53 protein-coding genes and 1 tRNA gene (2 of these 54 only partly in view) are annotated in these 56,318 nt (G+C 63.7%); 11 read left to right on the top strand and 43 right to left on the bottom strand.

Annotated elements, in window-relative coordinates:
- From pyc to AC1DYW_RS22370, 8 genes are all read right to left on the bottom strand, one after another.
- A protein-coding gene (gene pyc / locus AC1DYW_RS22405; protein ID WP_477227665.1) for a pyruvate carboxylase crosses the window boundary here: on the bottom strand, positions 1–122 show its start. Its footprint begins 3,337 nt before the window's first position; 122 of the gene's 3,459 nt are visible here — the first part of the coding sequence; the start codon lies at positions 120–122; the stop codon falls past the left edge of the window.
- Positions 123–420: 298 nt separating this feature from the next.
- On the bottom strand, positions 421–1,539 hold the full coding sequence (locus tag AC1DYW_RS22400; RefSeq protein WP_095084216.1) for a branched-chain amino acid ABC transporter substrate-binding protein: 1,119 nt from the start codon (positions 1,537–1,539) through the stop codon (positions 421–423).
- A 137-nt stretch (positions 1,540–1,676) separates the two neighbouring features.
- Complete coding sequence (locus tag AC1DYW_RS22395) at positions 1,677–2,024, bottom strand: DUF6867 family protein (protein ID WP_095084215.1); 348 nt, start codon at positions 2,022–2,024, stop codon at positions 1,677–1,679.
- Between the two features lie 112 nt (positions 2,025–2,136).
- Positions 2,137–2,865, bottom strand: coding sequence for an ABC transporter ATP-binding protein (locus AC1DYW_RS22390; RefSeq protein ID WP_477227836.1), 729 nt, complete (start codon positions 2,863–2,865; stop codon positions 2,137–2,139).
- Positions 2,865–4,445, bottom strand: a complete 1,581-nt coding sequence (locus AC1DYW_RS22385; protein WP_477227664.1) for an ATP-binding cassette domain-containing protein — start codon at positions 4,443–4,445, stop codon at positions 2,865–2,867. The genes AC1DYW_RS22390 and AC1DYW_RS22385 overlap by 1 nt, the downstream gene beginning before the upstream one ends.
- Positions 4,445–6,040, bottom strand: coding sequence for a high-affinity branched-chain amino acid ABC transporter permease LivM (livM, locus tag AC1DYW_RS22380; RefSeq protein ID WP_457154768.1), 1,596 nt, complete (start codon positions 6,038–6,040; stop codon positions 4,445–4,447). Before livM ends, AC1DYW_RS22385 begins: the two co-directional genes overlap by 1 nt.
- Before the next feature lie 4 nt (positions 6,041–6,044).
- A complete protein-coding gene (locus tag AC1DYW_RS22375) occupies positions 6,045–6,947 on the bottom strand; it encodes a branched-chain amino acid ABC transporter permease (RefSeq protein WP_095084211.1) in 903 nt (300 codons plus the stop codon).
- A 447-nt stretch (positions 6,948–7,394) separates the two neighbouring features.
- Positions 7,395–7,781 carry an ectoine synthase gene (locus AC1DYW_RS22370; RefSeq protein WP_095084210.1) on the bottom strand — a complete coding sequence of 129 codons (387 nt, stop codon included), beginning with the start codon at positions 7,779–7,781 and terminating at the stop codon, positions 7,395–7,397.
- 143 nt (positions 7,782–7,924) lie between these two features.
- Between AC1DYW_RS22370 and AC1DYW_RS22365 the strand changes: the two genes are divergently transcribed.
- Positions 7,925–8,818, top strand: coding sequence for a LysR family transcriptional regulator (locus AC1DYW_RS22365; RefSeq protein ID WP_477227663.1), 894 nt, complete (start codon positions 7,925–7,927; stop codon positions 8,816–8,818).
- A gap of 63 nt (positions 8,819–8,881) precedes the next feature.
- On the opposite strand, the gene AC1DYW_RS22360 is transcribed toward AC1DYW_RS22365, so the two are convergent.
- The 3 genes from AC1DYW_RS22360 to AC1DYW_RS22350 form a co-directional block, all read right to left on the bottom strand.
- A complete protein-coding gene (locus AC1DYW_RS22360) occupies positions 8,882–9,883 on the bottom strand; it encodes a 4-hydroxyproline epimerase (RefSeq protein ID WP_477227662.1) in 1,002 nt (333 codons plus the stop codon).
- A gap of 32 nt (positions 9,884–9,915) precedes the next feature.
- The gene (locus tag AC1DYW_RS22355; protein ID WP_477227661.1) at positions 9,916–11,232 is read right to left on the bottom strand and encodes an NAD(P)/FAD-dependent oxidoreductase; all 1,317 of its coding nucleotides are present in this window, start codon (positions 11,230–11,232) and stop codon (positions 9,916–9,918) included.
- A gap of 61 nt (positions 11,233–11,293) precedes the next feature.
- Positions 11,294–12,187, bottom strand: coding sequence for a dihydrodipicolinate synthase family protein (locus tag AC1DYW_RS22350; RefSeq protein ID WP_477227660.1), 894 nt, complete (start codon positions 12,185–12,187; stop codon positions 11,294–11,296).
- Between the two features lie 111 nt (positions 12,188–12,298).
- On the opposite strand from AC1DYW_RS22350, the gene AC1DYW_RS22345 reads away from it, so the two are divergent.
- Positions 12,299–12,952 (top strand): GntR family transcriptional regulator, encoded by a 654-nt coding sequence (locus AC1DYW_RS22345; protein ID WP_477227835.1) that lies wholly within the window; start codon positions 12,299–12,301, stop codon positions 12,950–12,952.
- A gap of 9 nt (positions 12,953–12,961) precedes the next feature.
- On the opposite strand, the gene AC1DYW_RS22340 is transcribed toward AC1DYW_RS22345, so the two are convergent.
- Both AC1DYW_RS22340 and AC1DYW_RS22335 read right to left on the bottom strand, forming a co-directional pair.
- Positions 12,962–13,279, bottom strand: a complete 318-nt coding sequence (locus tag AC1DYW_RS22340; RefSeq protein ID WP_457153497.1) for a hypothetical protein — start codon at positions 13,277–13,279, stop codon at positions 12,962–12,964.
- A 230-nt stretch (positions 13,280–13,509) separates the two neighbouring features.
- On the bottom strand, positions 13,510–13,875 hold the full coding sequence (locus tag AC1DYW_RS22335) for a winged helix-turn-helix transcriptional regulator (RefSeq protein WP_477227659.1): 366 nt from the start codon (positions 13,873–13,875) through the stop codon (positions 13,510–13,512).
- A 132-nt stretch (positions 13,876–14,007) separates the two neighbouring features.
- On the opposite strand from AC1DYW_RS22335, the gene AC1DYW_RS22330 reads away from it, so the two are divergent.
- On the top strand, positions 14,008–14,337 hold the full coding sequence (locus tag AC1DYW_RS22330) for a nuclear transport factor 2 family protein (protein WP_457153498.1): 330 nt from the start codon (positions 14,008–14,010) through the stop codon (positions 14,335–14,337).
- Between the two features lie 158 nt (positions 14,338–14,495).
- On the opposite strand, the gene AC1DYW_RS22325 is transcribed toward AC1DYW_RS22330, so the two are convergent.
- The gene (locus AC1DYW_RS22325) at positions 14,496–15,992 is read right to left on the bottom strand and encodes a CoA-acylating methylmalonate-semialdehyde dehydrogenase (protein WP_457153499.1); all 1,497 of its coding nucleotides are present in this window, start codon (positions 15,990–15,992) and stop codon (positions 14,496–14,498) included.
- 371 nt (positions 15,993–16,363) lie between these two features.
- On the opposite strand from AC1DYW_RS22325, the gene AC1DYW_RS22320 reads away from it, so the two are divergent.
- The 3 genes from AC1DYW_RS22320 to AC1DYW_RS22310 all read left to right on the top strand — a co-directional run bounded on the left by AC1DYW_RS22320 (position 16,364) and on the right by AC1DYW_RS22310 (position 19,964).
- A complete protein-coding gene (locus AC1DYW_RS22320; protein ID WP_457151031.1) occupies positions 16,364–17,245 on the top strand; it encodes a LysR family transcriptional regulator in 882 nt (293 codons plus the stop codon).
- Positions 17,246–17,358: 113 nt separating this feature from the next.
- On the top strand, positions 17,359–17,802 hold the full coding sequence (locus tag AC1DYW_RS22315; protein ID WP_477227658.1) for a hypothetical protein: 444 nt from the start codon (positions 17,359–17,361) through the stop codon (positions 17,800–17,802).
- Positions 17,799–19,964 carry a phospholipase D-like domain-containing protein gene (locus tag AC1DYW_RS22310; protein ID WP_477227657.1) on the top strand — a complete coding sequence of 722 codons (2,166 nt, stop codon included), beginning with the start codon at positions 17,799–17,801 and terminating at the stop codon, positions 19,962–19,964. The genes AC1DYW_RS22315 and AC1DYW_RS22310 overlap by 4 nt, the downstream gene beginning before the upstream one ends.
- Positions 19,965–19,989: 25 nt before the next feature.
- On the opposite strand, the gene AC1DYW_RS22305 is transcribed toward AC1DYW_RS22310, so the two are convergent.
- The 10 genes from AC1DYW_RS22305 to rsfS all read right to left on the bottom strand — a co-directional run bounded on the left by AC1DYW_RS22305 (position 19,990) and on the right by rsfS (position 29,712).
- Positions 19,990–21,246: a D-amino acid dehydrogenase gene (locus tag AC1DYW_RS22305; protein WP_477227656.1), complete on the bottom strand. Its 1,257-nt coding sequence runs from the start codon at positions 21,244–21,246 to the stop codon at positions 19,990–19,992.
- 121 nt (positions 21,247–21,367) lie between these two features.
- Positions 21,368–21,916 carry a GreA/GreB family elongation factor gene (locus tag AC1DYW_RS22300; protein WP_477227834.1) on the bottom strand — a complete coding sequence of 183 codons (549 nt, stop codon included), beginning with the start codon at positions 21,914–21,916 and terminating at the stop codon, positions 21,368–21,370.
- Positions 21,917–21,924: 8 nt separating this feature from the next.
- Complete coding sequence (gene rnk / locus AC1DYW_RS22295; protein WP_477227655.1) at positions 21,925–22,347, bottom strand: nucleoside diphosphate kinase regulator; 423 nt, start codon at positions 22,345–22,347, stop codon at positions 21,925–21,927.
- A gap of 274 nt (positions 22,348–22,621) precedes the next feature.
- On the bottom strand, positions 22,622–23,761 hold the full coding sequence (alr, locus tag AC1DYW_RS22290) for an alanine racemase (protein WP_477227654.1): 1,140 nt from the start codon (positions 23,759–23,761) through the stop codon (positions 22,622–22,624).
- A 180-nt stretch (positions 23,762–23,941) separates the two neighbouring features.
- Positions 23,942–24,460 (bottom strand): RNA pyrophosphohydrolase, encoded by a 519-nt coding sequence (locus AC1DYW_RS22285; protein WP_477227653.1) that lies wholly within the window; start codon positions 24,458–24,460, stop codon positions 23,942–23,944.
- Between the two features lie 49 nt (positions 24,461–24,509).
- A complete protein-coding gene (locus AC1DYW_RS22280; RefSeq protein WP_477227652.1) occupies positions 24,510–25,691 on the bottom strand; it encodes a divergent polysaccharide deacetylase family protein in 1,182 nt (393 codons plus the stop codon).
- Positions 25,692–25,972: 281 nt separating this feature from the next.
- Positions 25,973–27,304, bottom strand: a complete 1,332-nt coding sequence (locus tag AC1DYW_RS22275; protein WP_167365099.1) for a S41 family peptidase — start codon at positions 27,302–27,304, stop codon at positions 25,973–25,975.
- A 1-nt stretch (position 27,305) separates the two neighbouring features.
- Positions 27,306–28,652: a murein hydrolase activator EnvC family protein gene (locus tag AC1DYW_RS22270; protein WP_477227651.1), complete on the bottom strand. Its 1,347-nt coding sequence runs from the start codon at positions 28,650–28,652 to the stop codon at positions 27,306–27,308.
- A 143-nt stretch (positions 28,653–28,795) separates the two neighbouring features.
- The gene (gene rlmH / locus AC1DYW_RS22265) at positions 28,796–29,278 is read right to left on the bottom strand and encodes a 23S rRNA (pseudouridine(1915)-N(3))-methyltransferase RlmH (protein WP_457151021.1); all 483 of its coding nucleotides are present in this window, start codon (positions 29,276–29,278) and stop codon (positions 28,796–28,798) included.
- 56 nt (positions 29,279–29,334) lie between these two features.
- Positions 29,335–29,712 carry a ribosome silencing factor gene (rsfS, locus tag AC1DYW_RS22260; protein WP_457151020.1) on the bottom strand — a complete coding sequence of 126 codons (378 nt, stop codon included), beginning with the start codon at positions 29,710–29,712 and terminating at the stop codon, positions 29,335–29,337.
- Between the two features lie 242 nt (positions 29,713–29,954).
- Between rsfS and AC1DYW_RS22255 the strand changes: the two genes are divergently transcribed.
- Positions 29,955–30,806, top strand: coding sequence for a mechanosensitive ion channel family protein (locus AC1DYW_RS22255; protein WP_477227650.1), 852 nt, complete (start codon positions 29,955–29,957; stop codon positions 30,804–30,806).
- Between the two features lie 50 nt (positions 30,807–30,856).
- Here the strand turns inward: AC1DYW_RS22255 and AC1DYW_RS22250 are convergent, their stop codons facing one another.
- From AC1DYW_RS22250 to obgE, 5 genes are all read right to left on the bottom strand, one after another.
- Positions 30,857–32,149, bottom strand: a complete 1,293-nt coding sequence (locus AC1DYW_RS22250; protein WP_477227649.1) for an MFS transporter — start codon at positions 32,147–32,149, stop codon at positions 30,857–30,859.
- Positions 32,150–32,217: 68 nt separating this feature from the next.
- The gene (locus AC1DYW_RS22245; RefSeq protein WP_477227833.1) at positions 32,218–32,805 is read right to left on the bottom strand and encodes a nicotinate-nucleotide adenylyltransferase; all 588 of its coding nucleotides are present in this window, start codon (positions 32,803–32,805) and stop codon (positions 32,218–32,220) included.
- A gap of 249 nt (positions 32,806–33,054) precedes the next feature.
- On the bottom strand, positions 33,055–34,341 hold the full coding sequence (locus AC1DYW_RS22240) for a glutamate-5-semialdehyde dehydrogenase (RefSeq protein WP_477227648.1): 1,287 nt from the start codon (positions 34,339–34,341) through the stop codon (positions 33,055–33,057).
- 3 nt (positions 34,342–34,344) lie between these two features.
- Positions 34,345–35,538: a glutamate 5-kinase gene (gene proB / locus AC1DYW_RS22235; protein WP_477227647.1), complete on the bottom strand. Its 1,194-nt coding sequence runs from the start codon at positions 35,536–35,538 to the stop codon at positions 34,345–34,347.
- Between the two features lie 4 nt (positions 35,539–35,542).
- Positions 35,543–36,574: a GTPase ObgE gene (gene obgE / locus AC1DYW_RS22230; protein WP_477227646.1), complete on the bottom strand. Its 1,032-nt coding sequence runs from the start codon at positions 36,572–36,574 to the stop codon at positions 35,543–35,545.
- Positions 36,575–36,707: 133 nt separating this feature from the next.
- Here obgE and AC1DYW_RS22225 point away from each other — a divergent pair, with 133 nt between their 5' ends.
- Positions 36,708–37,577, top strand: coding sequence for an endonuclease/exonuclease/phosphatase family protein (locus AC1DYW_RS22225; protein ID WP_457151014.1), 870 nt, complete (start codon positions 36,708–36,710; stop codon positions 37,575–37,577).
- A 173-nt stretch (positions 37,578–37,750) separates the two neighbouring features.
- On the opposite strand, the gene AC1DYW_RS22220 is transcribed toward AC1DYW_RS22225, so the two are convergent.
- The 3 genes from AC1DYW_RS22220 to AC1DYW_RS22210 all read right to left on the bottom strand — a co-directional run bounded on the left by AC1DYW_RS22220 (position 37,751) and on the right by AC1DYW_RS22210 (position 39,494).
- Positions 37,751–38,338: a GNAT family N-acetyltransferase gene (locus AC1DYW_RS22220; protein ID WP_457151829.1), complete on the bottom strand. Its 588-nt coding sequence runs from the start codon at positions 38,336–38,338 to the stop codon at positions 37,751–37,753.
- Positions 38,339–38,457: 119 nt separating this feature from the next.
- Entirely contained in the window at positions 38,458–38,727 is a 270-nt protein-coding gene (gene rpmA / locus AC1DYW_RS22215) for a 50S ribosomal protein L27 (protein ID WP_013529063.1), read from the bottom strand.
- 98 nt (positions 38,728–38,825) lie between these two features.
- Entirely contained in the window at positions 38,826–39,494 is a 669-nt protein-coding gene (locus AC1DYW_RS22210) for a 50S ribosomal protein L21 (RefSeq protein ID WP_457151830.1), read from the bottom strand.
- A 404-nt stretch (positions 39,495–39,898) separates the two neighbouring features.
- Here AC1DYW_RS22210 and AC1DYW_RS22205 point away from each other — a divergent pair.
- Positions 39,899–39,988 (top strand) — tRNA-Ser (locus tag AC1DYW_RS22205).
- A gap of 160 nt (positions 39,989–40,148) precedes the next feature.
- Here the strand turns inward: AC1DYW_RS22205 and AC1DYW_RS22200 are convergent.
- The 3 genes from AC1DYW_RS22200 to recQ all read right to left on the bottom strand — a co-directional run bounded on the left by AC1DYW_RS22200 (position 40,149) and on the right by recQ (position 45,273).
- Positions 40,149–41,981: an adenylate/guanylate cyclase domain-containing protein gene (locus AC1DYW_RS22200; RefSeq protein WP_457151831.1), complete on the bottom strand. Its 1,833-nt coding sequence runs from the start codon at positions 41,979–41,981 to the stop codon at positions 40,149–40,151.
- A gap of 443 nt (positions 41,982–42,424) precedes the next feature.
- Complete coding sequence (locus tag AC1DYW_RS22195; RefSeq protein ID WP_457151832.1) at positions 42,425–43,213, bottom strand: DUF535 family protein; 789 nt, start codon at positions 43,211–43,213, stop codon at positions 42,425–42,427.
- 227 nt (positions 43,214–43,440) lie between these two features.
- A complete protein-coding gene (recQ, locus tag AC1DYW_RS22190; RefSeq protein ID WP_477227645.1) occupies positions 43,441–45,273 on the bottom strand; it encodes a DNA helicase RecQ in 1,833 nt (610 codons plus the stop codon).
- Positions 45,274–45,614: 341 nt separating this feature from the next.
- Between recQ and AC1DYW_RS22185 the strand changes: the two genes are divergently transcribed.
- Complete coding sequence (locus AC1DYW_RS22185) at positions 45,615–47,036, top strand: coniferyl aldehyde dehydrogenase (protein WP_477227644.1); 1,422 nt, start codon at positions 45,615–45,617, stop codon at positions 47,034–47,036.
- Positions 47,037–47,348: 312 nt separating this feature from the next.
- On the opposite strand, the gene AC1DYW_RS22180 is transcribed toward AC1DYW_RS22185, so the two are convergent.
- The 5 genes from AC1DYW_RS22180 to uxaC all read right to left on the bottom strand — a co-directional run bounded on the left by AC1DYW_RS22180 (position 47,349) and on the right by uxaC (position 51,681).
- The gene (locus tag AC1DYW_RS22180; protein ID WP_477227643.1) at positions 47,349–47,687 is read right to left on the bottom strand and encodes a cupin domain-containing protein; all 339 of its coding nucleotides are present in this window, start codon (positions 47,685–47,687) and stop codon (positions 47,349–47,351) included.
- A 10-nt stretch (positions 47,688–47,697) separates the two neighbouring features.
- Entirely contained in the window at positions 47,698–48,462 is a 765-nt protein-coding gene (gene kduD, locus AC1DYW_RS22175; RefSeq protein WP_477227642.1) for a 2-dehydro-3-deoxy-D-gluconate 5-dehydrogenase KduD, read from the bottom strand.
- Positions 48,459–49,310, bottom strand: a complete 852-nt coding sequence (gene kduI, locus AC1DYW_RS22170; RefSeq protein WP_477227641.1) for a 5-dehydro-4-deoxy-D-glucuronate isomerase — start codon at positions 49,308–49,310, stop codon at positions 48,459–48,461. The genes kduD and kduI overlap by 4 nt, the downstream gene beginning before the upstream one ends.
- A 22-nt stretch (positions 49,311–49,332) precedes the next feature.
- Positions 49,333–50,109 (bottom strand): FadR/GntR family transcriptional regulator, encoded by a 777-nt coding sequence (locus tag AC1DYW_RS22165; RefSeq protein ID WP_477227640.1) that lies wholly within the window; start codon positions 50,107–50,109, stop codon positions 49,333–49,335.
- Positions 50,110–50,220: 111 nt separating this feature from the next.
- Positions 50,221–51,681: a glucuronate isomerase gene (uxaC, locus tag AC1DYW_RS22160; protein WP_477227639.1), complete on the bottom strand. Its 1,461-nt coding sequence runs from the start codon at positions 51,679–51,681 to the stop codon at positions 50,221–50,223.
- A gap of 96 nt (positions 51,682–51,777) precedes the next feature.
- On the opposite strand from uxaC, the gene AC1DYW_RS22155 reads away from it, so the two are divergent.
- On the top strand, positions 51,778–53,331 hold the full coding sequence (locus AC1DYW_RS22155; protein ID WP_477227638.1) for a mannitol dehydrogenase family protein: 1,554 nt from the start codon (positions 51,778–51,780) through the stop codon (positions 53,329–53,331).
- 389 nt (positions 53,332–53,720) lie between these two features.
- On the opposite strand, the gene AC1DYW_RS22150 is transcribed toward AC1DYW_RS22155, so the two are convergent.
- From AC1DYW_RS22150 to AC1DYW_RS22140, 3 genes are all read right to left on the bottom strand, one after another.
- The gene (locus tag AC1DYW_RS22150; RefSeq protein ID WP_457153767.1) at positions 53,721–54,128 is read right to left on the bottom strand and encodes a F0F1 ATP synthase subunit epsilon; all 408 of its coding nucleotides are present in this window, start codon (positions 54,126–54,128) and stop codon (positions 53,721–53,723) included.
- Between the two features lie 99 nt (positions 54,129–54,227).
- Entirely contained in the window at positions 54,228–55,841 is a 1,614-nt protein-coding gene (gene atpD, locus AC1DYW_RS22145; RefSeq protein ID WP_477227637.1) for a F0F1 ATP synthase subunit beta, read from the bottom strand.
- A gap of 70 nt (positions 55,842–55,911) precedes the next feature.
- Positions 55,912–56,318, bottom strand: partial view of a F0F1 ATP synthase subunit gamma gene (locus tag AC1DYW_RS22140; protein WP_477227636.1) — the 3' end only. The gene runs 478 nt beyond the window's last position; the window shows 407 of its 885 coding nt (coding positions 479–885); its start codon lies beyond the right edge, outside the window — the gene reads right to left on this strand; it ends in the stop codon at positions 55,912–55,914.

Below are 56,318 nucleotides of genomic sequence, written 5' to 3'. Positions count from 1 at the left end.
AGCGAGTACTTGTCCTCCTCGGCCCAGATCGCCACGGTTTTGAGACCAAGTTCGTTGGCCGCGCGAAAGACGCGAATGGCGATTTCGGATCGGTTGGCGACGAGGATCTTCGTAATGGCCAAGGACGAACTCCGGACATTGTCGGGGACGAAACTGGCGTCATGATTAGCGCGAAAATGCTGCAGTGCAAACAAAATTGACGCTGAATTAAATCGATTGAAACGGAATCTTTGCGCCAAAGTCGGTCGCATTCGGTCGAACGCGCAAGAAAGCCCCGGTGCTGCCACTCAAGGCTTGATCTTTTTCCGGCTAAAGGCCGGCTTTATCGTTTGCCGGATCGTCCGGAAGGGAGCGGGGGCTCAAACGAAAAATGCCCGGCGCAAAGCGCCGGGCATTCTGTAGAGATCGAGGCCGACAGGCTTACATCTTCTGGATGTAGGTGTACTTGCCGTCGTCGCCCTTCTTCCATTCGTACATGACGTAGCCGGGCAGCGTCGGGTCGCCCTTGGCGTCATAGGACAAGTCGCCGAGCACGGTCTTGAACGGGCCATTCGCATGCAGCGCCTTGGCAACTTCCTGCGGGTCGTTCGACTTGGCGGCTGCTGCCGCTTCCGAAAGCGCCTGCACGGCAGCGTATGCGTAGAGCGTGTAGGCTTCCGGCTCGAAGCCCTGCGCACGGAACTTCTCGACTAGTTCCTTGTTCGCGGGGATCAGGCGCGGATCCGGGCCGAAGGTGTTGAGCGTGCCCGCAACCGCGTCGCCCGCGATCGAAGCCAGCTCGTTCGACACGATGCCGTCACCGGAAACCAGCGTCGCCTTGAGGCCCTGGTCGGCCGCCTGGCGGATGATCAGGCCGGCTTCGGTGTGCAGACCGCCCCAATAGATGATGGAGACGCCGGCTTCCTTCATCTTGGCGATCAGTGCCGAGAAGTCCTTGTCGCCGACGTTGATGCCTTCATACATGACTTCCGTCACGCCCTTGGCGTTCATCGCCTTCTTGGTTTCGTCGGCAAGGCCCTGACCGTAGGTGGTCTTGTCGTGCACGACGGCGATCTTGGCGTCCTTGAAGTTCGCGGCGAGATAAGCGCCGGCAATGCTACCCTGCTGGTCATCGCGTCCGCAGGTGCGGAACACGTTCCACAGGCCGCGCTCAGTGAACTGCGGGTTGGTTGCAGCCGGAGTGATCTCGACGATGTTGTTTTCCGCATAGACTTCGGATGCCGGGATCGAGACGCCCGAGTTGAAGTGGCCGACCACGAACTTGACGCCGTCGCCGACGAACTTGTTGGCGACCGAGATGCCCTGTTTCGGATCGGAGACGTCGTCGCCAACCTCGAGCTTGATCTGCTCGCCATTGATGCCGCCCTTGGCATTGATGTCGGCGACAGCCGCTTCCGCACCCTTCTGAAGCTGTGCGCCGAAGGCTGCGTTCGGACCGGTGATCGGACCGGCAACGCCGATCAGTACATCAGCCCACGCGCTGCCGCCGAACGCGACGAGCGCGGTCAGGGCGACGGCGGACAAAAGTGATTTTTTCATTTAAACGCTCCCATTTACGGAGTGGGCGTGGATGAAGCTTTCATGCGATGCCCACCCTTATCGCAGAAAGCATAGTTTGCCGATTTTCAGGCACTTGTCACGCCGATTCATCCCCGAAGCGGCGTTAATGATGAACCTCAGCCTTTCGGCTTCCAGCTCAAGATTGAAGCTCTTTCGTAGAGCCAATTATACTGCGTCACCATCTGGTTTGTTCGTGTGTATTGATAGCCGACGAAGCCAAGGATCATCAGCACGATGGTGTCGACGATATAGTAGTGCAGCGAGAACATCGTGCCGCCGAACAACGCGTGATGGATGAAGCGGATGCCGATGCCGAGGCCCAGCATATAGACGAACAGATGGATGAAGCTGCGCCATGTCTGGGCGCTGGCCTTGCCCGTCATCCAGGCCGCCCAGCCGCCGAGCAGGCAGGTGACGAAGAAGAACTGCCAGATTGACGGCTCCTCATAAAGAATGCCCTGCATGGTGAAGTCTCCCTAGCATGATCCCGAAAAGTTGCAGACTTTTCGGACAAGGATCATGCGACAAACAAACAACTTGGAGCGGAATATCGGATGCACACGTTCCGCTCCAAACTCAGTGGTGTCCGCCTTCGAGATAGGCAGCGCGCACTTCCGGATTGGCGAGCAGTTCCTTGCCGGTGCCGCTCATCGTCACATTGCCGTTGACCATGACGTAGCCGCGCGTGGCGAGCTTGAGCGCGCCGAAGGCGTTCTGCTCGACCAGGAACACGGTCAGCCCCTGGGTGCGGTTCAGTTCGCGGATTGCGTCGAAGATCTGCTTGACGATCAGCGGCGCCAGACCCAGCGACGGTTCGTCGAGCAACAACAACTTCGGCCGCGCCATCAGCGCACGTCCGATCGACAGCATCTGCTGCTCGCCGCCCGACAGCGTGCCGCCGCGCTGGGCGATGCGCTCCTTGAGCCGCGGGAACAGCGTGAACACCTTCTCGACGTCCTCGTCATAGTGCTTGAGGTTGTCAAGGCTGGCGCCCATTTGCAGGTTTTCCATCACCGTCATGCGCGGGAAGATGCGCCGGCCTTCGGGCGATTGGGCGATGCGCATGCGCGCGATCTCGTGCGTCGGCATCTGGGTGATGTCGGTGCCGGCAAAGGTGATGGTGCCGGCCCGCGCACGAGGCGCGCCGAAGATGGTCATCATCAGCGTCGACTTGCCGGCGCCGTTGGCGCCGATCAGCGCCACGATCTCACCCTGGTTGACGGTGACATCGACCCCGTTCAGCGCCCGGATGTTGCCGTAGTAGGTCTGCACGCCCTTGATATCGAGCAGCGTTTTTCCGGCCATCACTTGCCCCCTCCGCGCTTGCCCGCCGCAGGCTTGGCGGCCGCGGTCTTTCCGGAAGCCGCGCTTGCGGTCTTCCCGGAAGCATGGCTGGTCGCCACCTTGCCCGCGTCGACGCGGCGCGAGAATTCCGTGTCCTTGCCCTGGCCGAGCAGCTTGGCCTGCTTGACCCATTCCTCACGCGCGATGCGACCATCGAAGGCAAGATAGGCTTCGGCGGCCTCGACGTCGGCCTTCTTCCAGGCGCCGATCTGGTCGAAGTGGAAGATACCGTGCTCGTTGAGCTTCTTCTCGTTGACCGTGCCGATGCCCTTGATGCGGGTCAGATTGTCGGCCTTGCCGCCGCGCGGTGCCGCCAGCCGGTTGGAGATTTCCCCAACCTTCGCCGCACGAGCCTTCGCCGCTGGCGTCTTGGCCGCCGGCTTTGCCGGTGCGGGCGCCGCGGTCGACTTCACTGCCGCCCCAGTTGCCGCCTTTGATGCTGATTTCGGAACAGGCTTTGCCTTCGGAGCAGGCTTCGCCGCCGGTACGGCGGCCAGCGAGGCCCCCTTGTTTGCCGCTGCGAGCGATCTTGCGTCGACCTGCGCCGCCTTGGAGGCGCCTTTCGACACGGTGACCCGCTCGCCCTCGCTATGGCCGACCGTGTCGGTCACCGGCCCGGCGAGATACGAGGACGATGTCCCCGGACCGTGCGCGGCATCAGGTCCCGTATCGAGCTGTTCGATGACGTCTTCGTCGCCGACTTCGGTGAGAACCGCCTCGACCTCCTCGTCGTCGACGCCGAGATAGGCGGCGATGACGCGCGGATCGGTACGCACCGATTGCGGATTGCCGTCCGAGATCTTGCGGCCATATTCCAGCACCACGACGTGGTCGGATATCTGCATGACCACCGACATGTCATGCTCGATCAAAAGGATCGATGTGCCTGATGTGTTCTTGATGTCGATCAGCAGTTCGTTGAGCGAGGCCGATTCCTTCGGATTGAGGCCGGCCGCCGGCTCGTCCAGGCACAGAAGCTCCGGACCCGTGCACATGGCGCGGGCGATCTCGAGGCGCCGCTGCGCACCGTATGGCAGGTCGCCGGCCGGATCGTCGGCGCGGTCGACGAGATCGGCCTTCTCCAGCCAGTGCCTGGCAAGCTCGACCGATTCGGCCGAGGCCTTGCGATAGCCGCTGAAGCCGAACAGGCCAAGCACCGTATAGCCCGAGGCCTTCATCAGCTTGTTGTGCTGGGCAACCAAAAGGTTCTCCAGCAGCGTCATGCCCGAGAACAGGCGGATGTTCTGGAAGGTGCGCGCCACCTTGGCGCGCGCCGGGATCTCATGGTTGGGCAGACGTTCGAGCAAATAGCTTGAGCCGTCGTTCCGGTTGAGCGTGATCATGCCCTCCGACGGCTTGTAGAAGCCGGTGATGCAGTTAAACACGGTTGTCTTGCCGGCACCATTGGGTCCGATCAGCGCGGTGATCTCGCCACGCTTGGCGGTGAAGGACAGGTCGCCGATGGCGACCAGGCCGCCGAACTTCATCGACAGATGCTCGACCTGCAGGATGGCTTCGTTCATGGGTGTGCTCGCATTCATCAGCCGTGGCCCTCCTTGGTGAAGGAACTGGAGACAGCCCTTCGTTCCTTGAGGAAGGCGGTCGGCTCGCGACTGCCGACGAAGCCACGCGGCTTCCACAGCATGACGATGACCATGGCCATGCCGAACAGAAGCATGCGGTAGAGTTCGGGGGTGAAGTCCGGCCCGAAGATCTGCTTGAGGAAGTCGAGTTCGCGCAGCGCCTCGGTGCCGCCGATCATCACCATTGCGGCAACCGCTATGCCGACCAGCGAGCCCATGCCGCCGAGCACGACGATGGCCAGGATGATGGCCGATTCCAGGAAGACGAAGGATTCCGGGCTGACGAAGCCTTGCCGCGCGGCGAAGAACGAGCCGGCGAAGCCGCCGAACATGGCCCCGGTGGCAAAGGCCGTAAGCTTGGTCGTCGTCGTGTTGATGCCCAGGGACCGGCAGGCGATCTCGTCCTCGCGCAGCGCTTCCCAGGCACGGCCGACCGGTAGGCGGCGCAGCCTGATGGTGACGAAGGCGGTGAGCAGGCACAGGCCCAGGATCAGATAATAAAGGAAGATCTTATAGTAGGCACCTGACTGAGCGATGTGCAGCACCTTGGCTATGTAGTTCGAATCCGACACGTTGAAGGACATCAGGCCGAAGAAGCTGACCTTGGGAATGCCGGAAATGCCGGCCGACCCGTTGGTGACCTCACGCCAGTTGATCAGCACCAGGCGGATGATCTCGCCGAAGGCCAGCGTCACGATAGCCAGATAGTCGCCACGCAGGCGCAGCACCGGGAAGCCGAGCAGCACGCCCCAGAGGGCGGCCATGGCGCCAGCGGCTGGCAGCAGGATCCAGAACGACAGGCCGTATTCGGTGGCGAGCAGCGCATACGCATAGGCGCCAAGTGCATAAAAGGCGACGTAACCGAGGTCGAGCAGGCCGGCGAGGCCGACAACGATGTTCAGGCCCCAGGCCAGCATCACATAGATCAGGATCTGGATGCCGAAATTATCGACCCATTTCAGCGAGCCCTGCAGCCCTCCGACAATCGACCACGCGTTCAGCGACAAAACCGTGACCACGAGGATCGGGTACAGCACAAGCGCGGCAATGCCGAGCTTGGTGAAGTTGGCGTGGATGAAGGCCCTGAAATAGTAGATCACGCTGGCCAGCACATAGATGATCGCCAGGGCGCGCAGGAATTGCAGATAGCCGGCCGGTTCTGCTCCGACCCATCCGGCGAGCGAGTTGTTAAAAACGAACAGCAACACCGCCGCGATGACGGCCGCGATGAACCACGGCACCTGGAAGAAGCGCGACGCCACGCTGCCCGGCAACAGGCCGGTGGCGACGTCGGCGATCTTCTGGTTGGCCATGAAGGGCTGGCCATAGGCGACATAGAGGAAGCGTCCGACAGCCGTGGCGACCACCACGCCGGCAAGCAAGCCCCAGCGCGTGGTGACGACCAGTTCATTGGAGATGTTCTGGCCGGTCTTCAGGCCAATGAACAGCACGAACAGGCCGAGCGAAATGGCGCCGGCATAGAAGCCTTCCTTAAGGCCGCGTTGGACAGGGCTGGCGACGACGTCGCTTTCCGGAGATACGGTAACCGCCATGATCTCAGACCTTTTCGACTTCTGGCCGGCCCAGAATGCCGGAAGGCAGGAAGATCAGCACGATCGCCAGGATCGAGAACGCGGCGACGTCCTTGTAGTCGATCGAGAAATACGCCGACCACATGCTTTCGATGAAGCCGATCATCAGCCCGCCGAGCACCGCGCCCGGCAGCGAACCGATGCCGCCCAGCACCGCCGCCGTGAACGCTTTGACACCCGGCGTGAAGCCGTCCGAGAAGGCAATGACGCCGTAGTACATCAGGAACAAGGTGCCAGCGACTGCGGCGAGCGCCGCACCCATGATGAAGGTGATCGAGATCGTGCGGTCGACGTCGATGCCGAGCAGTGCGGCCATCTTGCGGTCCTGCTCGCACGCTCTTTGCGCTCGACCCAGCGATGTCCTGTTGACCAGGTACCAGAACAGCGCCAGGAGCGCCGCCGTGACGAGCACGATGATGATCTGCTTCAGCGACACGCTGATGCCGTTGATGTTGTAGACCTGGCTGACCATCGGCGGGATCGGCTTGTTGCGCGGTCCTTGCGTCACCTGGACGAAGTTCGACAGCGCGATCGACATGCCGATTGCGGTGATCAGCGGCGCCAGCCGGAACGAACCGCGCAGCGGCCGGTAGGCCACCTTCTCGATCGTCCAGTTGTAGAGGCTGGTGAGCAGCATCGCCACGATCATCATGACCAGCAGCGCGATGACGACGGGCACCGAATAGAACAGTGCACCGAGGACGAGGAAGACGATCAGCGCCGTGAAGGCGCCCACCATGAAGATGTCGCCATGGGCGAAGTTGATCATGCCGATGATGCCGTAGACCATCGTGTAGCCGATCGCGATCAGCCCATAGATCGATCCCAGCGTCAGCCCGTTGATAAGCTGCTGGACAAAGTACTGCATGTGTACGTGGCTCCCCTGGAATGTCGCCCATGCAGACGCATTCCTTTTCGTATTTCCCCTAGTCGTAAAGTTTCGAGCCCGGATTGCAACGTCATTTTTCAACCGTCATGCGTGTTTTGCCGGCACGCCGTTCGATTGCCCGTTTTTCCCATCCGGCCCCTTGGACTATCGCGGACCCTACCATTGGCATAACGCAATGTCTTTGACGATTCGACCACATCATGCGCCCCATTTCGAAGAAATCACCGTCAAAACTAGGTGATGAGAGGAATCGTTGCGTTCCTGACACGATCCGTTTTTCGTTCCGTTGCTTTCCCCTGGGTCAGGATTCCCCTTAGCTGACCACAAAACTATGCGCGAACCGGATCGTGGTCGTCGATGAAGCTGGTGTTCATCCGGTCATCGGCGACCGGCTGCCGATCGAGGCAACGATGGGCGCCTCGGGACTCAGTAGGCGGATCCGCCATTCTCGCTCAGGACATGCCGCTCGGTGCCATCAAGCGGAGGATTGAAGACGCTGACCAGGATCATGTCGCCGGCGGCATCGGCACGCAGATAATGATCGTCATGTTCATCGAGCACATAGATCGTGCCTGGCTCGATACGATGCACTCCACCGGACATGTCTTCGACCTCGCCGGCGCCGGCGATGCAGTAGCAGGCCTCGAAATGCCGTCGATAGTGGAGGCGCGATTCGCTGCCTGCACGCACAACGGTATGGCAGACGGTGAACCCCATGCCGTCCTTTTGTGTCAGCAGGCGGTGGCTGGTGCCATTGCCCCAATCCACGAAGAAGTCAGATTTTTCTACATCAGCCAATTGTCTGGTGAACATGATCGTTTTCCCTGCATATCGTCAAAAGCGCGGAATCTTCGGTTGCATCTAAGCTTGCTCCGAAGTCCGATTGCAGAAATGCCGCAAGACATGCGCGCCTTCAAATGATTGCTTCTCACCCGATATGTTAGTAAATTTTACATATGGACTACATCCCGCTGAACGCCGTCCGTGCTTTCGAGGCCGCCGCGCGTCATCTCAGTTTCTCCGCTGCCGCAGAGGAGCTGCACGTCACTCACCCGGCCATCAGTCACCAGATAAGGCGACTGGAGGAGTGGTTGGGCGTGCCGCTCTTCCATCGCGATGCGCGCAAGGTACGGCTGACGGATGCCGGGGTTATCCTGCAGGCCTCGGCGAGCGGGGCACTTGCCGAACTCGGCGCCACATGCCGGCGTATCAGGCGCAATGCGGCCGTGGCGACCGTATCGGTAGGCTGCATACCTTCCATTGCCAGCCGTTGGCTCGTGCCCCGCCTGCCTGACTTCACCGCCAGCCATCCCGATATCGGCATGCGGGTGGCTTATGCCCGGGCAGAGGAAAGGCTCGGCGATGGTGAGAACGACGTGCTGATCACGCTTGGGGCTGATTCCACTCCTGGCGTCACCAGCCTCAAGCTGTTTTCACGCCTGAACCGACCGGTGTGCAGCCCCTACTATTTCGCCGGCAGGGACCATCTGCGAACGGCCGCGGGAATAGCGGGCGCGGACCTGCTGCATGACGAGACCCGTCACGGCTGGCGCGAGTGGTTCTCCGAGGCCGGGCTGCCCAATGTCGACATTGGCAACGGACCCGTCTTCGCCGACTTCAACATTCTGGCAACGGCGGTCATCGCCGGCCACGGCGTGGCGCTTTGTCCCGTGGACGTTTTTCGGGACGAACTGAAGCGGGGCGATCTGATTGTTCTGTCACAGCTCGCAACCAACCGCGACAAGGGCTACTTCCTGACGATGTCGGTGGATGCCTCGCCTGCCGCGTTTACCTTCGCCGATTGGTTTCGCCGGGAGGTTTCGGTCGATGCCGAAGCGGATCGGCCTTAGCTCCTTGCATGTCGTTCGCCTAAACCGGCGCCCCCTTTGGGCGACATGCAAAGCCTGTCGATATCACTTGACGACGAAGCCATGCGCGAACGGATCGCGGTCGTCGATGAAGATGGTGTTCAAGCCGGTCATCCGCGCCCAGCCGCCGATCGAGGGAATGATGGCCGGTTTGCCGGCAACGGTGACGTCCTTTTCGACCTTGCCCTTAAACAGCGAGCCGATGATCGATTCATGGACGAAGCTGTCGCCGGCCTTGAGCTTGCCCTTGGCATGAAGCTGCGCCATGCGCGCCGAGGTGCCGGTGCCGCACGGTGAGCGATCGATCGCCTTGTCGCCATAGAAGACGGCATTGCGGGCGTCCGCGCCCTCCACCGTCGGCTTGCCAGTCCACAGCATGTGCGACAGCCGGTTGATGCCCGGGTTCTCGGGATGCACGAAGGAATATTTTTCGTTGAGCCGCTGCCGCACCACGGGGCTCCAGGCGATAAAGTCGCCCGCCGAATAGTCTGCCATGTCGCGATAGTTCTTCTGTGGCTCGACGATGGCGTAGAAATTGCCGCCATAGGCGACATCGACGGTGATTTCGCCGAGCTGCGGACACTCGACCGTCAGGCCTTCGGCATGGAGGAAGGACGGCACGTTGGTGATGCGCACCTCCTCGACATAGTCGCCGACCTGTTTGTACTCGGCGATGACCAGGCCGGCCGGCGTGTCGAGCCTGAGCACGCCTGGCGTCTTCGGCTTGATCAGCCCGTGCTCGATCGCCATCGTCACCGTGCCGATGGTGCCATGGCCGCACATCGGCAGGCAGCCCGAGGTTTCGATGAACAGGATGGCGATGTCGCAATCCTGGCGCGTCGGCGGATAGAGGATCGAGCCGGACATCACGTCATGACCGCGCGGTTCGAACATCAGCCCGGTGCGGATCCAGTCATACTCGGCGAGGAAGTGCGCGCGCCGCTCCATCATCGTTGACCCCTGCAGCAGCGGGCCGCCGCCGGCGACCAGCCGCACCGGATTGCCGCAGGTGTGGCCGTCTATGCAGAAGAAGGATTTCTTGGCCATGACGCTCCTCGAAAAATCAAAACCCGAAAAAATCAGAATCGTTGTGGACTGAAGGGCCCCAGATCGATCGGCGGAGTCTGCCCCAGGACGAGATCGCGGATCAACCGTCCGGTGGCTGCCGCCTGGGTCAGGCCGAGATGGCCATGGCCGAAGGCATAGACCACCGGCCGGCTTCCCGACGCGCGACCTATGACGGGCACCGAATCCGGCAGCGAGGGACGGAACCCCATCCATTCGCGCCCGCCGGCCGGATCGAGCCCCGGCAGGAAGCTTTGCGCCTTCTGCAGCAGCGCCTTCGATCGAGCATAGTTGGGCGGCCTCTCGATGCCGCCGAGTTCGACCGCGCCGCCGACGCGCAAGCCGGTTTCGAGCGGCGTGATGACGAAGCCGTGGCCGGAGAAGATCAGCTGCCGCTTCACGTCGAAGGCAGCCTTCGGCAGCGTCGTGTTGTAACCGCGCTCGGTCTCCAGCGGAATGCGATCGCCGAATTGCCTCGCCAGCAGATGCGACCAGGCGCCGGCGGCGACGACAAGGTGTCGGGCTCGCTTGGTGCTGCCGTCGGCCAGCGTCAATGTCGCGCCATCCTGATCCGCCCCGACGCGCTCGATCCGGGCCATTTCAAAGCGCGCGCCCCTGGACTGCGCGTAGGCCCATACCGCCTTGCCGAGCAGTTTTGGATCGGCGACCGTCTTCCATCCCGGCACGAACGTGCCCTTGACGAAGCGCGGCGAGAGCCCAGGCTGCAGGGCTGCAAGTTCATCGCCCTCGACATGGCGAAAGCCGATGTCGAAGCGCTCCCGCGCGGTCCAGCCGGGCAGCGAGGCGCGGAACTCGGCCTCGCTCTCGTAGAGTTCGAGCGAGCCGTCCTCGCGCAGCATGCCGCGCGTGCCGGAGCGATCGAGCAAGCCCATCCATTCGGCTTCGGCAAGCTTCATCATGCCCGCCTGGGCGGCGAGGCTCGCTTCATATTTTGCCGGCGCGCCGGCACGCCAGAAGCGGAACAGCCAGGGCAGAAGCTTCGGCAGATAGGCGGGTGGAATGCTGAGCGGGCCGAGCGGGTCGGCCAGCCATTTCGGCAACTGCCGGATCATGCCCTTGTGCGCCATCGGCAGCACGTCGGAGAAGGCGAAGGCGGCGGCGTTGCCGGAACTCGTTTCCTCGCAAATGCCGGTGCGATCGAAGATCGTGACCTTTCGTCCCGCCTCGGCAAGACAGGCGGCGGCGCAGATGCCGATGATGCCGCCACCGATGATGGCTATGTCTTCCCCTTTGCCCCGTTCACGGGGAGAAGATGCCCGAAGGGCGGAGGGGCGGCGCCCCTCTTCTGTCGACTTCGAACTTCCGTGCACGTAGGCGCTGCCTCTCTTCTGGCTGCCGCCATCTTCTCCTCATGAAGGGGAGAAGAAAGCTTTAGAACTGCGGCAGTGTCGGCCGAACCGCCAGCGCGTCCTTGACGATCTTTTCGACTGCCTTGCGGCGTTCGCCCGACAGCGGCTGGCGCGGCATGCGCACGCGGTCATTGGTTTGGATGGCGAACACTTCGGCAAGCTTGATGTTCTGCACCAGATAGGTCGAGACGTCGAGATCGAGCAACGGCCGGAACCAACGATAGATGGCGAGCGCCTCTTCGCGGCGGCCCTGCTTCATCAGCTGGTAGATGGCGACAGTCTCGCGCGGAAACGCGGTGACCAGTCCGGCGACCCAGCCGATGGCGCCGACCGACAGCGCCTCGAAAGCGAGATTGTCGACGCCGGTGAACAGGTCGTAACGAGTGCCCAAGCGATTGATGATCTCGGTCGAGCGGCGGATGTCGTCGGAGGATTCCTTGATGGCGACGAAGCGCTTGTCCGATGCCATCTCCTCCATCTGGTCGACAGTGACGTCGACGCGGTAGGCGAGCCGGTTGGAGTAGATCATGACCGGCAGGTCGCCAGCCTCCGCGACGGCGCGCAGCGCCGCGACCGTCTCCTCCGCATTGGTGTGATAGATCGGGCTCGGCACCACCATCAGGCCGTTGGCGCCTTCCTTGGCGGCGCGGCGCGCAATGCTGGCCGCCTCGCGGGTGCCGGCCTCATTGACTGTCAGCAGCACCGGCTTCTTGCCGGCGACCTTCTGCGCGGTCTTCAGCACCTCGATCTTCTCGTCAGGCGACAGCATCGGGCCTTCGCCGAGCGATCCGCAGACGATGATGCCGTCGCAGCCGGCCTCCATCTGCAGGCCAAAGCAGCGCTCCATCTCGGCATGGTCGAGACGATCGTCGGCAGTGAATTTGGTCGTGACGGCGGGGAAAACTCCGGTCCACATGGTCATGTCTCCATCTGATATATCAGCCGTATATCTGCTAGAAAATCATTTGTCAATGCGGAATCTCTTATGATATATCCTGGATATATCAGGAGATCGCCTTTGATATCCATGGACTCAAGCACTGCATTCGAGCCGGCGGCGGCCAAGGCCTACCGTGTGCTCGAGCACATGATCGTCACGCTCGAACTGGCGCCGGCGAGCTTCGTCACCGAGGGCGCCTTGATCGAAAGGCTGGCGCTTGGCCGCACACCGGTGCGCGAGGCAATCCAGCGGCTGGCCTGGGAAGGGCTGCTCGACGTGCGGCCGCGCGCCGGCATCGCAATCGCTCCGCTGCATCCCGGCGACTGGCTGCGCGTGCTCGATGCACGCCGCGGGGTCGAGGTGGTGCTGGCCCGGTCGGCCGCCCGCTTCGTCACCCGCGAAGCCGCCGACATGTTTCACGAAGCAGCCCTGGCCATGCAGAAGGCGGTGATCTCGGGCAACGTGCTTACCTTCATCCAGGCCGACAAGGCGCTTGACGAAGCGCTGGCGCTGGCCGCCGACAATCCTTTCGCCGCCCGCCTGGCGGCTCCCTTGCAAACCCACAGCCGCCGTTTCTGGTTCCGCTACAAGGCCGACACCGGGCTTGCTGAATCGGCTGAGCATCATGTCGCGCTGATCCGCTCGATCCTCGACGGCGACGAGGAAGCCGCGGCCAAGGATGCCAAGCGGCTGATAACCCTGCTGCGCGGCCACGCCGAGGTGGCCGCTACCCGCCGCTGATCGGGCGGTTCAGATCCCTTGCGCCGTTGCGGTGATGGAGACGGTATTCTCCCATCCGTCACCGGTCGCGAAGATGCAGCTTCGGCCCTGCACGTCGGTCACCAGCATGGTCCATGTCCCACTTGCCGAGACATAGATCTCGACAATGGCAGCTTGCCCGACCACACCGTAGCCGATCTGCTTCTGCTGGAAGGCCTGCGCCAATCCCGCGACAAGGTCCCTGTGGCCGCCGCAGATGAATTGCGCTTGTGCCGACAGCGTCGACAACGCCAGCGCGGCGCCGATCACGGCCATCCTGATCCATAGAAATGAAAATTTGTGTGCCATCTGGCACCTCCTTCGCCTTCACGTTCCGGCAAAGGGAGGCACATGGGCAGCCTCAATATGCCGGAGCGTTCCAGGCCGGGTCCGACGTCTTCATCACGTCACTCCTTCTGGTTTCCGGTCTGTCGTCAGGGAATTCTTATCGCATTCCCTGGATTCGATATGGTGAGGTCCCGATCCGAAAACAAGCAGCATCTCAACCCTGGCGGCGAGCCGTACGGCTTCGATCCGCGTCAGGTTTCCGCGGGGTCGCGAAGCGCCGCCCATTTCAGCAGGGCGTCGAGAGCCGGACATAGCGCCTGCCCCCAGTCGGTCAGGCGGTACTCGACTTTCGGCGGCACCTGATGATGCACGATGCGGCGCACGATCCCGTCGGCTTCCATCTGCCTCAGTTGTTGAATCAGCATCTTCTGCGAGATCGCCGGGATCGCCCGTTCGAGATCGGAAAAGCGCAGCACCTTGCCGCCGAACAGGTGAAACAGGATCACCAGCTTCCAGCGGCCTTCAAGGATGCGCAGCACATTTTCCACGCCGCTCGCCGCCGACACCGGCGTCAGCGCCTCAACCTTGCTTTCGGGTCCAGACTTCCTTTCTGACATGACCTTACTTTCGGGTAAGTACCTTACTTTTTCGTCGGTTCTTGCCATTTTTTCAGCATATCTCATTTTAGGAGCCGGACAAGGCCGCGGACCTTCGCGTCTACGGCAGGACCTGGAACCGGAGATGAAACCATGATCGCGAAACTTCCGCAGCCGCTGACAGACTATTTTGCCGCTAAGAACAGGCACGACATCGACGCGATGCTCGTGCCCTTCTCGTCGGACGCCACGGTCAAGGACGAAGGTGAAACCCATCGGGGTTCGGCCGCCATCCGCGACTGGATGGAAGCAACGACGAGAAAATACCGGGTGACCGTTGAGGTCGTCGACGCGACGGTCAATGGCGATGCATGGCGGATCGCCGGCATCGTGTCAGGCAATTTCCCCGGAAGCCCGGCGACGCTGCACTACAACTTCACACTGGCCGACGGCCGGATAACGCGGCTGGAGATCGGTGCATGACCATCCTGGGAAATTCCCGGTTCAACGATCAGGAATTTGCCAAGTTGCGGAGCTGGTGAGATTCCTTGTTCCGGACCAGTGCCATTCTGACCGTATGATCCAACGCAAAAAAGGGCGCGACCAAGCCGCGCCCTTTCCTGTGAAATAGCTGTCGGATTTCAGTTCATCGTCGGGATGACGAACTCGGCCCCGTCCTTGATGCCGGACGGCCAGCGCGAGGTGACCGTCTTGGTCTTGGTGTAGAAGCGGAACGCGTCCGGGCCATGCTGGTTGAGGTCGCCGAAGGAGGACGCCTTCCAGCCGCCGAAGGTGTAGTAGGCGATCGGCACCGGGATCGGCACGTTGACGCCGACCATGCCGACCTGGACCCGCGAGGCGAAGTCGCGCGCCGCATCACCGTCACGGGTGAAGATGGCGACGCCATTGCCCATCTCGTGGTCGTTGGCGAGCTTGATCGCGCTCTCATAGGTCGGCGCCCGCACCACCGAGAGCACCGGTCCAAAGATCTCTTCCTTGTAGATGCGCATGTCCGCGGTGACGTTGTCGAACAGGCAGCCGCCCATGTAGTAGCCATCCTCGTAGCCCTGCATCGAGAAGCCGCGGCCGTCGACGACCAGCTTGGCGCCTTCCTTGACGCCGGTATCGACGTAGCCCTTGACGCGCTCCAGCGCCTGCGCTGTCACCAGCGGGCCGAAATCGGCCGAAGAGTCGGTCGAAGGTCCGACCTTCAGGCTTTCGACACGCGGAACGAGCTTTTCCATCAGCCGGTTGGCGGTGTCGTTGCCGACCGGGACAGCCACCGAGATCGCCATGCAGCGCTCGCCGGCCGAGCCGTAGCCGGCGCCGATCAGCGCGTCGACGGTCTGGTCCATGTCGGCATCGGGCATGATGATCATGTGGTTCTTGGCGCCACCGAAGCACTGCACGCGCTTGCCCGCGGCGGTGCCGCGCGAATAGATGTAGTGGGCGATCGGCGTCGAGCCGACAAAGCCGATGGCCTTGATGTCGGGATCGTCGAGGATGGCATCGACCACATCCTTGTCGCCATTGACGACGTTGAGGATGCCCGCCGGCAGGCCGGCTTCGATGAACAGTTCGGCGATGCGCATCGGCACGCCCGGGTCGCGCTCCGACGGCTTCAGGATGAAGGCATTGCCGCAGGCGATGGCCGGCGCGATCTTCCACAGCGGGATCATCGCCGGGAAGTTGAACGGCGTGATGCCGGCGACGACGCCGAGCGGCTGGCGCATCGAATAGACGTCGATGCCGGGGCCGGCGCCGTCAGTGAATTCGCCCTTCATCATATGCGGTGCGCCGATGCAGACCTCGACCACTTCGAGGCCGCGCTGGATGTCGCCCTTGGCGTCGGCGATCGTCTTGCCATGCTCGCGCGCCAGGATATCGGCCAGTTCGTCATAGTCGCGGGCGACGAGTTCGAGGAACTTCATCAGCACGCGCACGCGGCGCTGCGGGTTGGTTGCCGCCCATTTTGGCTGTGCCGCCTTGGCATTCTCGACCGCCGCGCGCAGTTCAGCCTGCGAAGCCAGCGCCACCGTGCCACGCACGGAACCGTCCATCGGCTGCATGACATCTTGCTTGCGGCCGCTGGTCCCGGCGACATGCTTGCCGCCGATGAAATGACCGTAGTCGATCATGATTTCTCTCCCTGGGTTTGTGATGGCGCATTGTCCGCCTTTGCCCGGCGGATGGCAACGCGAGCCAGAACGCAACCGTTGTGCATGAAATAGACAACGGAGGCCGACTGTGCATTAATTGCCGCAAATATCCGGCACTTCGATCGTTCCAAGGATTGAAAGATTGCATTTCTTCCCACCCCCCTCTGTCCTACCGGACATCTCCCCCGCAAGGGGGGAGATCGGATGTTGCTTTCGTCTTCGGAAACCTTCGACGCCGCAAAGATGCCGCCGGCGGAGCTGCCACTCTCCCCCCTTGCGGGGGAGATGTCCGGCAGGACAGAGGGGGGTGGGCGGGAACGCGGCGTTCACGATTAGATCGGACCATCCCCATGAACTGGGATGACGTCCGCATCTTCCTGGCCGTGGCGCGGGCCGGCCAGATCCTTGGCGCAGCCAGGCGGCTGGAACTCAACCATGCCACCGTCTCGCGCCGCATCGCCGCACTCGAGGATGCGCTGCGGACGAAGCTGTTTCGCCGGCTGACCACCGGCAGCGAACTGACGCCGGCCGGCGAGCGCTTTCTCGACATTGCCGAGCGCATGGAAGGCGACATGATCGCCGCGCGTTCGACCGTCGCCGGCGAGGGCGACGACGTCTCCGGCACGGTCCGCATCGGCGCGCCGGACGGGTTTGGCGTCGCTTTCCTGGCCAAGCGTCTTGGCGCACTGACGGGCCTGCACCGCGAACTGACGATCCAGCTTGTGCCGGTGCCGCGCTCCTTCTCCCTGTCGCGACGCGAGGCGGACATCGCCATCACCGTCGAGCGGCCGACGGAGGGGCGGCTGGTGGCGGGAAAGCTAGTCGACTATTCGCTCGGCCTGTTTGCCTCGCGCGCCTATGCCGAGGCGCATGGCTTGCCCAAGACAGCCGCCGAGCTTGATCAGCACACGCTCATAGGCTACGTGCCGGACCTGATCGTCAGCCCGTCGCTCGACTATGCGGCCGAGTTCAGCCCGGACTGGCGCACCAGCTTCGCCATCTCCTCGGCGCTCGGCCAGGCCGAAGCGGTGCGCTCGGGCGCCGGCATCGGCATCCTGCACACCTTCGTCGCCCGCTCGATGCCGGAACTGGTGTCCGTCGACGTGGTCGCACCCATCCGCCGGGCCTATTGGCTGGTCTATCACGAATCGGTCCGGCCGCTGCGCCGCGTCCAGATCGTCGCCAGCTTCATCACCAAGGCGGTGGAGCAGGAGAGAAGCCTGTTCGTCTAGACACGCCGCCTTTTCCTTGCCACAAAACCGGCCAGTGTGGCATCAGGCGCGCAGGCGCCGCCACGGGCAGACCGCCAGGTGGGAAATCTTTCAGAAAGCTGGCGCGGATAGACATGCGAGCCGTTCTTGCCATCCTGCCGCTGGTCTTCCTTTCCGCATGCGCCAATCCATGGACCAAAGTGCCGGAGGCCGACCTGCCCAAGCCGATCCGCTACGCCATGGCCCGCCCTTCGCCTTTCGTCTTCGGCAATTATTGCGGCCCCGGCACCCGCACCGGCGATCTGTCGGCGCGGCCGGTCGATCGCCTCGACGCAGCCTGCCGGATCCATGATGCCTGCTACATCGCTCGCCACAATCATTGCGATTGCGATGGTGCCCTCGTCGCCTCGGCGAAAACGATACGCGACGACAAGACAGCACCCCGCAAGATGCGCGGCGAGGCGGAGCTGCTGATCGCCACTTTCGCCATCCCCGTCTGCAAGGTGTTCCCGCAGGGCTTCATGCCGCCGCGCGACCCGGCACAACTGAGCGTCCTGAAGGCCGGGGCGACCGGGTGAATCGCCGCGCAGCCATTATCGTGGCCCTGTCCGGGCTGACGTTCGTTGTCCTTGCCGGCTGTGCCGGCTCGCCCGGCCGCAATGCCTGTGACCTGCTGCAGGGCCAAGAGGCCTGCGCTCGCCCCTCGCTGTCGGCCAGGACTCCGGGGCCCCAGGTTGCCGCCGCTCAGTTTTTTGGCGACGCCGGCACAAGCGACTATGAAAAGCGATTCCTGGCGCTGCTCGCCGACCACCAGCTCGGCGCCATGGACCGGGCCAACGGCACCGGCCCTTTCGGCCATGACCGCCATGACATCCGCACCAGCGATTTCCAGGCGACCTACCGGACGCTGCAGCACCTGGCCGGTCCGGTTGCCGAAACGCATCTGCCGCCGGCCGGTGGTGGCAGCGGCGATGGCCATTTCGACGGGCGCTGGCGGGTGTCGCGGCAGACGCTCTACATCGACGCCGCGGCACGGCCTTCGGCGCCCAAGACATTCGATTTTTCCGGCCTGCAGGCGCGCAGCGTCGAGATCGTGCTGCGCCAGGCGGGCAAGCAACCGGCCGAGATCGACGGCTCATGCGATGGCGCGTTGGCGCTGCGCGACGGTGCCGGTTCGCGAACCATTGCCGCGGGCATGGCATTCCGCTTTCGCCTGTCTGGCGAGGACGACACGGTCAGCCTGTTCCCAAGTGACAGCCTGAACCGCTGCACCGCAAGAATCCGCTCCAGCCTTGTCCCGGCCGGCGCGCCCCTCACCATCCGGCGCGAAGAGACCGCCGACCCGGCGCTCGCCGCTTTCGACAGCCGCTACGAGCGTTGCCCGACGCCTGACCCCACGGGCCTCGACCCGCTCAGCCGCGCCTTCTACGCCAGCCGCTGGCTGTCGCAGACCTGCGCCTTGCCGATCGGAGAGCCGCGCCTGCTGCGCAAGTCGCGCGACGGCTTCAACGCCAAGGTCGAGGCGCTGATGGGAACGCCGCTGCCCGACAGCGCCATCGACAGGGGCGACCCGGAGCTGCCGCTCGACTTCTCGAAGGCGCCAAGGCTGAAGCTGATCTATCTGTCCTCGCTCGAATTCAAGGCGGATTTTTCCGGCCGCATCATCGAACGGCTGATCCGCCACCATGCCGCGCTCGGCACCAAGGTGCGCATCATGGTCACAGACGTGCTGGAGCGCGACAAGGACGACGCGCTGCTGCACCGGCTGGCGGCCGAGTTCCCCAATGTCGAGTTGCAGGAGTACCGCTGGCGGGCCGATCGGGGCGCACCGATCGACGAGCAGATCTCACAATTTCACAAGACCCACCACATCAAGATGCTGGCGACGCTGGCTGAGGACCCCGGGCGCTCGCGCGTCATCATCGGCGGCCGCAACATCCATGACGGCTTCCTGTTCCACCAGCCGATCGATCTGTCGCGCTATCCGGATCTGGAGCAATATGGCAGGACCGACGGCTTTTCGTTGAACTACTATTCGAACTGGAGCGACTTCGACATCGAGTTCACCGACCGGACCACGGTCGAGGCGCTCGCCGCGCATCTCTCGACAGTGTGGCTTCGCGACGCCGACACCAACATCGCGCGGCCTTTCTCCATTCCGGTTCGGTCCGACGGCCACCGCCCGTCAGGCACCGCGCGGCACTTCATCTCCGTGCCCTACGCGGATGGCCATGCGCTGGAGGATTATTTCGTCGAGCTGGTCGACGCCGCCCAGCACCATATCCAGATCGTCAATCCCTATCTCAACCTGACGCCGAAACTTAACCACGCGTTCGACCGGGCGCTCGCCCGCGGCGTCAAGATCGACATTGTCGGCCGTATCGATCTCAAAGGCGACATTGGCGGCAGGTTCCTCACCGCGCTCAACAAGCTGTTCGTCGAGAAGTATGGCGACCGCATCGACATTCGCGAGTTCAAGGCGCCCGATGTCGTGCTGCATTCCAAGATCATGATGATCGATGAGAGGTTGGTCGCCATCTCCTCGGTCAATCTCAACAACCGCAGCTTCTTCCACGACTCGGAGAATGGCATGATGGTGCTGGACCCGGCCTTCTACACCAGGATGAAGGCGATCTATGACGACTATTTCGCCCACTCCAACCCGGTTCCCACCAACGTAACGATCCCGTGGGCCTATCGGCTGCTGTTCGACGAAGACTGGGTCAGGCAGGCGTTTTGACGAATTTGGGCGACGTCGCGGCGCCCTATCGCAGATAGCGTTCCTGCGCGAGATCTCGGACATCGATGTCCGGCACCCGGCTGGAGATGATATCGGACAGCACCTTGGCCGAGCCGCAGGCCATGGTCCAGCCGAGCGTGCCGTGGCCGGTGTTGAGATAGAGATTGGAAAGCTCGGTGCGGCCGATCAGCGGCGGACCATCCGGCGTCATCGGCCGCAGCCCACACCAGAACGTCGCGTCCCGCATCGCGCCGGCGCCCGGAAAGAGATCGCCGACCGAGTGTTCCAGCGTGCGCCGTCGTGATTCGTGCAGCCTGAGGTCGAAGCCGGAAATCTCGGCCGTGCCGCCGACCCGGATGCGGTTCCCCAGCCGGGTGATCGCCACCTTGTAGGTCTCGTCCATCACCGTCGACACCGGCGCCACGGCGGCATCCTGGATCGGCACGGTGATCGAATAGCCCTTGACCGGATAGACCGGGATTGGCCGCTTCACCCGACGCATGAAATCCGCCGAATAGCTGCCCATAGCCATGACATAAGCGTCGGCGGTCAGCCAGCCCTTGCTGGTGCTGAGATTGGCGATACGGTTGCGGCTGCGGATAACGCGCCAAACCGTCAGACCATATTCGAATTTGACCCCGCGAGCCACGCACAGCTCGGCCAGGCGGTCGGTGAACATCTTGCAGTCGCCGGTCTCGTCGCGCGGCAGCCTGAGGCCGCCGACGAACTTTTCGCGCACTCCGGCCAGGCCTGGCTCCGCCGCGATGCAGCCGTCCTGGTCGAGGATCTCATAGGGCACGCCATATTTCTTCAGCACCTCGACATCGCCACCGGTGCCGTCGAGCTGCTTCTGCGTGCGAAATAGCTGCAGCGTGCCCTGGGCACGCTCGTCATAAGCGATGCCGGTCGCCTCGCGCAGCGCCTTCAGCGTGTCGCGGCTGTATTCGGCCAGCGGCACCATGCGCGCCTTGTTGATCGCATAGCGCTCGGCCGTGCAATTGCGCAGCATCTTGACCAGCCATGTCCACATATGCGGATCGAAGGCCGGCCGCACGACCAGCGGGCCATGCTTCATCAGCAGCCACTTGATCGCCTTCAACGGAATGCCGGGCCCGGCCCAGGGCGAGGCATAGCCGGGCGAAATCTCGCCGGCATTGGCGAAGCTGGTTTCCAGCGCCGGGCCTTTCTGGCGATCGACCACCGTCACCTCGTGGCCGGCCTCGGCGAGATAGTACGCCGTGGTCACCCCGATGACGCCACCGCCCAGCACCATGATTTTCATCGTTCACTCCTTGCCGTGCCGCGTCCTTCCGGACGCCCATAGACGCGGCCGCATTTTCGATTTGCGCATGATCCTTTCCGAAAATCGATTCCGATTTTCGAGACCATGCACTGTTGCCCGTTCACGCCGCCGAGGGACCGGGGTCGTCGTCCTCTGTCTGCCGCATTCCAGCCGTCTCGCCAAGAGGCCGCCTGTCGGCCGCGGCGCTGTAGACCAGGGTGAGCCCATATGGTCGCCTCACCTCGGTTGGGGATTTTTCCTTGACTGCGCGCCGCGCAGCCTCGGGCTGGTAGAGCACCGCCTTGATCAGGATCGACTCGTTCCTGCCGTCGGGCTGTTCGATCATGGCCGTCTGGCCTTGGGCCATGCCAAGCATGCAAAGCCCGCGCCTCGTGGCGATCGACAGACTGGAGCCGACCGGTCCGCGCACTTCGTTTTGCACCAGGGTCCGCGTCTCGGCAGCGCCGGCATCGATGCTAAACACCACTCTGCTGTTCAGCGTCACGATATCGGGTTCGACCACATCGATCGAGACGAGATCGGCGTTTGCAAGCTTGTGTTCAAGCATATCCACCATCGGGTCCGCGAATGCCCGTCGACGCTCCAGCATGACTTCGAGGACGGCAAAGTCCTTGGTCGTCAAGCAACAGTTCGTGCCTGTCATCATCATCTCCACGATCAGGGCCGCTGCGGGCCGGAGGCGGGCGTGTCGACGGCTTCGACGGTCACCGACAGTTCCCGGCCGCCACGGCTGCTCCAGCACACCGCCTGCCCGACGGTTGCGCCGATGAGCGCCGTCCCCATCGGCGTCAGCACCGAAATCCTGTTTTCAGTGATATCGGCATCGCCGGGGTAGACCAGCGTGATGCGCTGGGTGTCCCCGTTTTCGCCACGGATTGTCACTGTCGAGCCCATTTGCACCACGCCGGCAGGCATCGCCGCCGCTTCCGTGACGACGGCCCGGTCCATTTCCGAAAGCAGCTCTTCGGCAGTCTCAGGCGTGCGGTCGAGCGACGCTCTCGCCAGGCCTGTCAGCCTGTCATGGTCGGCATCGCTGACCGTGAGCTGGTTCTGTGGGTGCAGTCCTGTTGCATGTTGCATGGCAAACCTCTTGGATTGGCGCATCGAATAGATGCGCGCTTGCCGCCGTACTGACGGCAGCTTGATGAAAGCCGGCAGCCGCGAGGGCTGTCAGGCTTGATGGCGGTGTTGGATGTATGGATGCCCCGGTTCGGACGGACGCCAAGAAGGCGGCCGCGCCGGGGCTACGATCCCGCGATCGGGCAGACCCTGAACAAGGTTCTGATATGGGCGAGGTTGCTCATGCACCGACCCTTGCCGACAGGCGCATGCTTGTCAAGCGTGGCCAAACCGCTCAACCGTCGACGTAACGCCGATGAAAGCGGTGGCCGAGGCTGGTCAGGATTTCGTAGCCGATGGTGCCGGCATGGCCGGCCGCGCCGTCGACGCTTTGCGAGGAGCCGAGCAGTTCGACGAGATCGCCCTCGCCCAGCCTGCCGGGTGGCAAAGCGGAAATGTCGAGAATGATCGAATCCATCGACACCCGCCCAAGGAAGGGCAGCCGCACGCCCTCGAACCAGGCCGCGGACGCCGCGCGGCGATGCCAGCCATCGGCATAGCCAAGCGAAATCGTCGCGGCCGTGAGCGGAGCCGTGGTGCGGAAGGTGTGGCCATAGCCGACCCCAACGCCGGCCTCCAGCATGCGTGTCTGCACCACTTTGGCCTGCAGCCGCACCACTGGCAGCATCGGGTTTGATCGGGCCGGTGTCGGATTGATGCCGTAGAGCGCGGCACCCGGCCGGGCGAGATCATAGTGAAAGCGCTGCCCAAGAAAGATGCCGGATGAATTGGTGAACGAGGCCGGCGCCTCGGGCAACAGTGCGCGCAGCCGCTCGAACGCCAGTCGCTGCCGCTCGTTGGCCGGATGCTCCGGCTCGTCGGCGCAGGCCAGATGGCTCATCACAAAACGGACGTCGATCCCATCGAAGGCACCGGGATCGGCGGCAACGCGCTCGACATCCCGGGGCGCCATGCCGAGCCGCGACATGCCGCTATCGACCTGGATCGCCGCCGGCAGCCTTCGGCCGGCGCGGCCAGCCGCCGCACGCCAGGCCGCCAGTTGTCCGGGGCTGTTGACGACGGCGGAAAGGTTTGCCGCCACGGCGTCCGGCTCGGCACCGGGCGGAATGCCGTTCAGCACGAAGATGTCGGAACCCGGCCCGAGCGAGCGGCGCAAGGCGATGCCTTCGCCCAGAAGCGCGACGAAGAAGATATCGCAACCTTCGCCGGCGAGTGCCGCCGCCACCCGGCTCGCGCCGAGGCCGTAGCCGTCGGCCTTGACCACGCCGGCGCAGCGCACGCTGCCCAGGTGCGCTTTCAACCGCCGGTAGTTTTCACGGATCGCGCCAAGGTCGATGGTCAGGATGGCGCCCGCCACCGCTTCGCCTGTGGCAGCGATGTCCTCAGGCAGCGACCTCTTGGGGGCGTCGTTCATGGCGACCCTTCTCGTGGCGGATAGTGCATGTCGCCCAAAAGTGGTCCCGGTTTCGGGAGAACGACATGCATAAAACAACGGCCTGAAGCGTATCGCTTGAATCCGTTCAAACGCGACGCGCTTTAGACATCAATAGGACCGCCAGGCCGGCGCGGCAACTGTCGTCGTTTCGTGTCGAGGCTATTGCGTCAGATGCCGGAACGCCGCCACTACTTCCTCGTAGACATGGCGCTTGAACGGCACGATCAGGTCGGGCAGGTCCTGCATCGGTCGCCATGCCCATTTGTCGAATTCGGCGGTGTGGCCGCCCGGCGGCGGATTGATCTGGATCTCGCCGACATCGCCGTGAAAGCGGAAGGCGAACCATTTCTGCGTCTGGCCGCGATACCTGCCCTTGAAGGCGATGCCGACGAGGTGGTCCGGCAAATCGTAATTGATCCAGTCCGGCGCCTCGGCGAGCAGCGAGACGCCACGCATGCCGGTCTCTTCGTAGAGCTCGCGCTCGGCCGCCTGCAACGGCTCCTCGCCCTTGTCGATGCCGCCCTGTGGCATCTGCCAGAGCTGTGTCGTGCCGGCGAATTCGCTGTCCGGTTCGGCAATGCGATGCCCGACCCAGACCAGGCCGTCGGCGTTGAGGATCATCAGCCCGACACAGGGACGATAAGGCAGCGTTTCGCGATCAACTGTCTTCTTAGCCATCTTGCCCTCGTGCCGGCCGTTGCTGGAAATTCGATACTTGGGAGGATCGCTAGCCTTTTTGCGGATCGATGGCCACCGCCGAAATCGGCACGATCTCGATGCCGCGCTTCTTGGCCTCGGTGACCCAGGTCGACACCGTGTCGACCGTCAGGTCGAAGGCCGAGCCTATGCCGACGGCAAAGCCTTTGGCGCGCGCGGTGGCTTCCAGCCCGTCGAGTTTCTTCAGGATGGCGCCGCGATCCTGCACGGCATCGATCGCCGTGTCGCCGGAGACGAAGGGCACGCCGTCCTTCAACGCCAGGTCCGGCGCCAGGCTACGTGCCGACGAGCCATCGTCGATATAGGCCAGGCCCCGCTTGCCGAGTTCGGCCATGAACGGCTCCATCGCCGTAGCATCGGCGGAAAAACGCGCGCCCATGTAGTTCATGACACCGGTGTAGTTTGTCGTCCGCGACAGCGCCCAGTGCAGGTTCTTCAAATTCTCATCCGCGCTCGCCGCCACCGTCAGCGTGTTGCGGCCGGGGTTGATGTTCGGATAGTCGAACGGTTCGAGCGGCACCTGCATGACGATCTCGTGGCCGCCCTGCCGCGCCGCCTGCATCCAGCGGCCGATGCTGTTGCCTTGCGGCGCGAAGGCCAGCGTCACCTCCGCCGGCAGCTTGGCGATGGCCGCCTGGGTGCCTGTCTGCGAAACCGCAAGCCCGCCGATGACGATCGCCACCCGTGCACCACGCGCGCCCGACCACGGCCGCGCATAGACGTCGAACGGGCGCCGGCCATCGGCTGCCCGGGCAGGCAATGGCCCGGTCTCGCTGGCTTCGATCAGCGCCTTGTCGGGAATATGGGCGATCTTCAGGTTCTGGCCCATGGTTGACGGGTCGCGAATGACGATCCCCGCCTTGGGCGGACCGTCGCCCTCCTCCGTCTGCACATGGATGATCTGCGGCCCGTCGGTTTTGGCGGGCGCTGCCGGCTTGGCTGCGGCCACCGGGGCCAATGCGGCCGGCGCGGCAGCAGGCTCGGCCGCCGCCGTCACTTTCGGCGTCGAAACGGCGACCTCTTGCGGCTTGCGGAACGGCTTTTCCCTAAGCGCGATCGCACCGGAGACGCCTACCACCGCCAGAACGACCACGGTTGCCGCGATCGCGCCGGCGCTGACCTTGCCGGCCGCGCGCGGCGATCGGACGGTCTGTCCAAGCGGGCGTTCGATGTCCTTGCCTATGTCAGCCAAGCTGCATCCCCGGGGCGCATGCTCCGAAGACGAAACCCCTTCGAAATGACATGCGCGAATTCATCAATCCTGGCGCACCCCTGGCGCCCGCACCCCAGGGCCTCGCCTTGCCCCGAATCAAACTGCCGGAACCTTTCGGTTCCGGCAGCATCGCATTGCTTCCATCAGGCGGCCAGACCTGTTGTCGGCCCCTGGCATCGGACCCAAAAGTGGAATCCGGTTTTGGGAAAATCCGATGCCAAAACAAAAAACTGGAGCGGCGCTTGCGCCGCTCCAGAGCTTTACTGGTTGAGAACGGCCTTTTCCGGATTGGGCGGGAAAGCCGGATCGGTCTTCTGGCCGCGCAGCAGCTGCTCGGCATAGATGAGCTGCAGATCGTCCTTCGGATCCGGCGGCACATAGGCTGCCGAGCCTGAACCGGTCGAACTCTCGTCGGCGCCCTTGATATGGCCCTTGAGGTCGGATTCGCCGCGCGTCAGGTCCCTGCCCTGAAGTTCCGGCGGCAGCGGCTGGTCGACCTTGATGTCGGGCGTGATGCCCTTGCCCTGGATCGACTTGCCGGACGGCGTGTAATAGAGCGCCGTCGTCAGCCGCAGCGCACCGTTTTCGCCGAGCGGAATGATGGTCTGCACCGAGCCCTTGCCGAAGGACTGCGTGCCGACCACCGTGACGCGGCGCAGATCCTGCAACGCGCCGGCGACGATTTCCGACGCACTGGCCGAGCCACCATTGACCAGCACGATCATCGGCTTGCCGTTGATGTCGTCGACCTGCTTGGGCTTGGCGTCGAAACGGGTGACGTCCTTCGGATCGCGACCGCGCGTCGAGACGATCTCGCCGCGGTTGAGGAAGGCATCGGAGACGCTCACCGCCTGGTCGAGCAGGCCGCCCGGATTGAGGCGCAGATCGAGCACATAGCCCTTGAGCTTGTCGTTCGGCACCTGCTTCTTGATGGTGTCGATGGCATTCTCGAGGTCGTCATAGGTCTTTTCGGTGAAGGAGGTGATCTTCATGTAGCCGATGTCGTTTTCGACCCGGAACTTGACCGCCTTGACCTTGATGATATCGCGCACGACCGTCAGTTCGATCGGCTTGTCGGCGCCCTGGCGCAGGATGGTGAGCTTGATCGGCGTGTTGACCAAGCCGCGCATCTTCTCGACCGCGTCGTTGAGGGTGAGGCCGCGAACCTCCTCGCCGTCGATCTTGGCGATATAGTCGCCGGCCAGCACGCCTGCCTTGGCGGCCGGCGTGTCGTCGATCGGCGTGATCACCTTGACCAGGTCGTTTTCCATGGTGACCTCGATGCCGAGGCCGCCGAACTCACCCTTGGTCTGCACGCGCATGTCCTGCGCCTGCTCGGCGTTCATGTAGGAGGAGTGCGGGTCAAGCGAGGCAAGCATGCCGTTGATGGCGTTCTCGACCAGCGACTTGTCGTCGGGCGGCGTCACATATTGCGCCCGCACCCGCTCGAAGATATCGCCGAAGATGGCCAGTTGCTTGTAGGTCTCCGACCCTGCAGCGTTCGCCGCCGAGCCGGGTGTGCCATAAACAAGGCTCATGGCGGACGCGCCCATCAGCGCACCGGCAAACAGAAGCGACAGTTTCCGCATCATTTCACGTCCTTCCAGAAAAACGGTCCGCCCACCATGGGGCCGGATCGACGGGTTTTCCATCCTTGCGGAACTCGACATAGAGTTCCGGTGTGGCATTTACATTCTTCGAAACCGAGGTGCTCGCCACCCGGGCCTCTCCCATCGCGCCGACCGGCTCTCCTGCGAGCACTGATTGGCCAGTCGCGACGCTGATTCTGCTCATCCCCGCCAAAACGACATGATAACCGTCGCCTGCGTTCAGGATCAAGAGTTGACCATACGAGCGAAACGGCCCCGCATAAAGCACATTCCCATCCGCCGGCGCGGTGACGATGGCTCCCGATTGTGTCGCAACCATGTCGCCAAGCATCACCGCCCCGTTACCGTCCTCGGCGCCGAATCGCCGTTTGATGCGGCCGGTCACCGGCAATGCGATCTGCCCCTGCAGTGCCGAAAAGGGTGCCGCTGCGGCAAGTCGATTGCCTTCCGGTACAGGCAGGGACGCCAATTCCGCTGGGGTCTCCGCCGGCGCTGACGTCTTGTCGCCGTCCGCTGTCTTCTGCTCGGCGGCCTTGGCCGCATCGGCCGCCTTGCGGCTCTTGTCGGCTTCGAGCGAGGCGATCAAGTCCTTCAGGCTGCCGGCCTTGGCCGCCAGCGCTTCCGACCGCTGCTTTTCAGCGGCCATTTGCGTTTGCGTGTCGGCTTCGAGCTTCTGCTTGGCCTCCAGCAGCATGCCGAGCCGCTTCTTTTCCGCTGTCTGGTCGCCAACCGCCGCCGTCAACCGCGCCCGCTCGGCCTCGATCGAAGCCGTCACGCGCGACTGCTCCTTGAGATCGGCCAGCAGGCTATCGGTCTGCTGGCGCAGTTCCGGGACCACAGCGCCGAGCAGAATGGCGCTACGCACCGACGACAGCGCGTCCTCGGGCTTGACCAGGATCGCCGGCGGCGGGTTGAGCCCCATGCGCTGCAGTGCTCCCAGCACTTCGGCCAGCACGTCGCGCCGTGCCGCAAGCGAGGTGCGTATCTTCTGTTCCTGGCCCTTCAGCCCTTCCAGCTTGGCGCCGATATCCTCGATGTCCTGGCCGAGTTTCTGTTCGGTCATGGCCGACTGGATCAAGGCGGCGGTGATCGAGGCATGGTCCTTCTTGATCGTCGCGATGTCGGCGGCGAGCTTGGCCAGGCGCTCGGACGACAGCGTGATCTCCTTCGAGACCTGTTCGTATTCGGCGCGGCTCTGGTCCGGATCGGGGGCAAGGTCGAGCGTGTTCTCAGCCCGCACCGTATGCAACGACAGCACGAGCACCGCCGCCGCGATGCCGCAGCGCGCGCGCCATGAGGCCGTCCCTGATGATTTCCCGTCTTCAGACATTGAAGCCCGACTCTATGCGTGGCTTCGTTAACGAACAATCAACCATGTTCGAAAGCCCCCCTAAACCATGTGCGAGAGCCCCAATTGGCGCAGTCTGGTGGCGCATTGGGGCGGAAATCCGTATGGCCGCGCCAAACCACCGGTTACGAACGATGATAGGGATGGCCGGAAAGGATGGTTGCGGCCCGGTACAGCTGCTCCCCCAGCATCACGCGGACCAGTTGGTGCGGCCAGGTCAGCAATCCGAACGACATCACCAATTCTGCCTGATCGCGCAGCGGCTGATCGTGCCCGTCGGCGCCGCCGATGGCGATGACCAGCGCCTTACGGCCGCCATCACGCAGCTGGCCGATGCGCCCTGCAAAGTCTTCGGAGGAAAAATTCTTGCCGCGTTCGTCGAGCAAGATCAGTGCGGTGCCGGGCTGCAACTGCCCCTGCAGCTTCTGGCCTTCGTCGCGCCGGCGCTCGTTGGCGGTCTGCGCGCGCCCCTCGGCAATTTCGGCCACGCCGGCAAACTCTAGCCCCACCGCCGGGCCGCTTTTGGCAAAGCGCTCGAAATAGCGGTCGGCGAGCTGCTTCTCGGGGCCGGCTTTCATCCGGCCCACGGCATGAACTGATACCTTCATCCTCGCCCCTATAAGCCGCCAATGCATGCCATGACATGCATCAAAACAAAGGCGGCTTAGTGGATGGTCTCTTCCTCGAGGTCCGGCGCCTGCCACATCTTTTCGAGATTGTAGAATTCGCGGACTTCGGGACGGAAGACATGGACGATGATGTCGCCTGAATCGATCAGGACCCAGTCGGCGCCTGCCAGCCCCTCGACGCGCGCCGTGCCGAGACCGGCATCCTTGAGCGCCTTGAGCAGGTGATCGGCGACAGCCGAGACATGACGGTGCGATCGGCCCGACGCGACGACCATGTAGTCGCCGAGGCTCGATTTCCCCTGAATGTCGATTGAGACGATATTTTCGGCCTTGGAGTCTTCCAGACTGGCAAGGACTGTCTTGATGGCGCGGGACACGGCGTCGTTTACGCTGATCCCGGCCGGCGAAGGCATGATATCGGCCTTCTTCCGCAGTGCTGTTCTCAGTGTATTTCCTTTCGCAGCAAGAACAACCAAATCACCCCCAAAAGCAGGTGACACCGCTTAAATAGGCAGAGTTCCGTTGCAGTTTCAAGACGGCGCCCTGTCGCGCACGAACGTATTGTCGGTCCCGCGGTTCCACCGCATGCCGAAAAAGATCGGAACCCATGGCGCCTGCGTGGGTTATCGGGTCGCCCACCAACCGGATTTTCCCCATGCCTATCGACCCGCAGAACACCCTTCTCACCGTCCAGGCCGCCCTTGCGCAACTCAGCACTCTGATCGTTTCCTACGCCTTCTCGGCCATCGGTGCCGTCATCCTCCTGGTTGTCGGCTATATCGTTGCCGGCCTTGCCGAGCGTTCCATCTCCGCTGGCCTCGGCCACATCCATGGCTTCGACGCGACGTTGCGGCATTTCTTCTCCAAGATCGTCCGCTATGCAATCCTGATCCTCGTCACCATCATGGTGCTCGGCCAGTTCGGCGTGCAGACAGCGTCGATCATTGCCGCCATTGGCGCCATCGGTCTTGCCATCGGCCTGGCGCTGCAAGGCACGCTGCAGAATATCGCGGCCGGCATCATGCTCCTGGCGCTGCGGCCGTTCCGTATCGGCGAATCCGTCGAGGTCGGTTCGATTGCCGGCTCGATCGAGGAGATCGGCCTGTTCGCGACGAGGCTCAGGACCGCCGACGGCGTCTACATCCTGGCGCCCAATTCGACGCTATGGAACCAGCCGGTGCGCAACTACACGCGCAACGGCGTCCGCCGCGGCGACATCACGCTCTCGATCGGCTCCTGGAACGACATCGACCGCGCCCAGAAGACGCTGCTTGCCATCGCCACCACCGATCGCCGGGTCAAGCGCGAGCCGGCGCCGATCGCTTTCGTCGCGACATTGGGTGAAAGCACGGTCTCCATCGCCTTGCGCTACTGGACATCGGCCGCGGATTTCTTTGCCACCCAGGCCGATCTCACCAAGCGCGCCAAGCAGGAATTCGACGCGGAAGGCATATCGATCCCGCTCCCGCCACCCGAAGCGCCGGCGCCGGAAGCCCGCCGGCAATAAAGCATGATCCCGACGGCGGCTTTCGGTTTTCGGAAAATATCACGCTCTAGTCAGTTGCCCCGGTTCCGGGGCTGCTCGTCCGGTCCGAAGGCGAGTTCGACCGGCAAGGGCGCCTGCGCTGTCATCGGCGCGAAACTGCCGGTTTCGGCGGAGGGAACGGCCCGCGTCGTCACCACGCGCAAAAGCACGAACAGGCAGAAGGCACAGGCGATGACGATCGCCACATAGATGAAGGCCTGCGTCCCGAAGACGGCCGACAGCGCGGTCACGATGCCGGGCACGATGAAGCCCGAAAGCGACCAGGCAAACAACAGCGAGCTTGACAGCGCCACCAGGTCATCCTTGCCGGCGCGGTCGGCGGCATGCGCACTGGCCAGCGAATAGATCGATTCCGAGGCGCCATCCCAGACGATGTAGATCACCACCAGAGCCGCCAGCGCGCCGCCATCGAACCCGAGCGCGAGCAGGCCGGCGACCATGGCGAGCGCGGCCGCGGCGATCAGCACATAGCGGCGGTCGGTTCGGTCGGAAATCCAGCCGAGCGGGATCTGCAGGATCAGGGTGCCGACCGGCATTGCCGAAAGCAGCAGGGCGACGTCGGCCTGGCTGTAGCCCTTGGCGGTGGCATGGATCGGCGCGAAGCCGGCGATCGACATCGACAGGCCGCCGACGGCAAGCATGCCGGCGACGCCGACGGGCGAAATCCGCCAGGCCCGGCCGAGCGCCACCGAGGCCGCTTGCGGTGGCGGCGGCTGAGCAAGCCTGGTCAACCCCACGGGCAGGATCGACAGTGCCGTGAAGACGATGCCGATCAGCGGCGCGTCCGCGGTTCTGATGTCGACAAAGGCCAGCGTCGCATAGCCGACGCCGAGCCCGACGACATAGGCAACGTAGAAGAACGCCATCACCCGGCCACGGATGGCATTGGCAACGGCATCGTTCAGCCAGCTCTGCGCGACGATGAACAGGCCGCATATGGCAAAGCCGTAGAGCGCGCGGGCAGCGATCCAGAGCAACGGATGCGGGCCGGCGCCGACCGCGGCATTGGCCAGTGCGATCAGCGCCGACAGCACCATGAAGGCGCGGGCATGGCCGACCCTTCGCACCAGCGGTCCGGTCAGGATACAGCCGGCGAGGCCGCCGGCCGAAAGTCCGGTGATGATCAGGCCGGCCCAGGTCGGATCGAAGCCCTCGGCGCCAAGCCGGACCGGGATATAGGCAAACATCAGTCCGTTGCCGACGGCGATCAGCGCCATCGATGCGATGACGCTGGCAATCGCGATCAGCGGCGTGGGCTCATCGCCTTGCCCGGCTTCGATGCGGTGTTTCCTGGGGATCGACATGCCTGCTCAGGATTGCCCATGAAACGGGCAAAGGAAGCGATAAAAGCGACATCGCCGGGTGAGCGGGCTCAACCCCTGGCCAGCTTGCGGATCGCGCTCGACGACAGCGACGAGCGCGGGCCGTGGATGAAGGTCCAGGCCGGCGCCTTCATGCGGGCGAGCCTTGGCGCATCCCCTTCGTCGACGCGGGCATAGTCGAAGGTCTTGGCGACGACCGACGACAGGAACGACAGCGTCGCGCCCGGACGGTCGATGACGGCGATCGGGAAGGTCATGACGATCTCGCGCCAGCGCTGCCAGCGATGGAAATCGCGCAAGCTATCGGCGCCCATGATCCAGACGAAGTCGACGCCGGGATTGCGCGCCTTGACCAGCGCCAGCGCGTCGGCGGTGAAGCGAACGTGATGCGCCGCCTCGAACGCGGTGACCTTGATCTTCGGGTTCTTGGCGATCTGCTCCGAGAGCTGCAGCCGCTCGCCGAGCGGCGCCAGTTCACGCGTGCTCTTCAGCGGATTGCCAGGCGTCACCATCCACCACAACTGGTCGAGCGCCAGGCGTCTGAGCGCGATTTCGGCGACAAGGGCATGGCCGGCGTGAGGAGGATTGAACGAGCCGCCGAACAGGCCGACAGCGAGCCCCTTTTCGGCATGCGGCATCTTGAGGTAGCGGGGGCGGACGAGGTGTTCGGACTGCGAAGGCATGTGTCAGGCACCCCCCTCTGCCCTGCCAGGCATCTCCCCCGCAAGGGGGGAGATTAGCAGTTCTAGCGGAGGCGCCCACCTACCAGCACTTGCGACTAGCGAAGGGAGTTGCGACAGCCAATCTCCCCCCTTGCGGGGGAGATGTCCGGCAGGACAGAGGGGGGTGGCTGGGCGCAAAGCTTTAGGCTCTAACGACGAAAAGCTTCAAGGCCTCACCTGTCCCGACCCGCGCACGCGGTATTTGAAGGAGGTCAGTTGCTCGACGCCGACCGGCCCGCGCGCATGCATCTTGCCGGTGGCGATGCCGATCTCGGCACCCATGCCGAACTCGCCGCCATCGGCGAACTGCGTCGAGGCATTGTGCAGCAGGATCGCCGAATCGATCTCGTTGAAGAATTTTTCCACCGCCTGCGCGTCCTCGGCGACGATCGCCTCAGTGTGATGCGAGGAGAAGGTCTCGATGTGATCGATCGCACCTGCGACGCCATCGACCAGCTTCACCGCGATGATGGCATCGAGATACTCGGTCACCCAGTCGAGATCAGTGGCCGGCTTGGCGTCGGAAAATGCCTTCAGCACCTCGGCATCGGCATGGATTTCGCAGCCGGCGGCGCGCAGGGCGTCGAGGATAGGCACCAGATGCGTGGCGGCGGCAGCGCGGTCGACCAGCAGCGTCTCGGCGGCGCCGCAGACGCCGGTGCGCCGCATCTTGGCGTTGACGGCGATCCGCACCGCCATGTCGAGCTTTGCCGAGCGGTCGATGTAAAGATGACAGATACCTTCGAGATGGGCGAACACCGGCACCCTCGCCTCGGTCTGCACTCGCCCGACAAGGCTTTTTCCGCCGCGCGGAATGATGACGTCGAGAGTGCCGCCGAGCCCTTTGAGCATCTCGCCGACAGCGGCGCGATCGGTGGTCGGCACCAGCTGGATGGCGTCTTGCGGCAGGCTGGCTGCCTTCAGCCCCTCGACCAGGCAGGCATGGATGGCCGCCGACGAATTGAGCGAATCCGAGCCGCCGCGCAGGATCACTGGATTGCCGGCCTTGAGGCAAAGCGCGCCGGCATCCGCCGTGACGTTCGGCCGGCTCTCATAGATGACGCCGACGACGCCGAGCGGCGTGCGCACACGTTCGATATTGAGGCCGTTCGGCCTGTCCCACGCGGCGATGACGTCGCCGACTGGATCACGCAGTTCGGCGATTTCCCTGATGCCATCAGCCATGGCGCGGATGCGCGCCGGATTGAGCTTCAGCCGGTCCATGAACGAAGCGGAAAGCCCGGACTCCTCGCCATTCGAGACATCGATGGCGTTGGCGTCGAGAATATCCTGCTCGCCGGCGACGATTGCCTCGGCCATGGCGACAAGTGCAGTGTTCTTGGCGGCGGTGGTGGCGATGGCCAGCGGTCGGGCGGCAGCGCGGGCGCAGCGGCCGATATCGGCCATCAGCGCCACCGTGTCGTCCCCGGATTTTTCATGCAGCTTCAGCATGGCTCATCCTCCGCTCCATACTTCGTCACCGGCTCGTAGTTCGTCACTGGCCCGTACTTGGTCGCCAGCCCGTACTTGGTCGCCAGGATGGCTCACCACAAGGTCGTCGCGGTGGATCATCGCCGAACGCGCCTCGTAGCCGAGCACGGTTTCGATCTCGGCCGTCTTCAGCCCTGCGATCCTTACGGCATCGGCGGCATCGTAGGCAACCAGCCCGCGCGCGATCTCGCGGCCCTCGGGCGACAGGATAGCCACGGTGTCGCCGCGCGAGAAATTGCCGCTGACCAGCTTGACGCCGGCCGGCAGCAGCGACTTGCCCGACAGCAGCGCACCGATGGCGCCGGCATCGACCGTCAGCCGGCCGGCCGGTTCGAGCTGGCCGGCGATCCAGGTCTTGTAGCCCTTGACCGGATTGCTGCTCGGCCGGAAGAAGGTGGCGCGCTCGCCGCGTTCGATCGCCATCAGCGGCGACAATCGCGTGCCCGACGTGATGATCATGGCGGTGCCGGCGGCGGTGGCGATCTTGCCGGCATCGAGCTTTGTCCGCATGCCGCCGCGCGACAGTTCGGACGCAGCGGCGCCCGCCATCGCCTCGATGTCGGGCGTGATGCGATCGACCACCGGAATGAACTTTGCACCGGGATCCCGCGCCGGCGGCGCGGTGTAGAGCCCGTCGATATCGGAAAGCAGCACCAAAAGATCGGCGCCCATCATGGTGGCGACGCGCGCGGCCAGCCGGTCATTGTCGCCATAACGGATTTCGGAGGTCGCCACCGTGTCGTTCTCGTTAATGACCGGCACCGCCTTCATCTTCAGCAGCGTCGAGATCGTCGCCCGCGCATTGAGGTAGCGGCGACGCTCCTCGGTGTCGCCGAGCGTCAGCAGGATCTGGCCAGATTTCAGGCTCCCCTTGCCGAGCGCATCCGACCAGGCGCCGGCCAGCGCGATCTGTCCGACGGCGGCTGCGGCCTGGCTCTCCTCGAGCTTCAAGGCCCGCTTGCCCAGCCCAAGGATGGTGCGGCCAAGCGCGATGGCGCCGGAAGAAACGACGAGGATTTCAGCGCCGCCCTGGGCAAGCACGGCAATGTCGTCGGCCAGCGAGGACAACCAGTCGCGCTTCAGGCCCGTCGCACGGTCGACGAGCAGCGCCGAGCCGATCTTCACGGTGATGCGCCGGTATCTCTTCAGCGACTGCATGGTCTTACTTTTCCCAGCGCGTCTCGACCGGGGCCGAGATTTGCGCCCGCGCCTCGGCCACCACCGCCATCAGCGCCCGCAGCACCGCCTCGACGCCTTCGCCAGTGACCGCCGACAACAGCATCGGCGCCCGGCCGGCCGCACGCTTCAGCGAGGCGACCTTCTTCTTGCGCGCATCGGCGTCGAGCGTGTCGACCTGGGAAAGCGCGACGATCTCGACCTTGTCGGTCAGGCCGTTGCCATAGGCATCGAGTTCGGCACGCACGGTCTTGTAGGCCTTGCCCGGGCTTTCCTCCTGAGCCGAGACCAGGTGCAGCAGCACGCGCGTGCGCTCGACATGGCCAAGGAAGCGGTCGCCGATGCCGACGCCCTCATGCGCGCCTTCGATCAGGCCGGGAATGTCGGCGATGACGAATTCGCGCGCATCGATGCGGGCAACGCCAAGACCGGGATGCAGCGTCGTAAAGGGATAGTCGGCGATCTTCGGCTTGGCCGCGGTGACGGCGGCGAGAAATGTCGACTTGCCGGCATTGGGCAGCCCGACCAGCCCGGCATCGGCGATCAGCTTCAGCCGCAGCCAGATGTTGAGCTCCTCGCCCGGAAGGCCGGGATTGGCGCGGCGCGGCGCCTGGTTGGTCGAGGTCTTGAAATGCTGGTTGCCAAAGCCGCCATTGCCACCCTTGGCGAGCAGAAAGCGCTGGCCGACCACGGTCAGGTCGCAGATCAGCGTCTCGTTGTCTTCCTCGAACACCTGCGTTCCGGCCGGCACTTTCAGCGTGACATCGGCGCCCTTGGCGCCGGTCATGTTGCGGCCCATGCCATGGACGCCGGTCTTGGCCTTGAAATGCTGCTGATAGCGATAATCGATCAGCGTGTTCAGTCCGTTGACCGCCTCCAGCCAGACATCACCGCCACGGCCGCCATCGCCGCCGTCCGGTCCGCCGAATTCGATGAATTTTTCGCGCCGGAACGACACCGAGCCGGCGCCGCCGTCACCGGAGCGTATGTAGACTTTGGCTTGATCGAGAAATTTCATGGGCTGTGCAGTTTCTGCTAGTGGCTTTGCGGCATTGCTCTAAATCTAGCGCCTTGCTCTAAACCAAGGCGCGGCGAAGGGCGAGGCCGTTTTATGACAATGGCCGCTTGGGACCGGCTGGAGAGATGTCGGAATGAAGCTTGTAACCTACAACGTCCAGTACGGCATCGGTCTCGATGGGCAGTACGATGTCGGTCGCATCACTGACGCCGTGCGCGGCGCCGACGTGATCGCCCTGCAGGAGGTCACCCGCAACAATCCCCGGAATGGCGGCCGCGACATGGTCGCCGAGATCGGCGAGGCGCTGCCCGACTATTTCGCCGTCTATGGCAGCAATTTCGAGGCCAACATCGGCTCGCGCATCGACAACGGCCGCGCCATCACCACGACCTTCCAACTCGGCAATATGGTGCTGTCGAAAACGCCCATTCATCTTTCGCGCAACCTGCTTTTGCCGCGCAGCCGCAGCTTCGAGATGATGAATTTCCAGCGCGGCGCGCTGGAAGCGCTGATCGAGACGCCGTTGGGTTTCATCCGCTTCTATTCCATCCATCTCGATCACCGCAGCCCCGTCGAACGCGCCCGCCAGATTCAGTTCCTGCGCCGACGCCTGCTGAACTATGCGCTCGAAGGCGGCGCGCTATCCGGCGTCGCCGAGATCGGCCTGCCGGAATTGCCGCATCCCGAAGCCTTCGTCGGCATGGGCGATTTCAACATGCTGGCGGGCTCACCCGAATATGTCGAACTCGCCGGCAGGCCGGACCATGAATTCGGCATGCCGCTGACCGCCGACTTTGCCGTCGATGCCGCAATGCGCCTCAATGTCACCGGCGACGAGCTGGTCAGTTGGGTCGACCCCAAACAGCCCGCGAACGCCAGCCGCCATAAGCGCATCGACTACGTCTTCACCAGCGCTTCTCTGGCCAAATCGCTGAAGCGTCTGTGGGTCGACCGGCAGGCCGTCGGTTCGGACCACCTGCCGGTATGGGTCGAACTGGGCTGACTTTTTCAAACCTATGATTTCTATGCGACGCGAGACGCGTTGAGATTCAGGTCAGGCCGAGTCGAGAATGGTGGCTTCCGAGAACCGGAGCGGAGCGTACTTAAAGTACGTGAGCACCGGAAGCGCAGGAAACCGCCATTCGCAGGCCGGCCTCACCTGAATATCGACGCATCTCAAAAATGCACCCAGTTCCTGAGGCTCGTCCAGGTCTTCCTGTCGAGCCGGTAGCGCTCGACCGGCACCTGGCCGGCGACGATCGAGTTCAACATGCCCTGGCCGGCATACTGGAAGCCGCACTTGTGGATGACGCGGCGCGAGGCCGGATTGATGACCCGCGTCGAGGCATGCAGCACCTGGATCGACGTCTTCTGGAAGGCGAGGTCGACCAGCGCGTGGGCCGCTTCGGTCGCATAGCCCTTCTTCCAGTGAGGCTCGCCGATCCAGTAGCCGAGTTCCAGCCCGCGATCGGTGGTGTTGAGACCGGCGCAGCCGACGAAGGTGTCGGTGCCGGCCAGCGTCAAGGCATAGGCGATGCCGGCGCGGCGCGACTTCGTCATGGCAAGGAAGGCGCGTCCCTCGGCCTCACCATAGGGGTGCGGCATCCGGGCCAGCATTTCGGCGACATGACGGTTGTCGGCAAGTTCGACCAGTTGCGGGATGTCGCCTTCGCGGGGCGCCCGCATCACCAGCCGCTCGGTGACCAGGACCGGGCAGTCTATCGCGTAACTTTCGTCTTCGGTGTCTTCCGCTTCGGCAACCATGTGAAAGTCCTCCAGGCCAAGAAAAAGGGGAGATGGAAACCCATCTCCCCTGATCCTTTTCCTGGCTTTGCCAGACACCGGTTCCCGAGATGGGCGCCGGTGTTCTAGTGCGGAACCGGCTACTCCGCGGCTTTGGCAATCGGGTTGACCGATACGTAGGTTCGGCCGTTGGCTTTTTTGTTGAACGTCACGGCGCCGGTTTCGAGCGCGAAAAGGGTATGGTCCGTGCCCATGCCGACATTGACGCCGGGATGCCAGGTCGTGCCGCGTTGACGAATGATGATGTTGCCCGGGATGACGGCTTCGCCGCCGAACTTCTTCACGCCCAGACGCTTGGAATGCGAGTCGCGACCGTTGCGCGACGAGCCGCCAGCTTTCTTGTGTGCCATCTAACTAACTCCGTTGCGCCGCAAGGCGCCTAAAAGGCCTTATGAACGCGTTCGCGTTCCGTTTCAAGTCCGATTCCGGCGACCCAGTCGCCAGAAAATTACTTCGCCGCCAATTCCTTGGCCTGCTCGCGCCAGTCCTTGATCTGGTCGGCGCTGAAGGGCATGTGCTCGTCGATCTTGGCGACATCCTTGTCGGTCAGCTTGGCGAGCTGGGCGAAGGTGATGATGCCCTGCTCGCCGAGGTCCTTGGCAGCGACCGGGCCGATGCCCTTGATCACGGTCAGGTCGTCCGGTTCGCCCTTCGGCGCCTTGAACAGCGGCGCTGCCGCGGTCTCGGCTGCCTTGGCCTTGGGCTCCTTCTTCGGCGCGGCTTCCGCCTTCGCTTCGGTGGCGGCCTCTGCCTTGGCTTCCTTCTTCGGCGCCTTGACGGCTGCCGTCTTCGTCGGCTTGGCGCCACCCAGCAGGATCTCCGAGATCCGCACGGTGGTCAAAAGCTGGCGATGGCCGATCTTGCGGCGCGAATTCTGCCGGCGACGCTTCTTGAAAGCGATGACGGTGCGGTTCTTGCCCTGCTCGACGACTTCGGCGGTGACCACCGCGCCATCGACGAACGGCGCGCCGAACGTGACATTCTCGCCCTCGCCATGCGCGAGAACGTGGCCGATTTCGACGATATCGCCGACACTGGCTTCGACTTTTTCGATCTTCAGGAGATCGTTGGCGGCAACGCGATACTGCTTGCCACCCGTTTTAATGACTGCGAACATTTTTTGCCTTTCGCTGTTCGGTCGGCCTTGATGAACCGCCTCTGGCGGTCCGGCCGTCTTTTTGTCAGTCTGCGGGTTCAAAAAACAAGCGGCGCGGAAGAACCCTCCACGCCGATTGCGCGCTGTCCCTAACCGAAGGTTGGGTGCAAGTCAAGGCGAAGCCGTTGCCGGGACGGTTATTAGCTCGGCAAGCATCTGGCCATGTCGACACGACCGCACGGCGTTGCCGTCGTCGGCACGCGAGGATCTGTCGGGCGGCCGGAAATCCGCGTGGGCTTGACCGCAGGTACCAATGCAAATCCGCCGCTTGTCCAGGAAGCCAAATAACTCGCGGATTGGCCTTGTAACCTGCCCGTTCAGCCGTTATCTAGTGCGCCGCGCCGGCAACGGCCGACCATGACCGCGGAGAGGTGGCAGAGTGGTCGAATGCACCGCACTCGAAATGCGGCATGGGTGCAAGCCCATCGGGGGTTCGAATCCCTCCCTCTCCGCCAGTTTTACAATAGGCCCTCTAACCATCTGAAAAGCCTTCACTTCCTAGGCTCCCGCCAAATGGCGGTGCCGCACGGAAGTTCGACGCGAACCCAACAGAGAGTTCGCCGGCTGTTCAGGGCTGCTCTACGCGCTCATCCCGCGGACAAGCGGGCGCGACGATCACTCCGGCACACCGGAGATGCCCAAGGCCTCGACGTAGCGCTCGGCGAACACCTTGTCCAGCCACGGGTTGATCTGTCTCTGCAGGGTGAGCGTGAAGGTCGGAAACGCCTCCATCAGCCGCCGCGCCGCTGCCTGTGCCTCGTCCAGCCGGTTGAGTTTGACCAGCGCCATGATCACCACCCGGTGCGAGGAGCCGTAGTTCGGCATCTCGTGCAGCGCGCGTTCTCCCCATGCCAGCGCTTCCTCGTAGCGCTCGAGCATCAGGTAGCTCATTCCGATGCCGGAGAGTGCGATGCCCTTCTCGGGGTCGACCGGGCTCAGCCGCATTGCCCTGTGAAAGTGCTCGATCGCGACGAGCGGGCGGCTGGCATGTGCGTTCACCCAGCCGCTGCCGGTATGGCCCTGCGCCGAATTGGGGTTGAGCAGCAGGGATCGTTCGATCGCGCCCAGCGCCATCTCGTAGTCCTTCGCGCTGTAGGCGATCACCTGCGCGGCGAAGCGCAGGCTCGTGGGGTCGTCGCGCGCTTCCGCCAGGACCTCGCGCGCCATGCGCACGGCGACTCGGACATCATCGGGCTCGTGCCAGCACTGGCTCACGGACAGGCTGCGGATATAGGCGCCGAGTCCCTTTGCCAAGTTGAAGCCAGGGTCGATGCTGAGCGCCTCGTTGATGAGCCGGCGCACGTCGGCAAAGCCTTCGCGCGTCATGCTGTAGAAGCGCGGCAGCGCGCGTAGGTAGAGGTCGTAGGCGCTGATGTAGTCGGTCGGCTTCATGCGCGCCTGCTTGATCTCCTGCAGCCGGATGCTCGGCTCGACAGCGCCGACGACGCTCTCGGTCACCTTGTCCTGAAGGTCGAAGATGTCGCTCAAGTCGCCCTCGAAGCGGTCGGCCCAGACATGGTGTCCGCTGATAGCGTCCACCAACTGCCCGCTGATGCGCACCCGCGATCCTGCTCTGCGGATGCTGCCTTCGAGCACGTAGCGGACGCCCAGTTCGCGCCCGACCTGGCGCAGGTCCACCGCCCGGCCCTTGTAGGTGAAGGACGAGTTGCGGGCGATCACGAAGAAGGAGTTCACCCGGCTCAATCCCGTGATGATGTCCTCCACCAGCCCGTCGGCGAAGTACTCCTGGTCGGGGTCGCCGCTCATGTTGGTGAAAGGCAGAACCGCGATCGAGGGTTTCTCGGGCAGGGCAGGCGGTGCAGCCACCGAGACGCTGGCGTCTGTCTCGACGCGGTAGGCGCGCACAGGCCGCTCGATGTTCTTGAGGCGCAGCTCGCCGAGCGGCGTGAAGCCGCAGTCGAGCTTGCCCTCAAGGTGGTCGTAGGCGGTGCCCGAGACGACCACGGTGCCGGGATCGGCGACGCTTTCGAGGCGAGCGGCGATGTTGACACCGTCCCCGTAGAGGTCGCCGTCCTCCTCGCAGACCACGTCGCCGAGATTGATGCCGATGCGCAAGCGTATCCGCTCTTCCTCGGGCGCCTCCGCCTCGTGTTCTGCCAGGGCCTGCTGGATCGCCATCGCCGAGGTCACCGCGTTAACGACGCTCGCGAACTCGCACAGCATGCCGTCGCCGGTGAGCTTGACGATCCGACCCTGGTGCTCGGAGACCAGCGGTTCGAGGAGGTCCTTACGGTAGATCTTCAGCCGCTCGAGCGTGCCGCGCTCGTCGCGCTCCGTCAGCCGCGAATAGCCGACCACGTCGCAAGCCAGGATCGCCGCGAGATGGCGCTGCGTGGTCATTTCACTGCTCAGCCAGGCGCCTGCACGCGGGCCGCCCCGCATCCATGCCCTGCCGACTTCCAGACGCCTCCCGTGCATGGTATCCATCTCTCCCAGTCTCCGACCGTCGCCGATACAGAACGGAGAACGCAGCTTGACCTTGCCTTCACAAGATTTCGCTATTCCGCTTGCGAGGCGTGGAGCGTTCCAGTCGCCGCGCTACAGCCAACCGACGACACGCCCACGCAGCCTCTGGGTACGCTGAAACGCCGCTCCTCCCAGAAGGTCGGAGATATTTCCTGCCCTGTGTAACCGGTTGACGCCACCGTGACGGTGCTTTTGTATCGGGCAGGCATCACAACAGACCTTCGCGCTTAGAATGGCCTGATGACCAGGGCACGGCTTCCGACAGGTGCCGGCGTACGAATTCGCAAGGTCTGCAAAGTTGTCAGGTGCGGCGCAATGGCTTGATCGCCTCGCCCACGCGGCGGGCGATCTCCAGCTCGAGATGCTGGCGCCTGCGTAGCTGTGCCCGCTTGTTCGGTTTGTATTCAGCCGAACATCGTCAGGTGGACCCGGCTGCCCCCGGATTCGGCCCAGAAGCTGTCGTAGTCTGCGGAAATGCGGTGGCGCAGGGCAAAGTCGTTTGCAAAGACATGGCCCGCGTTCGACGCGGCAACAAGACCCGAAATGTCGAGGGAGCGTGCGAGCGCCTGGGCCACCAGCAGCAACAGTGTTTTGGGTCGCAGTCCTTCCATGGCCTTCGTCAGCGTGCGCGCATCATCAAGACCTTGCACTCCAACCGATGCGGACTTGAGCGCACCGATCCAAAGCACGTGTCCCTGCCCGCTGAGCCGCAGGAGCGGTCTATCCACAATCGCAAGGCCCATCTCGGTGATTGGTCGCCCGGCCAGGCGCAGGAGCAGGCGACATTCAGCCTCCCTGTACAACTTGTCCTGGCCGGTCAGTTCAACCGTGACGTTGCCCGCCGTGGTCGAGAGATCCAGCAACTGTTGGCCGCCAGTGTGGCTCCTGATCAGGGCGGCGTCGGTGAAGAGTTGCGCCGCCGCGACGTAATGACCGACGACGGCGACCCGGCGATGTCCGCGCCTCAGCGAGGTCGTCAGGTAGCATCGGACGGGCTTCAGGGGAATGTCTGGATACTTCTCGAGGATCGCCGCGAAGGGTTCGGCACCGAGTTTGGACTGGATGGCGGCGATGTCGCGGCGGAATATCCAACGAAGCGCCGCCCACTTGATCGTATGGACGCATCGGTTCAGTCCGCGTCGAAAGCCGGAGGTCTGCCGTTTGCGATGAACCCGCGGCGGCGATGGCGACATTGCCCCATTCAAATGCTCACCCTTCGCATTCTCCGTGCCTCATTGTTGGAATCTTTAGCTTATCGGCGCTGCCCCGCGACATTACGGATTTGTAAGGTGGCCACGAAAATGGCCGGCTTGCGGATCGGTTTCGCCGCCGGAAAAATGGCAGTGCGCTTGTTCCCGTCGGATGCACGAAGAGTGCGACAATGAGATGCGCTGCTGCCGACGCGTGTCGCCCTCAGCCCTCAGCCACCCGACTGGTGGCCCGCGATTACGGCAAGAAAAACCTGGCCGAATTCCTTGAGCTTCGCCGCCCCGACGCCATTCACTTCGGCGAAGGCGTCGAGATCGGTTGGCCGGCGCTCGGCCATGTCGATCAGCGTGCGATCGGAAAACACCACATAGGCCGGCACCTGGCGCTCCTTGGCGAGGCGCAGCCGCAGCGTCTTCAGCGCGGCCAGCAGCGAAGCATCCACGCCTTCCATGTCCGCGGCCTGGGCGGACCGCATCTTGCCGCGCAAGGCGGGGCTGCGCACTTCGACGCGGTAGTGGAACGGCATTTCGCCACGGCCAAGCGCATGGCCTTTTTCGACGATGGCGAGGCCGCCATGGCCGCTGGGATCCGGTATCAGGAAACCACCCGCGACGAGCTGCCGTATCAGCGACAGCCAGAAATCCTTCTTGTGCTCCAGTCCGCTGCCGAAGCTTGAGAGCCTCTGGTGGTTCCTGGCCAGCACCTTCTCGGTTTCATGGCCGAGCAGGATATCGATGACATGGCCGGCACCGAAGCGTTCTCCGCTCTGCGCGACAGCCGCCAGGATGATCCGCGCCTCCGCTCCGCCATCGGCGCGCGGCGCCTGGTCGAGGCAGGTGTCGCAATTGCCGCAAGGCGGCGCTTCCTCGCCAAAATAGCCGAGCAGCACCTGGCGGCGGCAGTGCGCTGTTTCGCAATAGCCGATCAGCGTGTCGAGCCGGCCATGCGAGCGCCTCTTGTGCTCGGCCGGCGCATCCTCGTCGTCGATGAACATCCGCCGCATGCGGATATCGCCAAGGCCAAACAGCATATGCGCCTCGGCTGGTCGCCCGTCGCGACCGGCGCGGCCGATTTCCTGATAATAGGCCTCCAGACTGCCCGGCAGATCGGTGTGGAAGACATAGGCGACATCAGGCTTGTCGATGCCCATGCCGAAGGCGATGGTTGCCACCATGACGACACCGGACAGGGTCATGAAGCTGTTCTGGTTGGCATCGCGCGCATCCTTGCTCATGCCGGCATGGTAGGCGAGCGCGGTGACGCCGTTCTTCTCGAGGAAGGCCGCCATTTCCTCCGTCTTCTTGCGCGACAGGCAATAGACGATGCCGCTGCGGCCGGGGTGGCGCTCGACGAAGCTCAGCAACTGCCGCTTGCTGTCCTGCTTGGCGGCGATGCCAAGCTTGATGTTCGGCCGGTCGAAGCCCAGCACCAGGGTTTCGACACGCTCGGCGAACAGCCGCGCCTCGATGTCGGTGCGTGTGCCCTCGTCCGCCGTCGCCGTCAACGCGATGATCGGCACGTTGGGGAAGATGCCGCGCAGCCGCGACAAATCTTCATATTCGCGCCGGAACGCCGGCCCCCATTGCGAGATGCAATGCGCCTCGTCGACGGCGATCAGGCTGACGTCGAGCCTGGCCAGCGCGTGGAGCATCCGCTCGGTCATCAGCCGCTCCGGCGCGAGATAGAGCAGCCGCGTCTGGCCTGCCGCGACGCGACGCCAGGCGGCGACATTGGCCTCGCGGTCGATCGAGGAATTGATCGTATCGGCGGCGACGCCGGCGAGCCGCAAGGCGGCGACCTGATCCTGCATCAACGCCACCAGCGGCGAAACGACGATGGTTAACCCGCCCAGAACCAGCGCCGGCACCTGGTAGCAAAGCGACTTGCCTGCACCCGTCGGCATGACGGCCAACACATGACGCCCGGCCAGCAGCGCGTCCATGACATCGGCCTGGCCGGGACGAAAATCATCGAAGCCGAACACGTCCTTCAGGACGCGCCGCTTGGGGTCCTCGGCCCGAACGCTCGCTGCCTGTGCCTGCATCAGTCGGACACCGGGCCGGAAACGATTTTTGGTGGATTGGAGAGGATGTGGAAACCGATCAAAACGACTCTCCGCGTGACGCCTTGGAGTAGCGCAGCCGTCATCCAACCACAACGGCCCTTTGCGGGAACCTCGGTTCGTTGACATCGTCGGGCTGCACCATGGCGGCGATGGGCTCCATGCTAGAGGCAGAACCTGTCCCTTCCCCTGCGACACCTGCACCCCGCTGGATTCCCTCATCCGCTGCGATGTAAGCTTGTCCCGGCCAAGGCACATGTTGAGACAGGTCAGGCCGGCCTCACCTGAAGATCAACACGCCTTTAGGTTAGGGAGGGCGCGCTATGCTGCAGACCAGACAGGATGCTCTCGGCGAGCGGTTTCAGCTGCAGCGTACCGCCTTCGAGGCGCAGCCTTTCCCGGACATTGGCGTCCGCAAGGATCGCCTGAGACGCCTGCTGGCACTGACCGAGCGGCATGAGGCTGAGATCTGCGCGGCGATCGACGCCGACTTTGGTGGCCGCTCCGCGCACGAGACGCGTCTGGCAGAACTGTTTGTCGTGCGCGCCGGCATCCGCCACACGCTGTCTCACCTGAAGGGCTGGATGCGAGAACGTCGCGTTGCCACCACCATGCCGTTCCTGCCCGGCAGAAATCGCCTCGTCGCACAGCCGCTCGGTGTCGTCGGGATCGTCTCGCCCTGGAATTATCCCTTCCAGCTCGCCGTCGCGCCGATGACCGCCGCACTCGCCGCCGGCAATCGCGTGCTCGTCAAGCCGTCCGAACTGACGCCGGCTTTTTCGGCGTTGCTGGCGCAACTGGCCGGCCAGCATTTCGCGCCCGACGAGCTCAGCGTCATCACCGGCGATGCGGAGATGGGCAAGGCCTTCGTGTCGATGCCTTTCGATCATCTGCTGTTCACCGGTTCGACCGCGGTCGGCCGCCAGGTTGCGATCGCCGCCGCCGCCAACCTGACCCCGGTTACGCTCGAACTCGGCGGCAAGTCGCCGGCGATCTTCGATCCGTCCTGCGACCTCGATGCGGCGGCAGCCAGCGTCGCCTATGGCAAGCTGTTGAATGCCGGGCAGACCTGTATCGCGCCGGACTATCTGCTGGTGCCGTCAGGGCAGGCAGGCATCGTCGCCGCGAAGCTCGCGACGGCAATAGCGCGGCTCTACCCGACCTTGCGCGACAATCCCGACTATACCGCCATCATCAGTGACCGGCACCACCAGCGCCTGCGCGAGATGATCACTGAGGCCCGCGATACCGGCGCCGATGTCGTCGAAATCAACCCGGCCGGCGAGGAACTCGGCACCGCCAGCCGAAAGTTGCTGCCAACCCTGGTCCGCAATGCCGGCCCGAACCTGCGGCTGATGCGCGAGGAGATTTTCGGGCCGGTGCTGCCGATCGTCGAGTATGCAGGGATAGACGAGGCGATCGACCATGTGAACCGCGCGGACCGGCCGCTGGCGCTCTACTGGTTCGGGCGCGACAGCGGCAACCGTCAACGTATCCTGCACGAGACGGTCGCCGGCGGCGTCACCATCAACGACTGCATGCTGCATCTGGTGCAGGAGAACCAGCCCTTTGGCGGCGTCGGCGCCAGCGGCATGGGCGCCTATCACGGCGAATGGGGTTTCCGCACCTTCAGCAAGCAGAAGCCGGTTTTCCTGCAGTCGAGGCTGAGCGCTGGAGGCCTGCTGCGTCCGCCCTATGGCAAGACGTTCGAGCGGATTTTCAGCTTGCTCCGGCACATCACCTGACGTCGAGCAATTCCAAAAAAGTTGTCAAACGATTTTCCCGGGAAAAGCGCGTAGCGCTTTCCCTAGGGAATTGCGTCAAAACAAAGGGATAGAGCGGTTCTCCGTATCCGTGAAACGATGAACCGCTCTGGAACAGCCATCGGTTGTACGGCGCGTTAAACCTATGTTCACGATGATACGGCAGGCTCCACATCCTGCGGTCATGTCTTGAGTACCGCGGCGCCAAAAGCGCCCAGGCAACAACCCGCGCCTCCTTGGGGCGCGGGTCATCCCCGCGTTCGATCACCCGGCCTTGGCCAAGCAAGTCGTGGACTAGGCGAGAAAATCGGCTCGGTGCGGCGTGAAACTGTCGACCAGCCGCCCCGCCTCCAGCGCCTTGACACCGTGCACCAGATTGGACGGCACGATGAAGCTGCCGCCGGCCGCGATGATTTCGGTCCGGCCATCGATGGTCACCTCGAAGCGGCCCTCCGCGACATAGCTCGCCTGGACATGCGGGTGCGAATGCAGGGCACCGACGCCACCCTTGTCGAAGCCGAATTCGACCATCATCAGTTCATCGGTGTGCAGCAGGACGCGCCGCCTGTTGCCGTCCGGCGTCGCCGTCCAGCCGCCCTCACCGGCATGCGCGAAAATCTTCGGCTCAGCCATCGTCATCTCCTTATCGCGCCAGCCAGCCGCCATCCACCGGCACCACCGCGCCATGCATGTAGTTCGACGCCGACGCCAGTAGGAAGACGGCGGCGTCGCCAATGTCTTCCGCTACGCCCCAGCGCCCGGCAGGGATACGCGCCAGGATAGCGGCACTGCGGTCGGGATCGGCACGCAGCGCCTGCGTATTGTTTGTCTCGATATACCCGGGCGCGATGGCGTTGACGTTGATGCCTTTTGCCGCCCATTCGCAGGCGAGCAGCCGGGTGATGCCGAGCACGCCGTGTTTCGAGGCGGTGTAGGACGCGACGCGGATGCCGCCCTGAAAACTCAGCACCGAAGCGATGTTGACGATCTTGCCTTGCCGTCCGCCAGCAAGCGCGCGTCTGGCGAAGGATTGGCAGAGCAGGAAGGCCGTCTTCAAATTGACGTCCATGACATCGTCCCAGTCGGTTTCGCTCAAATCGACGGCATCGGCGCGCCGGATGATACCGGCATTGTTGACCAGCCCGTCAAGCGGGCCGCTTTCGTCCCAGATCCGGTCCAGCATCGGACCGGCGGCTGCCGTGTCGGCAAGGTCGGCGCTTACCGCCTCGAATTGCCCACCGGCTGAGGCAACCTTGCTTGCCGTATCGTCCATCGACGAGCGCCCGACGCCGATCACCGCACCGCCGGCACGCGCGATCGAGACGGCTATGCCTTGACCGATGCCGGTGTTGGCGCCGGTGACGAGGATGCGTTTGCCGGCCAGGCTGAAGGCGGAAAGGTCGCTCACCGCAAGTCGTCCAATGCCACCGGGTCCACATCGGTATAGTCGACATTGTCGCCGGCCATCGCCCAGATGAAGGCGTAGTTCGAAGTTCCGGCGCCAGAGTGGATCGACCAGCCCGGCGACAGCACCGCCTCCTCGTTGCCCATGACGATATGACGCGTCTCGTCCGGCTCGCCCATGAAGTGGAAAACGCGCGCCGTCTCGGCCAGGTCAAAATAGAGATAGGCTTCCATGCGCCGGTCATGCACATGGCACGGCATTGTATTCCAGACCGAGCCCGGCGCCAGCTGGGTCATGCCAACCACCAGCTGGCAGGTTTTTGCACCCTCGGCATGGATGAACTGGAAGATCGAGCGCTCGTTGCAGCTATCCTTGCTGCCGAGGTCGAGACGCTTGGCGTCACCGATGCGGATAAGCCGGCTCGGCCAGGCCTGATGCGCCGGCGCGCTGAGCAGGTAGAATTTGGCCGGCGCGGCATTGTCCGCCGAGACGAATGAGACGTCCTTGCTGCCCATCCCGAGATAGACCATGTCGCGCGCCTGCAATTCATGAGGTTGGCCGCCGGCCGTGACGACACCGGCGCCGCCGATGTTGACGGCGATCAGTTCGCGGCGGTCAAGAAAATCCTTGGTCCCGGTCGGCTTGATCGCCTCCAGCTGAAGCGGTGCGTCAGTCGGCACGGCGCCGCCGACGATCATGCGATCGTAGTGGGTGTAGGTCAGGCTGATACGGCCGGACTGGAACAGATCGTCGATGTGGAAATTGTGCCGCAGTTCGTCGGTTCCCATCGCCGCGGCGGCAACGGGATCGATGGCGAAGCGCGATGTGTAGTCGGTATGGCTCTGGCTCATTGCAGTCCTGATTTGAGATGGGTCATTCGCCGGCAGCGGCCTTGACCGAACTGGCATAGAAAACCTGCCTTGCATGCAGCCGCTCGCGGTAGCGCTGCTGGCTGGCGCTGAGGTGCGCGCGCATCGCTTCGCGCGCGGCTTCGGCGTCGCCTGATGTGATCGCATTGAGGATCACCAGATGCTCGCGCTGCAGCCCGCGCTGATATGTGTCGGATTGCACCAGCTCGGTCGACCAGGGCGAGGTCACGTCACACGGAATGGCGCGCCGGCCGAGCACGTCGAGCATCTCGACATAGAAGGGATTGTTGGTGGCGCTGGCGATCGCCCGGTGGAAGGCGAGGTCGGCCGGCCCGGTCGGCTCGCTGGCGAGCAGCAGCCGTTCGAACTCGAAGAAGGCTTCCTGGATCGCCGCCTCTTGCGCGGCGTTGCGGCGGATGGCTGCAAGCCCAGCCGATTCGATTTCGATTGCCAGCCGCACTTCGAGCACGTTGAGCGCGATCGAATCCTTGCTGCCCATGTAGGCGGCCAGCGCGCCGAACATCGTCGAGATGTGTTCGGTGACGAAGACGCCGGCGCCCTGGCGCGCTTCGACTAGGCCGTCGGCGGCAAGCTTGGCCAGGGCCTCGCGGATGACGGTGCGGCTGACGCCGAAGGTCTCGGTCAACCGGCCTTCGGTCGGCAATTTGTGGCCCGGCAGGATCTCGCCCGCCTGCAGCTGCTTGCGTATCGCCGCGACGACGGTCTCCGACAGCTTTGGTTTTCTCTCGACCCTGAGGTCGGTTGCGGTATCCGATGCCATGTCGCCCCCCTATTTGAACACGCCGGCAACCAGAGCGAGATGGCCGGAATATAGGTCATAAGCCCGAGAACCACGGCACTCGCGCCGGATCGAGCGCATCGCTTCCCCAGTTCAGAGCCGGTACGCCTTCTTGGCAAGCGTGTAGGCAAGGTCCCGCGCCAGCTCGTGCGCCTCGTCCTCGCGCAGCCGATGCTCGGCGACGAGACGCGCCAGGAACGCGCAGTCGACCCGCCGCGCCACATCGTGGCGCGCCGGTATGGACGGAAAGGCGCGGGTGTCGTCGTTGAAGCCGACGGTGTTGTAGAAACCGGCCGTTTCGGTGGTCATCTCGCGGAAGCGACGCATGCCCTCCGGGCTGTCGTGGAACCACCAGGCCGGCCCGAGCTTCAGCGCCGGATAGGTGCCGGCGAGCGGCGCCAGTTCGCGCGCATAGCTGGTCTCGTCGAGCGTGAAGAGGATGATTGTCAGGTCCCGTTCCAGGCCGACGCAATCAAGCAGTGGCTTCAGCGCCGTGACATAGTCGGTCCGGGTCGGGATATCGAAACCCTTGTCGCGACCGAACTTCTGGAAAATAGACGGCGAATGGTTTCGCCATGAACCGGGATGGATCTGCAGCACAAGCCCGTCATCCCGGCTCATCTTGGCCATTTCGGTCAGCATCTGGGCGCGGAACAGCCGCTTTTCGCGCTCGTCGTCCGAACCATGGCGCACACGGTTGAACAGTTCCTCGGCCGCCGCATCGGAAAGATTGGCGGTCTCGGCCGTCGGATGGCCGTGATCGGACGAGGTCGCACCATAGCTTTTGAAGAAAGCACGTCGCTGACGGTGGGCATCGAGATAGCCGGTCCAGTTGCCGGTGTCGCAGCCGGTGATTTCGCCAAGCTTGTCGAGATTGGCCGAAAACCCTTCGAAGTCCGGATCGACGACGGCGTCCGGCCGGTAGGCTGTGATGACCTTGCCTTCCCAGCCGCTGTCGCGGATCATCTGGTGCCATTTGAGGTCGTCGAGTGCGCCTTCCGTCGTTGCGATGACCTCGATGTTGAAGCGCTCGAACAGCGCGCGCGGGCGGAAATTCTCCCATTGCAGCACCGTCGCGATGGTGTCGTAGTGACGGTCGGCAGTCGCCGCGTTCAGCGGTTCGTCGATGCCGAACAGATGCGCCAGCACATGGTCGAACCACAGCCGGGTCGGCGTGCCGCGGAAGAGGAAGTAGTTGTCGGCAAAACGCCGCCAAATCGCCCTGCCATCGGTTTCCACCGGCGCGCCGTCCAAGGTCGCCACGCCGAGATCCTCGAGGCGAACGCCCTGGCTGAACAGCATGCGGAAGATGTAATGGTCGGGCACGATGAGCAATTGCGCCGGATCCGGGAACGGCTCGTTCAGCGCATACCAGCGCGGATCGGTGTGACCATGCGGGCTGACGATAGGCAGGTCCTTTATCCCGGCATAGAGATCGCGGGCGATGGAGCGCGAATGCGCGTCGGCGGGAAACAGCAAATCCGCATTGGTCAGTGCCACGACGATCCTCCCAAGGCCGCTATCGGTAGGGTCGGCAAGAAATAATGTCAACATACAAAAATTAGATTGTTGTATGATGACTGTTCCTACCATTGTGTGGCAAGAAATCGGATGTTACGTCGCTTGCCAACCCATCTCAGAGGCGATCTCATGCCGTCCAGCCAGACTAGCCGCGCCACGCCAACCAGGCGCCTTTCCGCGATGACGGCACATACTTTGCCGGCGTCGGCCGCGACTCCTTTGTATGATCGCAGCCTCGTCGTCCCCGGTATCGTGCATCTCGGCGTCGGCGCCTTCCATCGCGCCCATCAGGCAGCCTATGTCGACGACTGCCTGGCGGCAGGAGACACGAGTTGGGGTATCGTCGGCGTTTCACTGCGCAGCGCCGACACACGCGATGCGCTCTCGCCGCAGGACGGGCTCTACACGCTGGCGATCAGGAGCAGCGGCGAGGAAAAGCTTCGCGTCATCGGCTCCATCGCGTCGATGCTGGTGGCGCCGGAGGACCCGGGCGCGGTGCTGGCCGCGCTGACCGATCCGCGCACCCGCATCGTGACGCTGACGATCACCGAAAAGGCCTATCTCAGGGCCGCCGGCGGCGGGCTGGACACCGCTCATCCCGATATCGTCCATGATCTGGCAAATCCGCAAATGCCGAAGACAGCGCATGGTTTTCTCGCCGAGGCGCTTGCGCGGCGACGCGCCGCCGGCACGCCGCCCTTCACCGTGCTCTGCTGCGACAACCTGCCGGCCAATGGTGCGACGCTGCACCGGCTGCTGATCGAGTTCGCCGAATTGCGCGATGCCAGGCTCGCCCAATCAGGCGATGCCAGGCACGCAGCGAAGGCCGATAGCGGCCTCGCCAGTCACATCGCCGACCAGGTCGCTTTTCCCTCCAGCATGGTCGATCGCATCGTGCCGGCCACCACAGACGCCGACCGGGCGCGGATTGCTACCGAACTCGGCGTCGAGGACGCCTGGCCGGTCATGACCGAGCCGTTCTGCCAATGGGTGATCGAGGACAATTTTCCGGAGGGCCGGCCAGCCTGGGAACGGTTCGGCGTCACCATGGTCAGCGATGTCGGCCCCTTCGAGGACATGAAGCTCAGGCTGCTCAACGGCGCGCATTCGGGCATCGCCTATCTCGGCCTGCTCAGCGGTCATGCCACCGTCGACCGCGCCTTCGCCGACCCGGCAATCCGGCAGTTCGTCGATGCATTGTGGGCCGAAGCCATTTCAACGCTGCCGGAGGATGCCGGCCTCGATACATCAGCCTATACGGCCGAGCTTACCGAGCGTTTTTCGAACACCGCTCTTGCCCACCGTACGGCGCAGATCGCCAATGACGGCAGCCAGAAGCTGCCGCAACGCATCGTCGCATCGGCATTGGAGTGCTTGGAAGCCGGCACCGAATTGGTCCATCTCACGCTGGTGGTCGCCGCCTGGATCGCCGCCTGCGCTGCGCGGGGAAAGACCTTGCCGGAGGGCCATTTCACCGACCCACTCGATGCAGCATTAACGGAGCTTTTGAGCCAGCAGCTACCGGCGAATGAGACCGTGACGGCGGTGTTCGAACTCGCCGGCTTCGCCAGCGACCACGCCGAGCGCCAGACGCTGATTGAACTCGTGGCCGTCCATCTTGTACACCTGCGACGGGATGGTTCAACACTGGCCTTCGCCGCGTTGGGAATAGGAAGTGAATAGTCGAGGCGGGACCCGATACGGCTCAGATCGCGACGCAAAGGCAGGACGAGCGCCACCCACACGATCATCAAAGCGATACCTGAAAGATTGGCCAGCCAAGCCAGATCGACGCCCGGAAACACCGGAAAGCCGATGTAGATAAGCACCAAGCTGATGGCACTGACCACCACTAGGCTGGCAGCCGCCAGTCTGCCGCTGCCGATCCAGAGGAACCCACCGAACGGACCGCCAAAGGCGGATACCAAAGCGGTCGACCAGCGGGATCGCGAAGCTGTTTCTCGCGCAGCTGTTTCTTCATCATCGGCCACCCCCATACCCAAGGCAGCCGGACTGTCCGCCAAACAAAAAAGCGAGGCAAGGCCCCGCTTTTCACTCATCTGAAGCGAATTTTAGGCCGGCAGGATGGCTCCTTCCAGCGTCGTAAGCTGGCTAAGGAACTGTTCGGCCTTGCTGCGGGCCTCGTCGTCCTTGGCGTCGGCGGCGTCTTCCTTGGCTTCCTGGATGCGGCGGGCGAGATCGGCGCGGTCGACATCATTCACCGCCACAGCCGACTCCGCCAACAGCGTGCAGCCAGCCGGAACGATATCGGCGAAGCCGCCGAACACGACATAACGCTCTTCCTCGCCCGACGCGGTCTTAACAGTGACCACACCCGGCTTGATCGTGGTCATGACCGGCGCGTGATGCGCCATCACGGTCATCTCGCCCTCTGCACCTGGAATGACGACGGATTCGACCTGCTCGGAAACAAGCAGGCGCTCCGGCGAGACCAGTTCGAACTTGAAAGCTTCGGCCATGATCAATCTAGCAAACGGGGAATAGTGAGTAGCGAGTAGTGAAGAAACTCGCTCGTCTCATAAACCCCTATTCGCTACTCCCTATTCGCTATTCGCTTCTTATGCCGCTTCGGCCGCCAGGCGCTGTGCCTTCTCGACCGCTTCCTCGATGCCGCCGACCATGTAGAAGGCGGCTTCCGGGAGGTGGTCATAGTCGCCGTTGCAGAGGCCCTTGAAGCCCTTGATGGTGTCGGCCAGGTCGACCAGCTTGCCAGGCGAGCCGGTGAACACTTCGGCGACGAAGAAGGGCTGCGACAGGAAGCGCTCGATCTTGCGGGCGCGTGCCACCGTCTGCTTGTCCTCTTCCGACAGCTCGTCCATGCCCAGGATGGCGATGATGTCCTGCAGCGACTTGTAGCGCTGAAGGATCGACTGCACCTGGCGCGCGACGGCATAGTGCTCGTCACCGACGACCAGCGGATCGAGCATGCGCGAAGTCGAATCCAGCGGATCGACGGCCGGGTAGATGCCCTTTTCGGCAATGGCGCGGTTGAGCGTCGTGGTCGCGTCGAGGTGGGCGAACGAGGTCGCCGGCGCCGGGTCGGTCAAGTCGTCGGCGGGCACGTAGATCGCCTGCACCGAGGTGATCGAGCCCTTGGTGGTGGTGGTGATGCGTTCCTGCAGCGCGCCCATGTCGGTGGCGAGCGTCGGCTGATAGCCCACGGCCGACGGGATACGGCCGAGCAGAGCCGACACTTCCGAACCCGCCTGCGTGAAGCGGAAGATGTTGTCGACGAAGAACAGCACGTCCTGGCCCTGGTCGCGGAAATATTCCGCAACCGTCAGGCCGGTCAGGCCGACGCGGGCGCGGGCGCCCGGCGGCTCGTTCATCTGGCCATACACCAGAGCGGCCTTGGAGCCTTCACCGCCGCCCTTCTTGTTGACGCCAGACTCGATGAACTCGTGATAGAGATCGTTGCCTTCGCGAGTGCGCTCGCCGACGCCGGCGAACACCGAGTAACCACCATGCGCCTTGGCGATGTTGTTGATCAGCTCCTGGATCAGCACGGTCTTGCCGACGCCGGCGCCGCCGAACAGGCCGATCTTGCCGCCCTTGGCGTAGGGAGCCAGGAGGTCGAGCACCTTGATGCCGGTGATCAGGATCTGTGCTTCCGTCGACTGCTCGACATAGGTCGGAGCCGGCTGGTGGATGGCGCGCATCTCGATCCCGTCGACCGGGCCTTCTTCGTCGACCGGCTCGCCGATGACGTTGATGATGCGGCCGAGCATGCCCGGACCGACCGGAACGGTGATCGGCCCGCCGGTGTCGCGCACTTCCTGGCCGCGCACCAGACCTTCGGTCGAGTCCATGGCGATGCAGCGCACGGTGTTTTCACCCAGATGCTGGGCAACTTCGAGCACCAGGCGGTTGCCGACATTGGTCGTCTCGAGCGCGTTCAGGATCGCCGGCAGGTGATCGCCGAACTGCACGTCGACAACGGCGCCGATGACCTGACGGACCTTGCCGACAACGCCGGTTGCCTTGGTGGCGACAGCCGATGTCTTGGTCGCGGCGGCCTTGGCCGGTGCTGATGCCGTCTTGGCCGGAGCTGCCTTCGCCGCTGCTGCCGGAGCCTTGGCCGCCGCCTTCACGGGGGCTGCGGTCTTCGCGGCTGCTGCCTTGGGGGCTGCCGTCTTGGATGTTACCTTCTGGGGGGTCGCTGCTTTCGCCATCGTCTTTACCCTTTTTCGTCCTTTGTTTCTCACGCGGTCCGCTCGCGGGTCGATGACCCGCAAACCGCGCCTAGAGCGCCTCGGCGCCCGAAATGATTTCGATCAGTTCCTTGGTGATCTGCGCCTGCCGCTGGCGGTTGTAGGTGATCGACAGCTTGTTGATCATCTCGCCGGCATTGCGCGTCGCATTGTCCATGGCGCTCATCTTGGCGCCCATTTCGCCGGCCGCGTTTTCGAGCAGCGCCCGGAAAACCTGCACCGAGATGTTGCGCGGAATGAGATCGGAGAGGATTTCGCCCGGCTCCGGTTCGTATTCATAGACGGCGCTGCCGCCATCCACCGCCTCGGCCGGAGCCGAAGCGATACCGGCTGGAATGATCTGCTGCGCGGTCGGGATCTGGCTGATCACCGACTTGAACTGCGAATAGAACAGAGTGCAGATGTCGAAGCCGCCCTCGTTGAAGAGGTGGATGACTT

The sequence above is a fragment of the Mesorhizobium sp. P2_D5 genome, from assembly GCF_056404355.1.
This window is presented reverse-complemented; position numbering and strand designations above follow the sequence as displayed.

Coding starts and splice junctions, on each gene's coding strand:
- AC1DYW_RS22400 (WP_095084216.1), bottom strand. CDS start 1,539: ATGAAAAAATCACTTTTGTCCGCCGTCGCCCTGACCGCGCTCGTCGCG.
- AC1DYW_RS22395 (WP_095084215.1), bottom strand. CDS start 2,024: ATGCAGGGCATTCTTTATGAGGAGCCGTCAATCTGGCAGTTCTTCTTC.
- AC1DYW_RS22390 (WP_477227836.1), bottom strand. CDS start 2,865: ATGGCCGGAAAAACGCTGCTCGATATCAAGGGCGTGCAGACCTACTAC.
- AC1DYW_RS22385 (WP_477227664.1), bottom strand. CDS start 4,445: ATGAATGCGAGCACACCCATGAACGAAGCCATCCTGCAGGTCGAGCAT.
- livM (WP_457154768.1), bottom strand. CDS start 6,040: ATGGCGGTTACCGTATCTCCGGAAAGCGACGTCGTCGCCAGCCCTGTC.
- AC1DYW_RS22375 (WP_095084211.1), bottom strand. CDS start 6,947: ATGCAGTACTTTGTCCAGCAGCTTATCAACGGGCTGACGCTGGGATCG.
- AC1DYW_RS22370 (WP_095084210.1), bottom strand. CDS start 7,781: ATGTTCACCAGACAATTGGCTGATGTAGAAAAATCTGACTTCTTCGTG.
- AC1DYW_RS22365 (WP_477227663.1), top strand. CDS start 7,925: ATGGACTACATCCCGCTGAACGCCGTCCGTGCTTTCGAGGCCGCCGCG.
- AC1DYW_RS22360 (WP_477227662.1), bottom strand. CDS start 9,883: ATGGCCAAGAAATCCTTCTTCTGCATAGACGGCCACACCTGCGGCAAT.
- AC1DYW_RS22350 (WP_477227660.1), bottom strand. CDS start 12,187: ATGTGGACCGGAGTTTTCCCCGCCGTCACGACCAAATTCACTGCCGAC.
- AC1DYW_RS22345 (WP_477227835.1), top strand. CDS start 12,299: ATGGACTCAAGCACTGCATTCGAGCCGGCGGCGGCCAAGGCCTACCGT.
- AC1DYW_RS22340 (WP_457153497.1), bottom strand. CDS start 13,279: ATGGCACACAAATTTTCATTTCTATGGATCAGGATGGCCGTGATCGGC.
- AC1DYW_RS22335 (WP_477227659.1), bottom strand. CDS start 13,875: ATGTCAGAAAGGAAGTCTGGACCCGAAAGCAAGGTTGAGGCGCTGACG.
- AC1DYW_RS22330 (WP_457153498.1), top strand. CDS start 14,008: ATGATCGCGAAACTTCCGCAGCCGCTGACAGACTATTTTGCCGCTAAG.
- AC1DYW_RS22325 (WP_457153499.1), bottom strand. CDS start 15,992: ATGATCGACTACGGTCATTTCATCGGCGGCAAGCATGTCGCCGGGACC.
- AC1DYW_RS22320 (WP_457151031.1), top strand. CDS start 16,364: ATGAACTGGGATGACGTCCGCATCTTCCTGGCCGTGGCGCGGGCCGGC.
- AC1DYW_RS22315 (WP_477227658.1), top strand. CDS start 17,359: ATGCGAGCCGTTCTTGCCATCCTGCCGCTGGTCTTCCTTTCCGCATGC.
- AC1DYW_RS22305 (WP_477227656.1), bottom strand. CDS start 21,246: ATGAAAATCATGGTGCTGGGCGGTGGCGTCATCGGGGTGACCACGGCG.
- AC1DYW_RS22300 (WP_477227834.1), bottom strand. CDS start 21,916: ATGATGATGACAGGCACGAACTGTTGCTTGACGACCAAGGACTTTGCC.
- rnk (WP_477227655.1), bottom strand. CDS start 22,347: ATGCAACATGCAACAGGACTGCACCCACAGAACCAGCTCACGGTCAGC.
- alr (WP_477227654.1), bottom strand. CDS start 23,761: ATGAACGACGCCCCCAAGAGGTCGCTGCCTGAGGACATCGCTGCCACA.
- AC1DYW_RS22285 (WP_477227653.1), bottom strand. CDS start 24,460: ATGGCTAAGAAGACAGTTGATCGCGAAACGCTGCCTTATCGTCCCTGT.
- AC1DYW_RS22275 (WP_167365099.1), bottom strand. CDS start 27,304: ATGATGCGGAAACTGTCGCTTCTGTTTGCCGGTGCGCTGATGGGCGCG.
- AC1DYW_RS22270 (WP_477227651.1), bottom strand. CDS start 28,652: ATGTCTGAAGACGGGAAATCATCAGGGACGGCCTCATGGCGCGCGCGC.
- rlmH (WP_457151021.1), bottom strand. CDS start 29,278: ATGAAGGTATCAGTTCATGCCGTGGGCCGGATGAAAGCCGGCCCCGAG.
- rsfS (WP_457151020.1), bottom strand. CDS start 29,712: ATGCCTTCGCCGGCCGGGATCAGCGTAAACGACGCCGTGTCCCGCGCC.
- AC1DYW_RS22255 (WP_477227650.1), top strand. CDS start 29,955: ATGCCTATCGACCCGCAGAACACCCTTCTCACCGTCCAGGCCGCCCTT.
- AC1DYW_RS22250 (WP_477227649.1), bottom strand. CDS start 32,149: ATGTCGATCCCCAGGAAACACCGCATCGAAGCCGGGCAAGGCGATGAG.
- AC1DYW_RS22245 (WP_477227833.1), bottom strand. CDS start 32,805: ATGCCGCATGCCGAAAAGGGGCTCGCTGTCGGCCTGTTCGGCGGCTCG.
- AC1DYW_RS22240 (WP_477227648.1), bottom strand. CDS start 34,341: ATGCTGAAGCTGCATGAAAAATCCGGGGACGACACGGTGGCGCTGATG.
- proB (WP_477227647.1), bottom strand. CDS start 35,538: ATGCAGTCGCTGAAGAGATACCGGCGCATCACCGTGAAGATCGGCTCG.
- obgE (WP_477227646.1), bottom strand. CDS start 36,574: ATGAAATTTCTCGATCAAGCCAAAGTCTACATACGCTCCGGTGACGGC.
- AC1DYW_RS22225 (WP_457151014.1), top strand. CDS start 36,708: ATGAAGCTTGTAACCTACAACGTCCAGTACGGCATCGGTCTCGATGGG.
- AC1DYW_RS22220 (WP_457151829.1), bottom strand. CDS start 38,338: ATGGTTGCCGAAGCGGAAGACACCGAAGACGAAAGTTACGCGATAGAC.
- rpmA (WP_013529063.1), bottom strand. CDS start 38,727: ATGGCACACAAGAAAGCTGGCGGCTCGTCGCGCAACGGTCGCGACTCG.
- AC1DYW_RS22210 (WP_457151830.1), bottom strand. CDS start 39,494: ATGTTCGCAGTCATTAAAACGGGTGGCAAGCAGTATCGCGTTGCCGCC.
- AC1DYW_RS22200 (WP_457151831.1), bottom strand. CDS start 41,981: ATGGATACCATGCACGGGAGGCGTCTGGAAGTCGGCAGGGCATGGATG.
- AC1DYW_RS22195 (WP_457151832.1), bottom strand. CDS start 43,213: ATGTCGCCATCGCCGCCGCGGGTTCATCGCAAACGGCAGACCTCCGGC.
- recQ (WP_477227645.1), bottom strand. CDS start 45,273: ATGCAGGCACAGGCAGCGAGCGTTCGGGCCGAGGACCCCAAGCGGCGC.
- AC1DYW_RS22185 (WP_477227644.1), top strand. CDS start 45,615: ATGCTGCAGACCAGACAGGATGCTCTCGGCGAGCGGTTTCAGCTGCAG.
- AC1DYW_RS22180 (WP_477227643.1), bottom strand. CDS start 47,687: ATGGCTGAGCCGAAGATTTTCGCGCATGCCGGTGAGGGCGGCTGGACG.
- kduI (WP_477227641.1), bottom strand. CDS start 49,310: ATGAGCCAGAGCCATACCGACTACACATCGCGCTTCGCCATCGATCCC.
- AC1DYW_RS22165 (WP_477227640.1), bottom strand. CDS start 50,109: ATGGCATCGGATACCGCAACCGACCTCAGGGTCGAGAGAAAACCAAAG.
- uxaC (WP_477227639.1), bottom strand. CDS start 51,681: ATGTTGACATTATTTCTTGCCGACCCTACCGATAGCGGCCTTGGGAGG.
- AC1DYW_RS22155 (WP_477227638.1), top strand. CDS start 51,778: ATGCCGTCCAGCCAGACTAGCCGCGCCACGCCAACCAGGCGCCTTTCC.
- AC1DYW_RS22150 (WP_457153767.1), bottom strand. CDS start 54,128: ATGGCCGAAGCTTTCAAGTTCGAACTGGTCTCGCCGGAGCGCCTGCTT.
- atpD (WP_477227637.1), bottom strand. CDS start 55,841: ATGGCGAAAGCAGCGACCCCCCAGAAGGTAACATCCAAGACGGCAGCC.